Source organism: Pseudoalteromonas mucoides (assembly GCF_049257175.1).
GTDB lineage: Bacteria > Pseudomonadota > Gammaproteobacteria > Enterobacterales > Alteromonadaceae > Pseudoalteromonas.
Map to the genome: position 1 here is coordinate 1 of NZ_JBMMUC010000007.1, position 57671 is coordinate 57671.

The 57671-nt window shown below is 40.2% G+C and carries 51 protein-coding genes and 1 riboswitch (1 of these 52 running past the window's edge); of the genes, 29 read left to right on the forward strand and 22 right to left on the reverse strand.

The genetic code is table 11. The features are described from left to right. Positions 1–94 precede the first annotated feature (94 nt). On the reverse strand, positions 95–1246 hold the full coding sequence (locus AAEU30_RS09260; RefSeq protein WP_421960244.1) for an ATP-dependent nuclease: 1152 nt from the start codon (positions 1244–1246) through the stop codon (positions 95–97). Between the two features lie 94 nt (positions 1247–1340). Further along, a complete protein-coding gene (locus AAEU30_RS09265; protein ID WP_421960245.1) occupies positions 1341–2843 on the reverse strand; it encodes a hypothetical protein in 1503 nt (500 codons plus the stop codon). 580 nt (positions 2844–3423) lie between these two features. Between AAEU30_RS09265 and AAEU30_RS09270 the strand changes: the two genes are divergently transcribed. Continuing rightward, positions 3424–4605, forward strand: a complete 1182-nt coding sequence (locus AAEU30_RS09270; protein ID WP_421960246.1) for an alpha/beta hydrolase-fold protein — start codon at positions 3424–3426, stop codon at positions 4603–4605. 112 nt (positions 4606–4717) lie between these two features. On the opposite strand, the gene AAEU30_RS09275 is transcribed toward AAEU30_RS09270, so the two are convergent. The 4 genes from AAEU30_RS09275 to AAEU30_RS09290 are packed head-to-tail and all read right to left on the reverse strand — an operon-like array spanning position 4718 to position 7895. Further along, a complete protein-coding gene (locus AAEU30_RS09275; RefSeq protein ID WP_421960247.1) occupies positions 4718–5545 on the reverse strand; it encodes a DUF6999 family protein in 828 nt (275 codons plus the stop codon). Beyond that, positions 5538–6224: an iron-containing redox enzyme family protein gene (locus tag AAEU30_RS09280; protein ID WP_421960248.1), complete on the reverse strand. Its 687-nt coding sequence runs from the start codon at positions 6222–6224 to the stop codon at positions 5538–5540. The genes AAEU30_RS09275 and AAEU30_RS09280 overlap by 8 nt, the downstream gene beginning before the upstream one ends. A gap of 1 nt (position 6225) precedes the next feature. Next, positions 6226–7335 carry a beta-ketoacyl-ACP synthase III gene (locus AAEU30_RS09285; protein ID WP_192541901.1) on the reverse strand — a complete coding sequence of 370 codons (1110 nt, stop codon included), beginning with the start codon at positions 7333–7335 and terminating at the stop codon, positions 6226–6228. Then, complete coding sequence (locus tag AAEU30_RS09290) at positions 7332–7895, reverse strand: diguanylate cyclase (protein ID WP_421960249.1); 564 nt, start codon at positions 7893–7895, stop codon at positions 7332–7334. Before AAEU30_RS09290 ends, AAEU30_RS09285 begins: the two co-directional genes overlap by 4 nt. Before the next feature lie 288 nt (positions 7896–8183). Here AAEU30_RS09290 and AAEU30_RS09295 point away from each other — a divergent pair, with 288 nt between their 5' ends. Beyond that, entirely contained in the window at positions 8184–9485 is a 1302-nt protein-coding gene (locus AAEU30_RS09295) for a DEAD/DEAH box helicase (RefSeq protein ID WP_421960250.1), read from the forward strand. 107 nt (positions 9486–9592) lie between these two features. Here AAEU30_RS09295 and AAEU30_RS09300 read toward each other — a convergent pair whose 3' ends face one another. Continuing rightward, on the reverse strand, positions 9593–10996 hold the full coding sequence (locus tag AAEU30_RS09300; protein WP_421960251.1) for a 5-methyltetrahydrofolate--homocysteine methyltransferase: 1404 nt from the start codon (positions 10994–10996) through the stop codon (positions 9593–9595). A gap of 33 nt (positions 10997–11029) precedes the next feature. Next, positions 11030–13432 carry a TonB-dependent receptor gene (locus tag AAEU30_RS09305; RefSeq protein ID WP_421960252.1) on the reverse strand — a complete coding sequence of 801 codons (2403 nt, stop codon included), beginning with the start codon at positions 13430–13432 and terminating at the stop codon, positions 11030–11032. Between the two features lie 149 nt (positions 13433–13581). On the opposite strand from AAEU30_RS09305, the gene AAEU30_RS09310 reads away from it, so the two are divergent. Genes AAEU30_RS09310 through AAEU30_RS09335 form a run of 6 tightly spaced genes read left to right on the forward strand, consistent with a single transcriptional unit; the run spans position 13582 to position 18319 of the window. Further along, positions 13582–14040 (forward strand): ZrgA family zinc uptake protein, encoded by a 459-nt coding sequence (locus AAEU30_RS09310; RefSeq protein WP_421960253.1) that lies wholly within the window; start codon positions 13582–13584, stop codon positions 14038–14040. Beyond that, the gene (locus AAEU30_RS09315) at positions 14037–14513 is read left to right on the forward strand and encodes a Fur family transcriptional regulator (protein ID WP_421960254.1); all 477 of its coding nucleotides are present in this window, start codon (positions 14037–14039) and stop codon (positions 14511–14513) included. The genes AAEU30_RS09310 and AAEU30_RS09315 overlap by 4 nt, the downstream gene beginning before the upstream one ends. A gap of 11 nt (positions 14514–14524) precedes the next feature. Next, positions 14525–14953, forward strand: coding sequence for a MerC domain-containing protein (locus AAEU30_RS09320; protein ID WP_421960255.1), 429 nt, complete (start codon positions 14525–14527; stop codon positions 14951–14953). Next, entirely contained in the window at positions 14950–16278 is a 1329-nt protein-coding gene (locus AAEU30_RS09325; protein WP_421960256.1) for a dihydroorotase, read from the forward strand. The genes AAEU30_RS09320 and AAEU30_RS09325 overlap by 4 nt, the downstream gene beginning before the upstream one ends. 17 nt (positions 16279–16295) lie before the next feature. Further along, positions 16296–17210, forward strand: a complete 915-nt coding sequence (gene folE2 / locus AAEU30_RS09330) for a GTP cyclohydrolase FolE2 (protein ID WP_421960404.1) — start codon at positions 16296–16298, stop codon at positions 17208–17210. Between the two features lie 56 nt (positions 17211–17266). Beyond that, positions 17267–18319, forward strand: coding sequence for a CobW family GTP-binding protein (locus tag AAEU30_RS09335; RefSeq protein ID WP_421960257.1), 1053 nt, complete (start codon positions 17267–17269; stop codon positions 18317–18319). A gap of 18 nt (positions 18320–18337) precedes the next feature. On the opposite strand, the gene AAEU30_RS09340 is transcribed toward AAEU30_RS09335, so the two are convergent. Further along, positions 18338–18925 carry a DUF3299 domain-containing protein gene (locus AAEU30_RS09340; protein WP_421960258.1) on the reverse strand — a complete coding sequence of 196 codons (588 nt, stop codon included), beginning with the start codon at positions 18923–18925 and terminating at the stop codon, positions 18338–18340. An 85-nt stretch (positions 18926–19010) separates the two neighbouring features. Here AAEU30_RS09340 and AAEU30_RS09345 point away from each other — a divergent pair, with 85 nt between their 5' ends. Continuing rightward, positions 19011–20237: an ABC transporter permease gene (locus AAEU30_RS09345; RefSeq protein ID WP_421960259.1), complete on the forward strand. Its 1227-nt coding sequence runs from the start codon at positions 19011–19013 to the stop codon at positions 20235–20237. Between the two features lie 37 nt (positions 20238–20274). On the opposite strand, the gene AAEU30_RS09350 is transcribed toward AAEU30_RS09345, so the two are convergent. Beyond that, positions 20275–20520 (reverse strand): DUF3297 family protein, encoded by a 246-nt coding sequence (locus tag AAEU30_RS09350; RefSeq protein ID WP_421960260.1) that lies wholly within the window; start codon positions 20518–20520, stop codon positions 20275–20277. An 81-nt stretch (positions 20521–20601) separates the two neighbouring features. Further along, positions 20602–21048: an energy transducer TonB gene (locus AAEU30_RS09355; protein WP_421960261.1), complete on the reverse strand. Its 447-nt coding sequence runs from the start codon at positions 21046–21048 to the stop codon at positions 20602–20604. 169 nt (positions 21049–21217) lie between these two features. Here AAEU30_RS09355 and AAEU30_RS09360 point away from each other — a divergent pair, with 169 nt between their 5' ends. Both AAEU30_RS09360 and AAEU30_RS09365 read left to right on the forward strand, forming a co-directional pair. Continuing rightward, on the forward strand, positions 21218–23296 hold the full coding sequence (locus tag AAEU30_RS09360; RefSeq protein ID WP_421960262.1) for a TonB-dependent siderophore receptor: 2079 nt from the start codon (positions 21218–21220) through the stop codon (positions 23294–23296). After that, complete coding sequence (locus tag AAEU30_RS09365; RefSeq protein ID WP_421960263.1) at positions 23286–24431, forward strand: acetyltransferase domain-containing protein; 1146 nt, start codon at positions 23286–23288, stop codon at positions 24429–24431. The genes AAEU30_RS09360 and AAEU30_RS09365 overlap by 11 nt, the downstream gene beginning before the upstream one ends. Before the next feature lie 3 nt (positions 24432–24434). On the opposite strand, the gene nudB is transcribed toward AAEU30_RS09365, so the two are convergent. From nudB to AAEU30_RS09410, 9 genes are all read right to left on the reverse strand, one after another. Beyond that, positions 24435–24881 (reverse strand): dihydroneopterin triphosphate diphosphatase, encoded by a 447-nt coding sequence (gene nudB, locus AAEU30_RS09370; protein WP_421960264.1) that lies wholly within the window; start codon positions 24879–24881, stop codon positions 24435–24437. 146 nt (positions 24882–25027) lie between these two features. Beyond that, complete coding sequence (locus tag AAEU30_RS09375) at positions 25028–26881, reverse strand: monovalent cation:proton antiporter-2 (CPA2) family protein (RefSeq protein ID WP_421960265.1); 1854 nt, start codon at positions 26879–26881, stop codon at positions 25028–25030. A 165-nt stretch (positions 26882–27046) separates the two neighbouring features. Next, the gene (locus AAEU30_RS09380) at positions 27047–27937 is read right to left on the reverse strand and encodes a DUF4097 family beta strand repeat-containing protein (protein WP_421960266.1); all 891 of its coding nucleotides are present in this window, start codon (positions 27935–27937) and stop codon (positions 27047–27049) included. Between the two features lie 225 nt (positions 27938–28162). Beyond that, complete coding sequence (locus AAEU30_RS09385; RefSeq protein ID WP_421960267.1) at positions 28163–29545, reverse strand: PKD domain-containing protein; 1383 nt, start codon at positions 29543–29545, stop codon at positions 28163–28165. Further along, complete coding sequence (locus AAEU30_RS09390) at positions 29535–30569, reverse strand: PKD domain-containing protein (protein WP_421960268.1); 1035 nt, start codon at positions 30567–30569, stop codon at positions 29535–29537. Before AAEU30_RS09390 ends, AAEU30_RS09385 begins: the two co-directional genes overlap by 11 nt. A gap of 368 nt (positions 30570–30937) precedes the next feature. After that, positions 30938–31780, reverse strand: a complete 843-nt coding sequence (locus AAEU30_RS09395; RefSeq protein WP_421960269.1) for a DUF4198 domain-containing protein — start codon at positions 31778–31780, stop codon at positions 30938–30940. A gap of 60 nt (positions 31781–31840) precedes the next feature. Further along, positions 31841–32344, reverse strand: coding sequence for a DUF2271 domain-containing protein (locus tag AAEU30_RS09400; RefSeq protein WP_421960270.1), 504 nt, complete (start codon positions 32342–32344; stop codon positions 31841–31843). Beyond that, entirely contained in the window at positions 32344–32976 is a 633-nt protein-coding gene (locus tag AAEU30_RS09405; RefSeq protein WP_421960271.1) for a PepSY-associated TM helix domain-containing protein, read from the reverse strand. The genes AAEU30_RS09400 and AAEU30_RS09405 overlap by 1 nt, the downstream gene beginning before the upstream one ends. A 77-nt stretch (positions 32977–33053) precedes the next feature. Next, the gene (locus tag AAEU30_RS09410) at positions 33054–33449 is read right to left on the reverse strand and encodes a YbaN family protein (protein WP_421960272.1); all 396 of its coding nucleotides are present in this window, start codon (positions 33447–33449) and stop codon (positions 33054–33056) included. 176 nt (positions 33450–33625) lie between these two features. Here AAEU30_RS09410 and AAEU30_RS09415 point away from each other — a divergent pair, with 176 nt between their 5' ends. From AAEU30_RS09415 to AAEU30_RS09445, 7 genes are all read left to right on the forward strand, one after another. Continuing rightward, a complete protein-coding gene (locus tag AAEU30_RS09415) occupies positions 33626–34213 on the forward strand; it encodes a biliverdin-producing heme oxygenase (RefSeq protein ID WP_421960273.1) in 588 nt (195 codons plus the stop codon). 105 nt (positions 34214–34318) lie between these two features. Beyond that, positions 34319–35374 (forward strand): TonB family protein, encoded by a 1056-nt coding sequence (locus AAEU30_RS09420; protein WP_421960405.1) that lies wholly within the window; start codon positions 34319–34321, stop codon positions 35372–35374. Positions 35375–35451: 77 nt separating this feature from the next. Continuing rightward, positions 35452–35949, forward strand: a complete 498-nt coding sequence (locus AAEU30_RS09425; protein ID WP_421960274.1) for an RNA polymerase sigma factor — start codon at positions 35452–35454, stop codon at positions 35947–35949. After that, positions 35936–36874 carry a FecR family protein gene (locus AAEU30_RS09430; protein WP_421960275.1) on the forward strand — a complete coding sequence of 313 codons (939 nt, stop codon included), beginning with the start codon at positions 35936–35938 and terminating at the stop codon, positions 36872–36874. The genes AAEU30_RS09425 and AAEU30_RS09430 overlap by 14 nt, the downstream gene beginning before the upstream one ends. Positions 36875–37013: 139 nt before the next feature. Continuing rightward, on the forward strand, positions 37014–39950 hold the full coding sequence (locus tag AAEU30_RS09435; protein WP_421960276.1) for a TonB-dependent receptor: 2937 nt from the start codon (positions 37014–37016) through the stop codon (positions 39948–39950). A gap of 89 nt (positions 39951–40039) precedes the next feature. Further along, positions 40040–40717, forward strand: coding sequence for a MotA/TolQ/ExbB proton channel family protein (locus AAEU30_RS09440; RefSeq protein ID WP_421960277.1), 678 nt, complete (start codon positions 40040–40042; stop codon positions 40715–40717). Between the two features lie 3 nt (positions 40718–40720). Then, the gene (locus tag AAEU30_RS09445) at positions 40721–41134 is read left to right on the forward strand and encodes an ExbD/TolR family protein (protein ID WP_421960278.1); all 414 of its coding nucleotides are present in this window, start codon (positions 40721–40723) and stop codon (positions 41132–41134) included. 49 nt (positions 41135–41183) lie between these two features. On the opposite strand, the gene AAEU30_RS09450 is transcribed toward AAEU30_RS09445, so the two are convergent. Continuing rightward, a complete protein-coding gene (locus AAEU30_RS09450; protein WP_421960279.1) occupies positions 41184–42506 on the reverse strand; it encodes a porin in 1323 nt (440 codons plus the stop codon). A gap of 392 nt (positions 42507–42898) precedes the next feature. Continuing rightward, positions 42899–43387 carry a MarR family winged helix-turn-helix transcriptional regulator gene (locus AAEU30_RS09455; RefSeq protein ID WP_087531356.1) on the reverse strand — a complete coding sequence of 163 codons (489 nt, stop codon included), beginning with the start codon at positions 43385–43387 and terminating at the stop codon, positions 42899–42901. A 337-nt stretch (positions 43388–43724) separates the two neighbouring features. Between AAEU30_RS09455 and AAEU30_RS09460 the strand changes: the two genes are divergently transcribed. The 11 genes from AAEU30_RS09460 to AAEU30_RS09510 form a co-directional block, all read left to right on the forward strand. After that, positions 43725–44576 (forward strand): D-hexose-6-phosphate mutarotase, encoded by an 852-nt coding sequence (locus AAEU30_RS09460; protein ID WP_421960280.1) that lies wholly within the window; start codon positions 43725–43727, stop codon positions 44574–44576. A gap of 53 nt (positions 44577–44629) precedes the next feature. Next, positions 44630–45190 (forward strand): PH domain-containing protein, encoded by a 561-nt coding sequence (locus tag AAEU30_RS09465; protein WP_421960281.1) that lies wholly within the window; start codon positions 44630–44632, stop codon positions 45188–45190. Then, complete coding sequence (locus AAEU30_RS09470; protein ID WP_421960282.1) at positions 45183–46715, forward strand: PH domain-containing protein; 1533 nt, start codon at positions 45183–45185, stop codon at positions 46713–46715. The genes AAEU30_RS09465 and AAEU30_RS09470 overlap by 8 nt, the downstream gene beginning before the upstream one ends. A 204-nt stretch (positions 46716–46919) precedes the next feature. Further along, positions 46920–47051, forward strand: a complete 132-nt coding sequence (locus tag AAEU30_RS09475; RefSeq protein ID WP_254911135.1) for a hypothetical protein — start codon at positions 46920–46922, stop codon at positions 47049–47051. Positions 47052–47132: 81 nt separating this feature from the next. Beyond that, complete coding sequence (locus tag AAEU30_RS09480) at positions 47133–49964, forward strand: TolB family protein (protein WP_421960283.1); 2832 nt, start codon at positions 47133–47135, stop codon at positions 49962–49964. A 229-nt stretch (positions 49965–50193) separates the two neighbouring features. After that, positions 50194–50808: a SemiSWEET family transporter gene (locus AAEU30_RS09485; protein ID WP_421960284.1), complete on the forward strand. Its 615-nt coding sequence runs from the start codon at positions 50194–50196 to the stop codon at positions 50806–50808. Between the two features lie 88 nt (positions 50809–50896). Beyond that, the gene (locus AAEU30_RS09490) at positions 50897–51685 is read left to right on the forward strand and encodes a PhzF family phenazine biosynthesis protein (RefSeq protein WP_421960285.1); all 789 of its coding nucleotides are present in this window, start codon (positions 50897–50899) and stop codon (positions 51683–51685) included. A 149-nt stretch (positions 51686–51834) separates the two neighbouring features. Further along, complete coding sequence (locus AAEU30_RS09495) at positions 51835–53013, forward strand: efflux RND transporter periplasmic adaptor subunit (protein ID WP_421960286.1); 1179 nt, start codon at positions 51835–51837, stop codon at positions 53011–53013. A 14-nt stretch (positions 53014–53027) separates the two neighbouring features. Continuing rightward, positions 53028–56204 (forward strand): efflux RND transporter permease subunit, encoded by a 3177-nt coding sequence (locus AAEU30_RS09500; protein ID WP_421960287.1) that lies wholly within the window; start codon positions 53028–53030, stop codon positions 56202–56204. A gap of 161 nt (positions 56205–56365) precedes the next feature. Continuing rightward, positions 56366–56449, forward strand: a riboswitch (cyclic di-GMP riboswitch). A 114-nt stretch (positions 56450–56563) separates the two neighbouring features. Continuing rightward, positions 56564–57133, forward strand: coding sequence for a chitin-binding protein (locus AAEU30_RS09505; protein WP_421960288.1), 570 nt, complete (start codon positions 56564–56566; stop codon positions 57131–57133). 116 nt (positions 57134–57249) lie between these two features. Further along, on the forward strand, positions 57250–57671 hold the 5' end (the start) of the coding sequence (locus tag AAEU30_RS09510) for a S9 family peptidase (RefSeq protein ID WP_421960289.1). It continues 1657 nt past the right edge of the window; only the first 422 of its 2079 coding nucleotides appear in the window; the start codon lies at positions 57250–57252; the stop codon falls past the right edge of the window.

The window sequence follows — 57671 nt, forward strand, 5'->3', positions numbered from 1 at the left end:
TATTAGCTATTATTTGATGAATTACTATAACTGGCGCAGGCCGCATAGCCATAATCAAATGGTTGCTCCTGCTGTAGCAGAAGATAAACTTAATTCACTGTCCGGAATTAGTTGACCACAACACTAAAAACTTTTCGAGAAAAACATAGTCTTCTGGCAAAAGTGCTGTAAACCCTTTTCTTAGAGGGTATGCCACCCCTTCTTGCATTAATGTTAAGTTTTCTAATGGAACTTTGGATGATAGTACTGGACTGTGAGTAGATAAAATGCATTGAAGTTGCTGATTCTCTTCACTTAGATATTTAATGAATTTTAATTGAAGTTGAGGGTGGAGGTGTGCTTCAGGTTCTTCTATTAGTAACAATGGATATTGATTTTCTTCCTGTTTTATTAACATTAATTCAGCAGCCATGAATAATAAACTACTGTATCCGAGTCCATGTTTTACACCTGTGCTATCTAACTCAAGAGAAAGCTTTTCGAGAATTGATTTTAAAGCTAGCGTTTTTTCAGTTTCACTCATATTGCCGTATTCAATATTGCCAATTAAGTTCATCACTGGGCTAAAAGAGGAGTTTTTGAACGTCAACGTTTCAAGTAGCCTTGAGATTTTTTCTTGAACTAAAGTTATGGCGGCATCATTTTGTATGTTTTGTGTGGCTGCTGTTAACATCTCTATAATGCGCTTTGTTGCATCAACATCACCAGCCAAACTAGATTTGCTGCCCAATATTTGAGACAACCTTGAAGAACGACCCGCAGATAGCTCAGCATCTGCATCCCGAAGAGGTTTTAGGTATGTTGTTGCAAGATATTCTCGAATATCTCGTTCTATTACTGGACCATCAGCATTAACTCCAGAACGCACTTCGGTCTTTATAAATTGTGTTTTCTTATAGGGGTGTTCTGTTAATTGTGCTATTAAATTAATGTAAAACCCTGCTATTTCAACACCTTCTTCAACTTTTTCATTTGTTAAATGTTCTAAAAATACGCCAGCTTGATGGTCTGACAATTCTTCAAATTTGAGTTGAATTCTTAATTCTGTCTCGCTGGTAGATAAGTCAGAAGCCTTTAAGCTAACCCACTCTGCTGAGTTAGTATCTAAAACTATTCTTATAGCATCAATAACAGCTGTTTTGCCTGCATTGTTTTCACCAACCAACACATTCAAACCTTTATTCAACGCTAGTGAGAAATTTTTCAACTGCCTAAAGTTAAATGTATTTATTTGTGATAGGTGCATGTTTTTAATTTCCTTTTTTAGTTGAAGTCCAAGCTTTTTTACATCATCAATAATTGCAGTTTTATGTTTGATTGTAAAATTACGAATTTTATATTTAAAGCTTATTTAGAGGATGTTTTAAGTAATGCTGGTCAAGTAAATCGAGTAGTCCTTTTTGATTTGATTTATTGATTTCTTGACGAACGTCATTACAAGTCTTGAAGCTAACACTATATTTTTTTAAGTCGCTCGATACTCGTTGAATTAATTGGATGGACTCAACTCTTAACTCTTTTGTACTCCAAAGTTCGAATGAATACTTTCGTTCTTGTTGATTATCACTTTGCGCCAATGTTTTATACATATTTGGAACCTGTTCTTGCAACCAATGTACAACTTGTTCGTGTGCTAACACTGCGCCTGCATGTCCCGATTTACATTCAATAATCAGCGTTTCATCTGGTTTTGTTATCATAATGTCAGCATCGTATTTTTTATCATTTATCGTTGATTTGAGCTTTATTCCAAGTTCTACTCGTGGATATATTGCTCTTAGAGATTCTGCTACGATAAATTCAAAAAGTGTTCCTCTCAAATTCCCTACAGCACCTTCTATCTTGTTTAAACGCTTAAAAAGATCATTAATTTGCTCTGGTCTATCAATAAAAGAAGCCAAGTGGCTAAAGACAGAAATAACAGACTTTAATGCTTCTTCAACATCTCGCCCAAACAGATTTCTGGTTGTTGCAGGTATTACACCTGCTTTCTTAGCTAAATCGAATGCCCCTTCGGTGTATTCTTCGGCTACAAATATGTATATACATCGCCCCTGCTTTTTACTGAATTGAGATTTTCTCACCTTGTTGAGAAAAGGGGATATGGCAATGTCATCTACTTTTACATTTAGCATAACATCACATACAACAAACCCTGGCTTTTGGCCCTTATCATCGATTGAAATTAAGGGAGTTAGATATGAAGGGGCTGAAATATCCCAGTAGAATCCGTTTACCAATTGGCTCTTTTCGGAGCGATTGAATGCAACTTTTTTGAAGCTAGCAATATTTAATTTTTTTAACCAACTTCCTAAGGAGCTAATTAACACTTCTTCCGCCAATAAGCAGGCTTTGATTTTTTCTCCTTCAAATTTCAAATATTCATCTTGTTGCATTAGCGAAATACAATCACCGACCTTTGGAATAAAATATTCCCTGATAGCATTTACCGCTTTTAGGTCAGTTAACACTCTTTCATAAGAGAGGTTTTTAGCCATGCGAGCAGGTATTCCACAATGAATAGGGAATATCTCGGAAGGCATTATCTTGTCACGCGCAAGTAACGCTGCAACTGCATATGAATATGCTGACTTCGAATCTATGAAAGCTTTATATAGAGCGCGCCAGTAGAGAGTACTGCCAAAATGATTCTTGTGGTAATAAAAAACAGAGCCATTTCTGAAGCTTAATCCTAATAATTTGCAAACATTAGGGTTGTTTTTTTCTTCTCGTTGTATTCTTTTTCTTGCTGTATCTGAGCTGACTTTTACAGTACTCATTACATGAGTTTTTAATTCTGTACTCAGCATGCCCCCAATCTTCAATAGATGAGACTCAATCATAGTTATCTTCCTTTTGTCACACTGCGTATATTATAATGTATTATAAATACATACTTTGGAAACAAAAACTTTATGTTTAATTAGTGCTTTATTTTCAAGGCCTGTAGCGCATCATCTTCTTACTCCAATCAAAATATGTCCCAGCCTATTATTTTTAAGTCTGCTTTTTATGGCTCTGTGTAGAAGATAAATAAACGTATAGCCGTAAAATTGGAATATCTGTTGTCACTCGTAAGTTTTTATTTGCCCTCTTCTGGCACTCCCAACAACATATATGTTGTATTTTATGAAAAATGCGAATTTTTTACCTTTTAACCCACTGAGTTTTTAATAAAAAATTATGGTTATGTATTGTAATTCAAGCGGTTAGCGACTTTTTATCGATCCATTTAGATTTGGAGGTAAAGCGGATGTGTACTGCTGGTGAGATTCTTCAAGACGAGCTTCTCATTCCAATAGCTGTCAGTGATGATGAAATTAGCTTAAGGCATGGGCGTTAACGCGATGGCTGCCCGTAAGCTTCTTTTATGCCTGAAACTCTGTTAACTTAAGTAACTTATTATTCTCTAAGGGATTAGTTATGCGCTTAATCACCACTCTGTGTTTTATTAGTTTTTGTGTTTTTAGTTCACAAAGTGCCTTTGCACAATCGGATATGAAACACCAAAGTACAGATTACTTCCAGCACACGCATACTTTTAAATCGGCTGTTTTAGACGAAGAACGCACAGTTACAGTGCAATTACCAAAGAGCTATCAATCTGAGTCAAATAAAGTCTACCCAGTGATTTATCGGTTAGATGGAGCGGGTAATATACCGCTTGCCAGTGCTATTATTGAGCGTTTACAAAATGATAATCGTGCGCCTGAGGTTATTATTGTCGCTATTGAAAACACTAATCGACTCAGAGATATGTATCCTACAGTGAATAAAGAGCCACAAGGGCCTGTCGGGGAGGGGGGCGGCGCGGCAAAATTTTTAGCGTTCTTTGAACAAGAGCTTATTCCTTTAGTAAATAAGAACTATCGTACGCATAATTATAACGTGATTGCTGGCGCATCTGCTGGTGGTGTATTTGCGCTATATGCGTTGCAGGCAAACTCTGAACTATTCCAAGCGCATATTGCGTATAGTCCTGCGGTTTGGTGGAATTATGGCGCAATGGTAAAAAGTACAAAATCATTTATAGCTAAAAACAAAGAGCTTAACAGCTACGTTTACATTAATATCGGCGAAGAAGCTGGCATAATGCGAGAAAGGTACGATGAATTGCAGCAATCACTGCAATCGCTGCGGGGATTACGCTTTTTTAATGATGCGTTTGATGGTATCTCGCATGGCTTAACCACTGCTGCTGGCGTATTTAATGCCTACTACAACTTATTTTTGCCTAAACAAATGCCCATAAGTGCTTTAACTGACGATGTAGCCTCTATTGATGCTTATTATCAAAACTTATCTCAGCAATGGGGCGAGCAAATTTCGCCACCAGATCGTGCTGTTAGATCACTCGGTTATAACTTAACGCGAAGCAAGCAGTTTACTCGTGCTATTGAGGTGTTTAAGTACAATTTAAAAAACCACCCAAAATCAGTCGATGCGTTTTCTGCCCTATCTTATGGTTATGAAATGCAAGGCGATACTCGTCAAGCGCTTGAACAGATGGAATCTGCTTTAGTTATTGCAGATGACTCATATCCTTATATAAATTACTTAAAAGATACAAAAGCTAGGTTGCAAGCAGAGCTGAGCAAGAACTAATAATATTGCCAACTTAGTTGTTGGCTTTTTATGAAAGCCTCTATGGGTTTGAGGCGCTAACAGGGATAGTCAAATAAATTACTTTGAGGATCTCGCTAATTTTATTGATGCGCTAGTCAGTCATTTGTTCTTTTCTCAAAGCTTCAAGTTTAGCGTACATGTGCTCTGTAAAAAAACCATGCATAAGAAAGCGTTGCCCAAGGTTCCAAGGGCCAACTAAGTAGTGTGGGTATTTATTATAAGCGTACTCTGTGAGTGAGTTATCGTTAATTATTCTGCCAATTCTAATCGCTATACTTTGATCTAAGTTGAAGCCATTGATTGCATCACGGTATTCATCACGCTTTAAGAGTAAACAAAATAGGCACATAAATAATGCGTGAGCTGTCTCAAAGTCAATCACTTGTGTTGCTTTACGTTCAATCGAAAAGTCACTCATATTGATAGCTTGCCAACTATCCCATTTATATGGGGGAGCTACTTGGGTATCTGTTGGTATATTCCCAAGCTTTGCAAATGACTCGAATAGTTCTTGGTCATGGTCAACAAAGCTATTATCTAGCATTTCAGGTATTGTCTTGGGGTATAAATTCACTCTGTGATCATGTCCTGTGTTCTCGGCTAGAAAGTTTAAGATATTCGACTCTGTAGCAAAGTGTCTTAAAATTAATTGGTTAGCTTCAATAGACACAAAGTGTTTGCAAAACCAGCAAATTGTTTTCTGTAAAAATATATGTGCGCTAAATTGGGGTAAGGGAAGCCGCTTAAAGAACCAAATAATATGCAGTAGTATTGCAAATACAAATTGTGCGATTGGCCTGAGTACCCAGCGAAAGCCATTTTCTATATCTTTGTGCCAAAGTAAAAGTGCTTCTTTTTCTATCGGTATCGAATCATCTGCTTTTATTGCTTTAAGGTAAGCACTTTGTTTGTTACTCATTATTATCTACTTCCTCAAGCTGCAGACAATAAAGGCGTCCAACTACTTTTGCTGTTTTTACTATGGCGTCTATTTGCTCTTCAGAAGAGGCGACGCGATCTATTAATTGATACAGCTCTTTAAGATGATCGGCATCATTTTGTCCGTGATATTCTAAAAAACGAGTGATAGTTGATGGGGGATCAAAGTATTCGTTAATGAGCTTAGCCCATTTCAATGACATTTTATTACCGAGCCCTTCGATAATCCACATTGCGCCAATAAGAGAAACGGGGTTTGGTAAGCTTGCTGTATACATTAAATAACCATGAAGTGCTTCTGAGCCTATGTTTTTAGTGCCCGTTTGTATCTCTGAAAGCAACCCTCCCGCAGCAACATAGTCTTGCTCAATCATGAGATAATCTTGATGTTCATCATATGCGTGATGAATTACCGCAGAACGTACGTCACTATAATGGCGATCAAAACTTGATGCGCTTCTGCTAATCCATCGAGAGCCTTCAATTACTTGTTGGCGCATATTTAACAAGAGTTCGCGGTAATCTTCTTGGCTCAGTTTGCCTGTTTCTAGGCGCTTAATAATAGGTACTTTTGATAAGTTTTTATCAAAATCAAGCCAAGTATTAAGCAGCTCATGAAGGCATTTTTTGCCAAGATCTGTTTGTATAAATTGTTCCATATTAATTCTCTACAGTGAGCAGCATATAAGCGCAGTTGAAGCGGCCTGACTCAGGCACCATGCAAAGTATTTTTGCACCCGAGTTTAACTGGTGTGTTTTTATAAATTCATCGAGCATGATAAACAAAGAGGCGCAGCCTGTATTGCCCCGTTCGTATAGGTTGGTGTACCATTTTTGTTCAGGGACCATAGCGCCAGCTTGTTCTAACATCTCAAAAATTTTACCTTTGAAATAATGAGACGAAAAATGACACAATACATGGTCTATTTCGGCTACTTTTATATCTCCAGCACTAATTAGCTTTAAAAAACCATTCACACCTACAGAGACGATATTGTCTAATAACCTTACATCTTGTCTGAGCATAAGTGCGCCTGCACTTTCTGCTTCTGAATAGTTAGGGTAGTCTTGCCACGTTTTTATTTGCTCGTCTTTACTTTTACCAATCGACATACATGTTGAGTATGCATCAGCGTGAGAAAAGCTTTTGATCCATTCAATTTTTAAGCTGGTTGTATTTGGTCTAGGGATATTTTCGAGAAGTAGCGCTCCTGCGCCATCAGATAGCATCCATCGTAGAAACTCAGCGTTGAAATCGATGCTATTATTTTCAAGTGCTTCATAGCGCGTGTGTTTGAATAAGCGAGAAGCGAATTCACTGGCAACTACCAGTGCATTGCTACTTAAGTCGGCTTTAACATTTGCATAAGCATATTTAAGCGCCATCATGCTGCTAGAGCAAATACCATGGCTGGTATTAATTTCAAGCTCGGGAATATCTAACTCGGCTTGTAGCATGCTGCTAAAGCCAGGTAAAACCATATCACCTTGGCTGGTGGCAGAGCTTAGCAACTGTATTTTTTTTCTAGCAACAAAACTATTTTCAATGCACTCTATTGCTGCTTTTGTTGCAAGGTCGCAGTTTGTTTCGACGGTTTCTTGGTTAGTATTTATTGCGTAATGGCGAAATTTAATCCCATTTGATTTTAAAATTTTATTTTTTAATCGACTCGGCTTTTGATTGACTAAACCCAGCACGTCTTCGATTTTATCGTTTCCTATCGGCTCACCAGGTAAGTAGCTGCCTGTACTATTTATATAGACGTTCAATTTTTTCTTCCCTTAAAATAAACATAGAGACAGCGAATATTTTCTTCCATGTAAGGGAAAATACATACAATAGCCATAAATGTTAAGTAAGCGGGTAAATAACTAGCCGTACCGTAAGGGCTATCAAGTAGTTTAAAAGTCATCTCACCTGCAAAATCTAGTGTGATTAATTTTAAAAAATGATCCCAATTAATAAGGATAATGCTAGTTAGCATATATAAAGGTAATGAGCCCAAGTAAGTATGTGCATGCATTTCCCAAATAGATATTTCTCTTATTGGAGATGCGTATCTAACGTCCATGTGAGCAACAATTTCGTGTAACACCCACGTAATGGTGCAAATTAATAGAATTAAAGCATTAACATCAAATACGAGGCAAAGAACAATAGGCAGCCCCATTTGGATGCCCATAACAGAATGCATTAGTGTTTCTTTAATACCAGAAGTGTGCTCTATTTTGGTGGCTCTATGACAACACCAGTCAACAAAGCCTGCTATTCCCCACAGAGGTAAAAAGAAGTAAAGCAATGCGCTTATTAGTAGTAAGGAGGTATCCATACAAAACTGTCCCTGTTAGATTTACTAAAGATATTATTGAGTTATTGGTTTTGAGTCAAAATTATATTAATTGGATAAACGCTGTAGTATGAAAATGAACATGGTGATAAAACGTTCAGAGCAATTTATATTGCTACTGATGACTTATTTACTTTGGCTTTTGATAATAACTGATTGATTTAGAGGAGTGAATGCTCTCTTTGTATATTTAAATCACTAATCCCTACTTAACGGGCAATAAATACGCTAAAATTGCAGGCTATTTTTAGTAATGAGCCAGCACCTTTTATGACCTCAGCCGCAAACTCTAGTAATTTCAACGAACTTGGCCTTATTCCAGAGCTAATTGCTCGATTGTCTGATCTTGAATACACGCAACCTACGCCGATCCAGGCACAAGCAATTCCAAGTATTTTGGCGGGAAGTGACTTAATTGCTGGAGCAAATACTGGCTCAGGTAAAACGGCAACCTTTGCATTACCAATGCTACAAACGCTGTTTTTAGCGCAAGGTGTGAATAAAACGCCGAGCAAAGGTAACTTTGTATCAGGGCTTATTTTAGTACCTACACGCGAGCTGGCAACGCAGGTGGCTGATAGCGTTAAATCGTACTCTGCAAACTTTAATGGTGCGATTAAAACGGTAGCGGTGTTTGGTGGTGTGTCGGTTAATACGCAAATGCAGGCACTACGTGGCGGTGCCGACATTATCGTGGCAACTCCTGGGCGTTTGCTCGATTTAATCTCAAGTAATGCGATTAAGCTGGATAAAGTGAATACATTGGTGCTTGATGAAGCTGACCGCATGTTGAGCCTTGGCTTTACTGAAGAGCTTGCTGGGTTGTTAGCGTTAATGCCTGCTAAAAAGCAAACTATGTTGTTCTCAGCAACTTTTCCAGAGCAAGTTAAGCTATTAACGCAAGAGCTGTTAAACGACCCTGTTGAAATACAACTACAAAGCAAAGACGAAAGCACTTTAGTGCAGCGTGTATTTACCGTAAATAAGGGTGAAAAAACCACGGTTTTAGCGCATTTAATTAAGGCTCATCAATGGCGTCAGGCGCTTATTTTTGTCAACGCCAAAAGAGACTGTGAGCATTTAGCGGGCAAACTTGAAAAGCGCGGTGTTAATGCACAAGTGTTCCATGGCGATAAAGGTCAAAGCGAGCGTACTCGGGTAATCGAAAAGTTTAAAAACGGTGAAATAGAAGTGCTAATAGCCACGGATATTGCCGCCCGTGGTTTAGATATTGCCAAGCTGCCAGTAGTTATTAACTTTAATTTACCGCGCAGCCCAGCTGATTATATGCACCGTATTGGCCGAAGTGGCCGTGCTGGTGAAGTTGGCTTAGCGTTATCACTGATTGATTATGAAGACTTTCATCACTTTAAGGTGATTGAGAAGAAAAACAAACTACGCCTAGAGCGCGAAGAAGTAACAGGCTTTGCCGTAAACCAAGCCAACCTTGATGCCGCTGATGCGCTTAAAAACGAAAAGCCAATGGCCAAGCCTGAAGGCACTGGTAAGAAAAAGAAGAAAAATAAAGCCAACCAAGAAGATGACGTATGGAGCGGCTGGCGCCGTAAATAGAGAATCGCTAAAAAATAATAAAAACCCCGTAATTAGTTAAGCTAATTACGGGGTTTTTCATTTAGTGGCGTTAGCCTAAAATGTTAACAGTTAAACACGTTACGAGTTTAATGATCGTGCTCTTCTTCCTCTTCTGCAATACCTAACCAAGTGATTGCAGCTGGTGGGAATGTAAGTTCTAGTTCACCTTCAATTTCTAAATCTTCTAGGTGTACTTGTACTACATGTTGAGCGATTGGGTCGGCTACATAAGCAAACTGACCATTTTGTGCCACTGTCATACTAAAGCTCATGCCTTCAGGCATAGTTGTTACGTCTTCTTCAGTGATATCAACTTGACCTGCTAGTTCCCAATGTGTATGACCGTTGTGCTCATGTGCTTCAAGCACGTTTAAAAAGCCTAGGCTGTCTAAAACTAAAAAGTGCTCGCCGTTGGCTGAGAAAGAGTAAGAAACAGCACTTGCGCCATCGGCTAGCTGCCATTCCAATTCTTCCATTTCAGCTTCGCTTGGGTTGATGCTTACGATTACCGCAGGTCCGCCACCGTGGCCAGACGCAACACCAATAAAGGTTTCATTGTCTTCATGGCCATATAAAGTACCGATACGTAAGTCGCCAACTGCATCAATATTTGCTACTTTTTCCGCGTGGTACTCGTCATCATGTTGGTGAGCTAAAAGTATGCTGTCACTACAGCCAAAAGCAACATAATCGTGGTTTTGTGCTGCACCATGTAAATCAGAGCAAGTAAGCTCTAAAGTTTGTTCAAGCTCATATTCACCATCATGAAAATGATAAACACCTACTTGATCAGGTAACACAGTTGCTACTGATGTTGTCTCTGCATCATCGCGACGAATGGTTGATAATAAGTGTTCACCACGAGGCTCTGCTACACCGTGCATATTTATATCGTAAGTGATACCTGGTAATGCTGCTGTGGCACTAGTGATATCGTTATCTGTTAATACTTCAACAGATGCAACTGTGCCTGAATCTGCATCACCATCGTAAAATATAGCCAATTGACCGTCATGAGTCATAAGGTGAGTTGGGCGACTACCTGATGTTAGTTCATAGCTGCTAAGTGCTGGACCTTGCTTATAATCATGCAGGTGTTCACCATGGTCTTCGCGCCATAAACCACCATCAATAAAACCTAGGTAATCTTGGCTGCGGCTGGTGATTATTGCATAACGAAAATCAGGAGATGCAGATAGTGTATTTGACTCATTTGTAAGTGAGAATGTATCAAGCAGCTCATTGTTATCTAAATCAAAAAAGCTGGTTTCGTTACTATCACCAGCAAGTACAGCAAGTCTGCCTAATGAATCAATTGCGTATTCATCATCATCATGATCATCGCCATCGTCGTGATCATGGTCGTGATCATCTTCAGGTACCTCAATTGGATCTTTTTCAACAATCGTGGTTTCAGCATCGCCACAAGCCGTGATTAATGTGCTGCTAATTGCCAGTGCAATTAGTTTTAATTTAAATAGTTTAGTCATGTTAATTTCCTTAATTTATAATTTTTTTAGCGCTTAAAAATAACCGCGAATACCGAGTGCAAAACTACGTCCTGGACGTGGTGCAATATCTTTCAAAAATGAGCTATGCACGCGAGCTTCTGTATCGGTTAAGTTAGTGCCGCGCAGATATAGTGAAACATCTTGGTTTAATACTGATAAGTCATAAGAAATACTGGCATCAAGCATGGTGTAACCATCGGTGGCGGTTTCTTCAGGTGCTGTATCGTCTTGATCTTGGTAGCGAGTTACGTGCAGGTGTGCGCTTAGCTTTTCTGTTTGATAACTAAGCTCAGTACCGAAGCGAAGTGGTGGAGTACGTGGTAAATTACCACCATCTTTTAGGCGAGCACGCACGTAATCTGAGAATAAATCTACTTTAAACTCATCCGTTAATTGCCATGCAAATTGCGCTTCAAAACCATGTAAAATTACGTCATCTGTTTTGAATAAATAAACAGGTAATTCAGATGAATGGTCGTGTTCCTCTTCTGTTTCCTCGTCGCCATGGTCGTGGCCGCTTTCTGCGTATAACCCGGTGTCGACTTGGTAATAGTAGTTATCTACTTGGTTATAGAAAGCGTTAAAAATGAAGCCGATATCACCTTGCGTTTTACGGAAAGTTAAATCAATGTTATTAGCGGTTTCTAAATCAATAGTTTGATCAGATAGCTCAAAATGACCATCATGAATATCAAAAAGTGCACCGACTTCATAACTGCCAGTACCAATGTGAGGACCGAACGATAATAATTCTGATGCTGATGGGGCGCGCTCTGAACGAGATACTGATAATCCTAAGTTGTAGCTAGGTGCAAAGTCCCATACAACACCCGTTGATAAGCTGACAGGTGTGAATTCATGCTCTACGTCAAATACACGAGTATACTCAGCGGACTCTTCATGGTCGTGATCATGATCGTCAACCTCTTCGACTTCATCGTGTGCATGAGCATCAACGCTTGGTAATAGCACGTTGTTAGCATCAAGGGTTACATGTTCAACACGACCACCTAGTTGTACTAAAAAGTCACCGAAGTGCTTTTCTTCCATCAGTGCTATTGCAAAGCTTTGTGTTTGTGAAGGTGGAGTAAAGGCTTCTTCACCTTGTGCTTCAACATCGCTTTGTTTGTAATGGAAGCTTAAGCCACCGTTCCATTCATTAAATTGATTATGTAATAAGTCAACGCGTAACTCATTGGTTTCATTCTTGAAGGTGGTACCAACTACGCCACCTTCAATTTCAGCATGTTCGTACTCTGTGTGGCCTACGCGTGTGTTTATTTTATTCAACCATGCATTGTCTAAGTTGTACTCACTGAGTAGTTGAATTTTGGTTTGTTCTAAATCGGCATAGACGCTTTCTTCTTCATCGCTATGCTCTTCCTCATCGCCATGAGAGTGACCAGGGATTCCGTATTGACGGTTAAACTGCTCAATAGCAATACCTACAAACCCTTTATCCATTAAATAGCTTGCACCTACAGTGAAGCCATCAGATTCTTCACTGCTGTTTTCAACCGTGTAGTCACCACTGTGTTCTTCATGGTCATCGTGATCTACTTCGGCAGCGACTGGGATTTCATAGTCATCCGATTCACGCCAAAATGCATCAGCATAAAAAGCAAATGAATCTGTGCCCGTGGTGGCGTTAACAGAAGCCACTTTTTGATTATCAACAGAGTTATGTTCAAGATTCCATTCGCCACGTGTTGTGCTGTCTGTTGGTACGCGGTTATCAACCACATTAACAACACCACCAATTGCGCCACTACCGTAAAATAATGTTGCAGGGCCACGTAAAACTTCGATTTGTTGTGCTGTTGATGCCTCTGAAGCAACTGAATGATCAGGACCTACACGTGAAACGTCACTTACATCAAGGCCATTTTGAGTGATTAATACGCGAGGGCCACTTAAGCCACGAATAATAGGCGTACTAGCTACTTTGCCGTGAAAGTTAGTATTAACACCAGGTAGTTTTTCTAGGCTATCACCAAGTGTTGCAGCTTGTTGGCGTCTTAATTGTTCGCCAGATAAAACACTAACAGGAGACGCGGATTCCATTGCAGACATATGAATTGGAGTGGCTTCAATGTCAATAACTTCGATTGGAGAACGTTTTAGATTAAATGTAATCGACTGATTTTCATCGCCACTTACTGTTATATCGCTATGAAGGTGAGCATAACCTGATGCAACTATGTGAAGCTCTTTTAAACCGTCTTTTAGTTCAGTAATTACAAACTTACCGTTTTCATCCGTAGATACTGTTATATCTGAGCCTTCAACTTCTACAGTGGCGTTAGCAACAACTTTGCCTTGGTTGTTGAGTACTGTCCCTTCAATAGAATTTGCAAGCACACTTGCAGGTAATAAAGCCGCTATCAAAACAGCTAATTGAGATCTTCGTTTCATTTGATTCCCTTGTCGTATGTTATACTGTATCAATTGTGCTTGAAATGTTATATTGTATCAAGCAAAAGTTAGCTATTGTTATTAGAGATACTTAAGTGGGTGTTATAAAAAATCGTTATTTACAGTTCCAGATGCTGTTAGTTTTACTAATGCCTTTTTTAGCTCTTAGCCATGAACATCAGCATGTTCATGGTCAAGGGCAATTACTAATTGTGCAGCAAAAACAGCACTGGCAATTGCAATTTACTTTACCTGCAGCGGATGTACTTGGTTTTGAACATTCCCCAGAAACGGCTGAACAAATAGAGCGAGTAGCTGCGCTTAATAAACGGTTGGCAGTGATTGGACAAGTTGTAAAGTTAGATGGCGCGTGTGTTATGGAGCAAAGTGAGTCAACGTTGCCCAGCGCGAAGGATGATGGTCATACACATCAAGATATTAAGGTTGAATACTTACTGTTATGTGAATCCCCCATTAAGAAAATAACGCTAACGGTATTTGAGTGGGCAAGTTCATTGCAGCAGGTAGAGGTTCAATGGAGTCATGAAAAGGGGCAAGGAATGGCAAAACTCAAGCCAAGTAAACCTGAGTTAGTGTGGTTAGAGTGAACCAACAACAACTTAAAAAAGCAATTCGTTTTGCAGATGTAAAGTGTGCGACTTCAGGCGGGAAACTCACAGAAAAACGCCAGCAAGTTTTAGAAATATTACTAAAAGCAAAAAAACCTTTATCTGCTTATGAGCTGACAGATCAATTCAATAAGGTAATGGATGCGCCGATTTTGGCGATGTCTGTTTATCGAATTTTAGACTTTCTAGAGTCGGTAGATTTAGTACACCGATTAAAGTCAGAGAATAAATTTATGGCATGCAGTCATGCAAATGACGGATGCCAGCATCAGCTATCTATGTTTTTGATTTGCAGCTCATGTAACAAAGTCATAGAGATGAATGATGTGAATGACAAAGTAAAGACTTTGTTCGAACAGGTGGAATTTACCGGTTTCACTCCGAGCAAGTCACAGTTAGAAATTACGGGTTTATGTTGCCAATGCAAACCAAAGCCGCCTAAAACCAATTAGAGGAAACTAGAATGAAATCAACACAAAGTGTAATGGATAAGCTTGCGATCGGGCTTTCAATGATGTGCACAATCCACTGCTTTGCAACCCCTATTTTGCTGACGCTATTACCTAGCTTTGCAGCATTACAACTAGATAACGAACAGTTTCATTTTTGGATTTTAGCGGCTGTTATACCTACCAGTGTGCTTGCATTGAGTTTAGGTTGTAAAAAGCATAAACGTTTTCGCTATATGGTGTCAGGGTTTGTTGGTGTGATTTTAATGGTACTCGCAGTGACTGCTGGTGAGGCGTTATTCGGTGAGTTAGGCGAGAAAGGGTTTACGCTTGTTGGTGCGGCTTTTATTGCTGTTGCGCATTGGTTTAATTATCGTCAATGTTTAGCTAAAGATGATGAAGAGTGCCCATGCACTGGTAGTGTATCGGAGCAAGCAAATTGAAAGTGACATTAATAAAGCAGGCTAAGATTGTTAATGAAGGCAAGTCATACATTAGTGATGTACGTATTGTTGATGGCCGGATAGAAAAAATAGCAACAGAAATTTCAGCACAAGCTGGTGATACTATAATCGCAGCAGATGGCTGCTATTTATTGCCCGGCATGATTGATGACCAAGTGCACTTTCGTGAACCTGGTTTAACGCATAAAGGTAACATAGCCAGTGAGTCGCGAGCAGCCGTTGCTGGTGGTATTACTAGCTTTATGGAAATGCCTAATGTGAGCCCATCAACCACGACCATTGAAGCATTGGAGCATAAGTTTGCGCTAGGGCGTGATAACTCTTTGGCAAATTACAGTTTTTATTTAGGTGCCACAGAAAACAATTTAGAGCAGATAAAACGGCTCGATCCTGCGCGTCATTGTGGGGTAAAAGTTTTTATGGGCGCATCGACAGGTGACTTACTCGTTGAGCACCCCGCAGCGTTAGAGGAAATATTCAAACATAGTCCAACGCTTATAGTTACACACTGTGAAGATGGCAGTGTTATTGCCAAAAACCTTGAGACTTTTCAAGGGAAGACGCTAGAAATACAACATCACCCAATTATTCGTGATACGCAGGCCTGTTATGCTTCTTCATCTTATGCTGTTGGACTGGCTAAAAAGCACCAAAGCCAATTGCACGTGTTACATATTACGACAGAAAAAGAGCTAAGCTTGTTTTCAACAGGTGATATTCGTAATAAACATATTACTGCCGAAGCCTGCGTTCATCATTTGTGGTTTAGCGAAGAGGACTACGCTCAGCGCGGGAACCTGATTAAATGTAACCCTGCGATCAAAGCTAAGAGTGATCGTGATGCGTTGTTGCAAGGAGTGATCAATGGTCAAATTGATATTATTGCCACTGATCATGCCCCGCACACATGGGATGAAAAACAGACTCCTTATAGTCAAGCCCCTGCTGGCCTACCGTTAGTTGAACATGCGTTACTCACCTTACTTGAGCATGTACAGCAACAGCGTTTAACCATAGAGCTAGTAGTTGAAAAAACGGCCCATAACCCTGCATTACGCTACAACATTATAGACAGAGGCTTTATTCGTGAAGGTTACTTTGCTGATCTAGTGTTAGTTGATATGAATGACTCAACGCTAGCAAGTCATGAAACAGCCCGTTATCAATGCGGTTGGACGCCATTTGATGGCCACCGTTTTCCGGCAAAAATAAAGGCTACTTGGGTTAATGGCGAGCAAGTATTTGATGGTCAAAACCTAATTACAACAACTGGCATTGCTATGCCTTTGTTATTTAATCGCTAAGAATGAAAAGATAGATAATAAATATGAATTTACCTGATGTTACATCTAAACAACTTACAACGGCTTCGTTACCTTTAAAATGGGTGGGTATGGAAGGTATAGCCTTACCAATAACACTTGCAGAGCAACCTAGTTCATCACTATCTGCTAAAGCGAATGTGTTTGTGAGTTTAGATAAGGCGGATGCTAAAGGCATTCATATGTCGCGGCTGTACTTGCGGTTAAAAGAGTCATTAACTAATGAACCACTTACAATGGGGGCGCTCACAGCTTTACTACAGACGCTCGTTAGCTCACAAGAGGGCTTAAGCCTAGCTGCAAGACTGCAGTTAGATTTTGAATTAACGATACGAAAGCCAGCTTTGCTGAGCGGGCAATTTGGTTATCAAACTTACCCGGTAAGTATTCGTTGTGAATATATCAATGAAAAAATGAATACAGAGCTGTCATTAAGCATTCCTTACTCTAGTACTTGCCCTTGCTCTGCCGCGCTATCAAGACAAGCGATGAGTGATGCAATTGCCACGCAATTTAGCGAAGAGTCGGTATCAAAAGAGGCATTATTAACGTGGATAAGCTCGCAACAAGGCTCTGTTGCTACACCGCATAGCCAGCGCTCCTTTGCTTATTTAAAGCTGCAATTACAGCATAATGAGCTACCTGACTTTTCAGCGCTGATCAAAAACTTTGAAGACGTGATTGGTACGCCCGTACAAACAGCGGTAAAACGCGAAGACGAACAAGCATTTGCAAAATTAAATGCCGAAAACCTGATGTTTTGTGAAGATGCTGCAAGGCGTTTAAAACAAGCGCTGGAAAACAACGAGAAAATATCGGATTATTGGTTCAAGGTTGAGCATCAAGAAAGTTTACATGCTCACAATGCGGTGGTTATTGATCATAAGTTTCCGCAAGGCTACGACAAGTTATAATTGTTGGTAATTATAACTTTGTATTATTTCTTCTCGTGAGATTATAAGCACTCCCTATGAATTCAAGCACGAAACCATTACAAGGTATTCCAACTAATATAATTACTGGCTTTTTAGGGGTAGGTAAAACAACGGCAATTTTGTCATTACTTAAACATAAACCAGAGAGTGAACGTTGGGCCGTATTAGTAAATGAGTTTGGCGAAATCGGTATTGATGGCGGTTTACTAAATAACTTAAATGGAAAAAGAGACGAAGTATTTATAACAGAAGTGCCCGGTGGCTGTATGTGCTGTACAGCTGGATTGCCTATGCAAGTAGCACTAAACCAACTATTAAAACAGGCCCAACCACACAGGTTATTAATTGAACCGACAGGACTTGGTCATCCAAAAGAGGTGCTAGAGGTCTTAAATTCTGCGCACTATCAAAATGTGTTGGATATTCAAAATAATGTGACACTCGTTGATGCAAGAAAGCTACATGACACTCGCTATACTAGCCACGATACATTCAACCAACAAATAGATATTGCAGATATTATTCTGGGTAATAAACAAGATCTTTATCAAGCTGAAGATAAAAGCCTATTGCAAGACTATGTAAGAGCACGCAAAGGTAAGCAAATTCCGGTGATTTTTGCTGAGCAAGGCTTAATTGAACCTGCATTGTTAGAGGGTGAATCAAAGACGGCATGGAATCGTGATAGCCACGATCATCACCACCATGAGCACCAACATCAACGCAGTCATACATCAGATATTAACAGTGTCGCCATCCCAGCATCTGGCATGCTAATGGTTGAAAATAAAGGTGAAGGTTACCAAGCTATTGGTTGGCGCTTTGCGGCGGATAAAATTTTTAACAGAGATACGCTGTACACTTGGTTGAGTGGTTTGCAAGTAGAACGTGTGAAGGCTGTTATACTCACAGAACAAGGCACATTCGGTTACAACTTTACAGCAGATACGTTAACTGAGTTACCGTTAGAAAAAGTGGCTGAAAGCCGCCTCGAAATAATCGCCACCCAAACAGATGCTCATTGGCAGGCGCAATTAATGGCATGCCTTATACCCAAACCACCTCAAGATGCGAATTCTGCATCTTGAGGTGGCATGCCTTATAATTCACTCTTCGTAAGGTGCTACATTGTTCAGCTGAAGCCGGTACGCTGAACTCGCCACGCTGTTTTCAATACTTTCAATTACTAACGTACCTTCAAACCAAAACGGCTCATACAAGCTATCCAATTTAATACCTTGTTCAGATGTTGAATAGATTATTTGATTCGGTGGTGGCGGTGGCATATGTAAACATGCGCCAAAGTAGGGCACTATAAAAAACTCAGTGACGTTTTGCTCTGCATTTGATGTTAAAGGAACGATAAACCCAGGGATGCGAATGGCTTTTTGGTCAAACTCAGCTATCACTTTGCTTGATGATAATGCTTGTAAGTAACGAGTGGTTTCAGGGTCTTCCACATCACCTTGTTTGAATACATCTAAATCGTCTTGCTCTGAACCATCTTCAATATCGTATAAAGACTCTGGTGGGTTTAATAAAGCATCTAAGTCATCAGCTGGCATCAATTGCGTCCACTCTAATTGCTGATAGCTTACCGGTTGATTGCCATTGGCGTAGGAGCTTAAAGAGATTAAAAAACAAAAGGCTAATAATAAAAACGGTTGCTTGGCAAAGTGTAAATCACGAAACATAAGAAATAACGGCTATTAATTAAGGTTTAGTTTGTTATAACATATCAAAGTTGATTGTGTATAGACAGAACCACTTAGGAGCCCGATGTTAATCACACTTGCATGCAAAAGCTTAGCAAACCGACGAAAGTCAGTGGTGCTTACGTTTTTATCATTGTTGATAAGTATTAGTGTGCTACTGAGTGTTGAGCATATTCGATTACAAGCCAAGCAGAGTTTTAGTCGTTCTATAACCGGTGTAGATTTGATTGTTGGGGCACCTAGTGGGCAACTGAACTTGCTATTATATGCTGTTTTTAGAATGGGCAGCGCAACTAATAATATTAGTTATGAAAGCTATGAGTTATTAAAAAATAATAAGCAAGTAGAGTGGGCAGTCCCCATATCGTTGGGAGATTCACACCGAGGGTTTCGGGTTATGGCCACCGATGACAGTTATTTTAAACATTATAAATACGGTGATGCACAGCCACTGAAAATGCAAGTTGGTAAGGTATTTAGCGACTTATTTGATGTGGTGATTGGCGCCGATGTAGCTAAAAAATTAAACTACAAATTGGGCGATAAAATAGTTATAGCACATGGTATTGGCAGCACCAGCTTTACCAAGCACGATAATACACCGTTTGTCATTTCAGGGATTCTAAAAGCAACGGGGACACCAGTCGACAACACTTTACACATTAGCTTACCCGCAATTGAAGCAATTCACTTACCTGCAAGTAAACAACGTCTGCTGCTAAACGATAATAGCGCAATAGATTTAACCCCAAAAAGTGTTACTGCGGTGATGTTAGGACTGAAATCCAAATTCACAACGTTTACATTACAACGACAACTCAACAACTACCGTAAAGATAGACTAATGGCCATGTTACCAGGCGTTGCTATGACCGAATTATGGCAGCTTATGGGCACGGTAGAGCAGTTACTACGTGTGATCAGTTTATTGGTATTGCTCTCGTCATTATTTGGTTTATCAACTATGTTGCTTGCATCTATGCAACAACGTAAAGGTGAAATCGCCGTGTTAAGAGTGGTTGGTGCTAGCCCGATAGTTATTTTAAGTTTAATTTTGCTCGAGGCGTTAGTGGTTGTTCTTGCGGCAAGTGTGAGCTCAGTGCTACTACTTAGTGCAAGCTTAATGATGTTAGGTGATTGGTTAGCAACAGAATTCGGTTTGTTTTTGGTTGGAGGTTTATTTACTTGGCACACATTACAGATGGCTGGTTTAGTCACTGTGGCTGCAATAATAACGGCACTTTTACCAGCGCGTGAAGCTTATAAAAGTGCGCTACATACCTCATTGTAAGCCTAATAAATGGGCCTACAATGAAGTAATTGAGCTGTTACTTATAAAACACGTCTACAGTGCCTTTTACTTTCATAAGTAAAGGCTGGCCACGGCGGTCTAGTGCTTTTGATGCGGCTACTTTGATCCAACCTTCGCTGATGCAATATTCTTCAACGTCAAAGCGCTCTTTGCCATTAAGGGTTACACCAATTTCATGTTCAAATACTTCTTCAACATAAAACTTACTGCGTGGATTGATAGATAATTGGTCTGGTAACTCAGGTTTATTGGTATCAGTCATAATTGTGATCTGCATTGAATAGATTGTGCGCTATTGTAGGCAATACCGGCTTTGGGCTCAATAGCGCTAAAGCATAAATATTTAATCACACACTTGTTCTGATTGAGCAATACAGTGTTGAGTGATTTCAGTTCGGGTTTTATCATCTTCATAACAATAATCGAAACGCATTGTGAGCTCTGTTTGTTGTTCTTGCTCAGGCCAGCGCCAATCTCTTATTAGCTGGCGGGTCACTTTTTGTAGCTGTTTGCTGAAGCGTGTTGGTTCGATGTTTTCAATTTTAATATTTTCAACTTGCCCAGAGGTCGAAATATCAAAACGACCAATCGCACAGCCTTTCCCTTCTACATTAAGTAACTCTTGTGGGTATTGGCGATTAGGTATTTTTTGTAGTCGATGCCAATTCCCTTGCTGATCCAAAAACTGCACTTGAATGTCGGCGAGAGGGCGCTGATCAGAAATGTTAGTTGTTTGGCTAATCGCTAATTGTGGTGTTATTAGCAATAAAAAAACGAGTAATGTTTTCATTTTAGTCCTTGGTTGTTTTTTAGCCTACATCACATAGTAAGTGTTTATTTCAGTAAAGTAAAACAAGTCATTATGCTAAAAAATAGGATGTTACTATATAACAGCAATGCCTTGATGTGTTATATTATAACAATGTAAAAATGCATTCTTAATAAGCTATCAATTACCTATGAAATACTCTGCATTATCTTTAGCCGTCGCGGCAATCTCATTTGGAACTGTTGCGACAGAATCAGACCTAGAAACTATCACGATTGAACACAAACAAGCCTTTAGAGGAGATATTCCGCTTAAAGAGCTGCCTCAGTCTATTACCACTTTAGATCAAGATTTGATGATTGATAATGGTATTACCAAGTTTCGAGATGCGTTGGATTTTTCTGCCAGTATCTCTCGTAAAAATAACGGCGGTGCACTGTGGGATAGCTACTCTATTCGCGGTTTATCAGGTAATGAAAATATGCCGTCGGGTTACTTAATTAATGGCTTTAGTGGTGGTAAGGGGTTTGCGGGCCCACGTGACGTGTCAAATATCGACTACATTGAAGTATTGAAAGGCCCAGGCTCGGCTCTATATGGTCGCTCTGAGCCTGGTGGCACAATAAACATAATTACTAAAAAGCCGCAGTTTTATCAGCAAGGCCAATTAAAAGCTGAGCTTGGTAGTGACAATCATAAACGTGTACAAGGTGATTACACTAACGGCCTTACAGATGATATCGCTTTTAGAATCAATGGTGCGTGGCAAGATAGCGATAGTTTTAGAGATTACGTACACCACGATAAGTTTGTGATCACGCCTTCGCTTTATTATCAAATTAACGATGAGTCATCACTTACGTATGAATTTGAATACGTTGATCAGCAGCAGATGTATGATCGTGGTATTGTCGTTCTTAACGATAATTTTGATACTGTGCCTGAAAACCGCTTTTTAGGTAACCCAAACGATGGCCCTACTAAGGTTCATTCACGTGGTCATCAACTAAGTTATGACTATGATTTTAGTAGTGACTGGACATTATTACTAGGTGCGAACTACCGTACTGCAACACTCAATGGTTTTTCTTCTGATGCGGAACTTTCGCCATCACGCCAATCATTGTTTGATGATGGCCAAACCTTAACCCGCCAACATCGCTATCGAGACTATGAGTCTGAAGATTTAAGCTTGCGCTTTGAGCTCAGTGGTCACTTTGAATTAGCGGGGATCACTAATCATGTTTTGCTTGGTGCTGATGCTTATGATTACGAACTACGTACTGGGTTATATCGTTATCGTGGCGGTAATGGCACGTATACTATTGATATTTATGAGCCAAATTACAGTAATGAGCAAGGCCCTGATGTTGAAATGCAATATGAAAACAACGAACAGCAAAATGCATACGGCATCTATTTACAAGACCAATTAGATATTACTGAACGCTTTAAAGTAATGGTGGGTTTGCGTTTTGATGAAATCGAACAAGACATTCTTGAAACCAAATCTGGTGTTGCCTCAAATAGTAAAGAAAACCGTGTTAGTCCGCGTTTTGGTATGGTGTATGAATTAAACTATGCGATTAATCTTTATACCAGTTATTCAGAAGGCTTTTTGCCATTAAGCGGCACTGATGCGCAAGGTGAACCGTTTGGTTTTGAAGAAAGTGACTCGTTTGAAATAGGTTTGAAATTTGGCTTTGATGACATCAGCGGTACTATTGCACTGTTTGATGCTAGCAAAAGTAATATGCTAGTGGCTGATCCTGTTAATGTTGGTTATTCAGCACCAGTTGGTAAAGCCAACAGTAAAGGTGTGGAAATTGATGTAACAGGTAATTTAGGAGCTAATACTGAGTACACAGTTTCTTATGCCTACGTAAAAGCTGAAACAGCGAACGATATCGTTAATGCTGATTGGTTAGTGCCAATTCCAAAAGGCAGCCCATTAGTTAACGTACCTGAGAATAACTTTTCGCTTTCATTAAATCATGATACCCGTGTATTTGAGCAAGACATCAAAATTGGTGGTCATTATCAATATATTTCAGACCGACTTGGCGATCCTGCTGATTTGACATTCCGTCTACCGAGTTATCAGTTAGTCGGCTTATTTGCTAAATGGCAAGCAACCGATCGTACGGCAGTATCACTCAATGTGGATAACATATTTGATGAAAGTTATATCGCCAGTAGTTACAACGCCTTATGGGCTTATCCTGGTACGCCAACACAATTCAAGCTTGGTTTAACGTATGACTTCTAAGCAGCTGAAAAACCGTATCCACAGCATTGATATAATGCGTGGTGTGGTTATTTTATTAATGCTTGTTGACCATGTTCGTGAACGGTTCTTTTTGCATATGCAGGTGTCTGATCCTATGGATGTAGACGCAACAAGCCCAGGACTTTTTTGGAGCCGTTTTGCGGCGCACTTTTGTGCGCCTACTTTTATATTTTTAACCGGCCTTTCGGCGTGGTTATATAGTCACCCAGCGAATGGTGTTGCGCGTTCAGCACGTAGCTTTTTGATTAAACGGGGGCTATTTTTAATTGCCCTTGAAGTCACGGTTATTTGTTTTTCGTGGATGGGCTATTTTCATACGATTTGGCTGCAAGTGATGTGGGCAATCGGTTTGTGTATGCTCACGCTCGCGCTACTAATTAATTTACCGCAACGGGTGTTATTGCTGTTAGGTTTACTGATTGTATTTGGTCATAACTTACTTACACCAATTAGTTTTAGCCCAGATGAATGGGGTTATACCTTGTGGACTATATTGCACGACCGCGGTTATATCTCTCAAGGCGGGTTAATCGATGTAAAAATTAGTTATCCCGTTTTGCCTTGGATTGGGGTTATTTTATTAGGTTACTGTGCTGGCCCGCTTTATGCGGCTAGCCGCGATAGTGACGATAGAAAACAATGTCTAGTCGGTTTAGGTTTTGGCTGCGTTGCACTGTTTGCTATTTTACGTGGCTTTAATATTTACGGTGAAACCTTGCCTTGGCAGCAGTTTGCAAGCACCGCAGAGACCTTAATGTCGGTATTTAATGTTACTAAATACCCACCATCATTAAGCTTTTTACTTATAACACTCGCAATGATGTTTTTTGGCTTATGGCTATTTGAAAGGCCATTAAATCGATTTTTAAATGCACTGCGCATTTATGGCTCTGTACCAATGTTTTTCTATATAGTGCACCTTTATGCGTTGCTCGTGTTATACGCTATTGGCCATGCGGTGTATGGTGCTAATCAGGGCAGCTATTTTGGTGTTGATCACATTGGCTGGATTTGGCTAATTGCGGCTTCATTAGCTATTAGTTTGTATTGGCCAACTAAATGGTTTAGTCAGTACAAGCGAGCAACTCAAAAGCCATGGTTAAAGTATTTGTAGCTTCTACTTTAAGTTAAGTATTTCATCGCAATTGCTGGGTGACCATGCTTTTTCAGCGGCTTGTAGTTGAGTAAGCCATATAAAATCGGTGTGTTCATTAGGGTCTAGTAGGATAGTAATGTCGTCTGGCACACAGATGCTAAACACATGCTCGGTATTTATGAGTGCATCGTCTTGGTATCTGTGCCGCCACTGCTGACGAATGGCGTATTGATTGGTTTTATGATGGTCGCGTATGGTGATACCTAATGCGCGGGCATCAATGCCTGTTTCTTCTAAAAGCTCTCGGTATGCTGTATCCAGAGGCGTCTCACCTTCGTCAATTCCACCGGTAACTGACTGCCAGAAATTTGCGTCATCAGCACGTTGGATCAATAAAAAATCTTTATTCTTTTTATAAATAACCACTAATACAGAATAAGGCTGACGAAGAATTGTATTTAAAGGCAAAAGAGGCTCTCATCTACTTAGGAATAGTTAGTTTAGCGCAGCATAAAATGATAAACCAGTCACGATGATCGATAGAGTGTGATTATTTAAATGCACTACGAGGCTTCTCGAAGTGCAATAAGTGATAACATAATTGATTAATAATTCTAAGCATCTTTATTGAAGTCCTCACAATCACCTTGGTCGCAGGTGTTAAGGCTCGAACGGGCTTGCTTATCTTGGTTAAGTACTTGCTTTAAGTCTTCTGTACGTTGACGCACAGCTACGCCGTAGCTGTGATCGTCGCCCCAAAGTTTTGCTAGTTCTAACACCGATTCGCGGTCGTGCTCTCTAAATAAATATCCTGCACGTTGTGCATCTTCTTTTGAATTGCCTAACAGCTCTAATGTCTCAATCCCCAGATTTATTGCTGAATCGACTGTTTCTCGGTTAAATGCATCCACTTCTAGTTGCAGTAGTTGATATGCATGACGGCGGTCAATTGCACGAGCAACAATTTTTAATTGTGGAAAGTGTTTTCGGGCTAAGGTAACTATTTCAAGTGTTTTATCTGCATTATCGATGGCAATTACTAGCAATTGCGCGGTATCTGCACCAGCAGCCTCAAGGAGTTCTTTTCTGGCAGCATCTCCGTAGTGTACGGTATTGCCAAAGCGACGCAGTAAATCAATCTGACTTGGACTGTGATCGAGCACGCTAATATCATAGCCTTGAGTACTCAATAAACGCCCCATAATTTGCCCAAACCGGCCGTAACCGGCGATGATTACATGTTTAGCTGGGCTTATTTGCTCTGGTTTATCGAACTCACGCGCGGTGGCTTTATTACTGCGCTTTTGCAGCTGATCGTAAAGCATAAGTAGCAAAGGGGCGACCAGCATCGATATTGCTACTACAAGGGTGGTTAAACTACTTTGCTCCGGAGTGAGAATTTGCAGTGAGTTGGTCATTGTTAATAATACAAATGCAAATTCACCGCCTTGTGCTAAGGCTAAAGTAAAGAGTAATTGTTGTGTCTGGTGGATTTTAAAAGCACGAGCGAGTAAATATAACACTGCGGCTTTCACGGCAATTAAAGCCACCACAAGCATAGCGACATTAGCAAACTGCTCAAACAACAGGGCAAAGTTTATCGATGCACCAACCGCAACAAAAAACAGCCCTAGTAATAGACCTTTGAACGGCTCAATATCGGCTTCTAGTTCATGACGAAACTCACTTTCTGCTAAAACCACACCAGCTAAAAAGGTGCCGAGTGCGGGTGATAAGCCCACGTTTTGCATAATTATCGCTATCGCGACTACTAAAAATAATGCAAATACAGTAAATATTTCCCGCATCCGCGTTTCGGCGATATACCTAAATAATGGCGTTGAAATATATTTACCGGCTAAAATAATCGCTGCAATTACTGTCACCGAAGCCATTACTTGCCCCCAGACAGGCCACTCAGCTGTAAGGGAATGACTTGCATCTGTGGTAGTTAATTGTGGTTCAAATGCAAGCAAAGGTAGTAAAGCCAAAATAGGTATAACAGCAATATCTTGAAAAAGTAATACAGAGAAGGCATTTTGGCCGGCTTCCGTTTTTAGCCAGCCTTTTTCTTCAAGGCTTTGTAATACAATGGCCGTTGATGATAATGCTAGCATTAAGCCGATGGCCAGAGCGCTTTGCCATTTCATCGTTAATAACCAATAGCATATGGCAAAAATGAGCATCGCAGTCAATGTGACTTGCAGGCCACCGAGACCTAAAATAGAGTGACGTAACTTCCAAAGCCGAGCAGGCTGTAATTCTAAACCGACTAAAAATAGCATCATCACAACACCGAATTCAGCAAAGTGCATGACAGAGGTTTGATCTCCCACTAAACCTAAAATAAACGGGCCAATTAAAATTCCCGCCAATAAATAGCCTAGCACGGAGCCAAGCCCTAGGCGTTTAGCAATTGGCACGGCAACTATCGCTGCGGCTAAGTAAATTAAGGCGACTTCTAACATGGGGAGGTTCCACGATGATACTGAATTTATATAAGTATGCCTGAAATGTAGATTTTCGAAAGGAGTGTTTATGTCATCTAGTCTGGATTTTGATAGGCTTTGCAGCTAGGTAGATTAATGGTCACGCTAAGTGAAGAGCATGACCATACTGATAAGGCTTTTAAGTTAGTCGAGTTTTACCGGGCCATTAATATTGTCGATACTCAAATCTCCTGAACCATCATCAATGATAGTCAGGCCTTTAGCATGGTTAACTCGAATGCTACCTGAGCCATCGTCAATGGTGACTAAGCCATTGACATGCTCTACGTATATGTCGCCAGAGCCATCTTCAATCGTTAAGTAACTACCTAAACGTTCAGCATTAATACTGCCAGAATTATCGTCAATCTCTACGCTACCGGTAATATCAGTTAGGTTTAAATCGCCAGAGCCATCTTCAATGTTCATCAAACCTGCAACACTTTTTGCTGTAATACTGCCAGAACCATCACTTATTTCGATATTTCCAGTGAGGTTTTGTAAGTAGATGTCGCCAGAGCCGTCATCAATAGTGACATGATTGCCTTGGTTTATATTAATGCTGCCAGAGCCATCATCAATTTCCATGTTGCCGAGTACATCATTTATATTGATATCACCAGAGCCATCATCAATATCAAGATTAAATGTACTTGGTACGGTCACAACTAAATCTATACTAGGAGAGCTTCCTTGATAAACTAACATGCCAGATGCTTTATCGTTTTTGGCAACAAGTACTGCTTTGTCGCCTTTTTGCTCAAGCGTTAGGGTATAAGGGTCATCAGTTTTAGCGGTGAAGATTGTTGCATCAACAGTAATATCAGTCGCAGTTGTTGAACCGATAACCTTGAGCGAGCCTGCTTCAGTTTCAATATCAAGTTGCTGTAACTGTGCTGCTGACAGTGAGAGTTGTTGTTGCTGTTGTACATTGGAGCCTGAGGTTGAAATATGCACAATACAGCCACTGAGTAATACTAGGCTCGCGGCAATAGGGAGAGCTTTAGTTAGCAAAGAAAGACGTTTGTTGGTCATTATATTGGTTCTCATTTTTTTAATTAGATTCATAGCTTATGATTTTAATAGCAAAAATAAAGCCAAAGTTTAACAAGTTGTTTTTATTGATTTTAATTTTTTACTGCTGATAAGCATAACGAATAATTGGTCAAATGAACTAAATTCGAGTGGTTATGAATATCTTGAGGTGGTTTGAGTATATAAGCCACTTCAACAAAGGTTAAAGTGGCTTAGATGATTATTTTAGATATTACAAATACTTATTATTGCTAGGTTTGGTGTGGCTTGAGAGTAGTAAATAGTTGTGTTTGTACCAGTTGTATTACTCACAGTGTCCTCAGTGACCGTTACCTCATAAATTGCGCTGCTAGGAAGTGCAATATTCAAGGTGGCATCTAGGTAGGTGCCATTACTTTTTGGCAATAGCAAAGATTTCTTTTCGTCAAACTGAAACTCAAAGCTGCTTGAAGTTAAAATAGTATCAACCATTTTAAAACGTAAACTTACTGTGTCAGGACCAGTAAACTCTGGGCATACGAATACAGATACTTCAACATCTTGCACTATCGGTAAGCTTGATTGGCCTAAATTTAAGGTAAAGTCATTTTGTGTAATTGCTACCGACTTATATTCGCCGTTTGCTAACCTTTTATCTGCAATTGTAATTGTGGTTTTTGCGCCTTCTTCTAACGCCGTTACTGTATCAAACACGCCGCTTGCATCAGTTATATGTTCTACACCATTAATTAGCAACTTAGCACCAGCTATACCTACTTTTTGGGTATCAGTAATTTGCCCTTTTACAGTACCTGTAAGTATTGCTGTGTCTGTTGCTGAGGTAATGAAAAGCATATTTTTCGAATTACCATCAGCATCTTCAATAACAATAGCGCTGCTGTAGATGCCAGCAATATCAGGTGTAAATTGTGTGGTGCTTTGATCTGTAGTTGTTAAAGCTGCATTTGAACCATCAGGCTTAATAAGTACCCAAGTATAATTAAGCGCGGTACCTTCTGGATCGTAACTTTGGCTAACATCAAACGTAACGGGGTTGCCAACAACAGCTATGCGGGTTTGCAGTCCTTCAAAAATAAGCACTGGCGGCGCATTTCGATTAACTGTAATGGTAATAGTTTGAGTGTCAGAGTATTTAGCGCCATCGTTGGTACGTAACGAAACAACAAACTCTCCCGCCATTGATGCTTTAAATAAAGGCTTAGCAACATCGGTGTTAGAAAGCGTAGCACGGCCTAACGGTGATACAATTTCCCACTCATAGGTAAGGTCTTTGCCTTCAGGATCTGCGCTTTGTGAGCCATCAAGTTGAGTTTCCTCATCGACTAAAATAGATGCTACATCACTAATGATAGCTGTTGGTTTTTCATTAGCTTGCGCTTGTAACACGGTTGTAGCTTGCTCAGAGCTAAGTTGTCCATCTGATACGATTAATGTGATCACATAATCACCTTCAATATCAGCGCTAACCGAAGGCGTTGCTGTTGTGTGCTGGATTAGTTGCGCGATACTGTTTTCTGGCTGGCCTTGCAGTTTCCAAAGGTAGCTTAAAGGTTGCCCTTCAGGATCGTTACACTGCGCGCACTGTAGCGTGACTAAGTCATTTAACATGATGCTTTCTTTCAGCTACAAGCTGCGCAATTGGTGCTTGATTAGTCGCCTCTACCGCTAACGTTACTGAGGTTGTATTTACTTCACCGTGTTGATCTTTAACTGTTAATGAAAGCGTGTACTGACCAAGTACTGAGGAAGAGAATCCTGCGGTGTGGGTTAAGTTATCTGTTAGTGCTGGCTTGCTATTGGCAGGTTGTGAGGTAATGGCCCATAAATAGCTCAAGGTATCACCTTGATCAGGGTCGCTACTTTGCGTGCCATCAAGTGTGGCTATGCTGTTAGGTGCGATGATTTTGTTTTGCACTTTAATAACAGCTTGAGGAGCTGAATTATCATCGAGCGATTCGCTTTGTATCAATACCTCATTACTTGCTGTTTCACCTAGTGAATTAGTAATTGTTAACTGTACTGCATAACTCCCACTTTTATCTGCAATGAATTGACTTTTAACGCTGTTATTGTTTTCTATTGTTGCACTACTGCTAAGTGGTCTGGTATTAAATTGCCATTTGTATTGATTTATCACACCGTTTGAGGTGCTGCTTAGTGCGCCATCTAATAAAACTACATCACCTTGTTTTACTGTTTGAGGCTGTCCTGCTCTGGCTATTAATTGCGTGGGAGCGGTTTTAATTTCAATTAATTTATCAACCGGTGTGCTCGAAAGCTTACCATCACTGACGATTAAAGTGAGCTTATAGCTTTGTGCGTCAGTTACTGATATTTCGACTTTACTTTGATTGTTTACAGCAATGGCAAATTCAGTTTGTTCGTCAACACTGGTTAATCGCCATTGGTAAGTTAAATTATCGTTCTCAGGATCGCTACTGTTTGCGCCACTAAATATAAGTTTTGTATTTACACGCATTTCACCTGCAGGGGGGGTAATTATGGCGGTTGGTTTGGTGTTTTTGGGTGCTGTTTTACTTGGAGTTGTATTATCTGTCGGTGAGCCGGAGCCACCACCACATGCAATGAGTGTAAATGCTAAAACACAGGGAATTAAGGTCTGCCACGTCATATCAATTTCCTTATCGGTAATATTGTTTTTTAAATTTATTTTAAGGATGTGAGGTAGATTTAATTATTAGAAGGAAAGTAACTAAATTGCAGATGCAAGAATGAAATCCATCTTCCATAATATTTATATCCGTTAAGTATATTTTAAAGTAATTATTCAAATAGTTGTTTAATATGTACCTAAAAAAATAAACAAGCAAGTGGGTTGCGTTAATTAATTGTGTTTTTTTTCAACATAAGATTTTAGTATGGATAGGATATATTGCTTTTATGGTTTGGCTTTTAAATATGGGCATTAGTTGGTGAATTTTTACAAATAAAAAGGCCAAGAGAATTGCTTGGCCTTTAGCTTTGAACTACAAAAAAGTATTACTCTGGCGCTACGTCTAGAGTAGTAGATAGAGAATAACGAATGCTGTCGATACCTTTTTCTTTAGAGTCTTCGCTCATGCTTGCTTCAATAAGGTATAAACCAGGGTGCTGCCACGTATTTGTGAAGAAACCGTCTTTATCTGTGGTTACTTTTACTTCGTTACGTTCGTTACGGTAGCGCGTATCACCTTTTAAAATAAGAAGTTCTACGTTTGCCGCAGCTTTACCGTCTTTTAATAACTGAAAACGCGCTTCTTCACCAACAAATAAATCATTTGGATGAGTTGGGCCGCTGATCTCTAAACCATTACCTAGAAGCGCAGGCTTTGAAGTACCGTTACGGCTAACAAATGTATCAACCGTTGAGAATGCCTTTGTTGTTCTCACATCTTTTGCATCTGCAGGAATATCTTTGCTTGTTTTTGGACCAAATACACGACGACGTTCGCCTGCTGCATCTTTGTAAAAAGTCATTAAACGTGGTTCACGTTTCAATGCAATGTGGTAAGTGCCTTCGCTTGCTAGTTTTACCGCAGCTGAATTTTTACGTTGTAAAAAATAAGCGCGGATTTGGTCGCTAACTGGTTTACCGTCTGGGCCAATCGCCATGATCAGATTGTCGTCATACTCAGCGCCTTTTTCTTTTGGGCGATACGCTTTATCAGGAGCAAATATTTCATTAGAGATACTAGCATCGATCATTACATAGTGTGCTTTATCACCAGATAGCGAAGTATGAGAAGGTACTAACCATTGTGCATGCGCACTTGCATAGCTAGAAGCAAGGGCTGTAAATGTAAGCGCGCCAACAAATGCGCTTTTAAGTAAATTGATTTTCATAATCTTTCCTTATTAAAATAATGTATAAGTCTATTTTTACTTGCTAGTTACTTAATACTGTTACTTGGCTGTGATAGTGACGAAGCTTTCTGAGAACTCTTTTTTGCCTTCGATAGTGATTTTACCGTCTTTGCTTAAATCAAGTTCTACACGTTTATAATCTCTACCACCTTCTTCACGTACGACTTCTAAATTAAGTAAATATTTACCCGCCGTAACAGCTTGTCCTTCGAGATCTTTCCCATCCCAATTAATTGTGTAGCTGCCTGGGCGTTTTGTTGCGCCTGTTACACCGTCAAAATTAGCATCGCTTTTGCCCGCTTTACGCCACCATTGACGTAAGTCTTTAAACCACTCAGCTTGTTCTACCCACAATGCAACAGTTGTTACATGCTTACGCTTGGGAGTTTCAAGCCAAACGGCCACGTATGGGCGATGGTAAGGCTGTACATCAAGATCAGGCAAGGTGAGTTCAATTTCAAGTTCGGATGCATCTGCATTTGATTGAAATAAAGCCGCTGTAAATAATATTACTGCGCCAAATAAGGTGTTTAGTTTTAACATTAAGACACTCCTTTTAGTTGCGGAACCCAGCATAAATAAATGACTGCAGGTGTTGCGACCCCAAGCACAGTTAGCCATATTCCTACTAAGCGTTTTTTTCTGTTTTGAAATAAAATAATCATGCCGGTAATGGCAAATAAAATCATTAATACAGCCGAGATATCGATTACCCAGCTCCAAGCTTCGCCAGTGTGACGGCCTTTATGCAAGTCACCAATTAGGCTCAAAAAGCCACCGGTTTGATACTCAAGATTTAGCTCTCCACTGATAAAATCGACTTCTGCAAAAGCAAAACCTGCTGGCAGTGGGTAGTCGAGCATCACTAGCGCATCTTCTTTTTCCCAATCAATACTTTTTACTTTTGTTAAACCATGCTCAGTGGCTAGATAGGCTTCTATTTCAGGGTAAAGAGTCGGTAAGGTCTCGAGGTTGTTATTGGCTTTTTCAACGAGTGCGCTGGGTAAAGCTATCGTGTGTTGGCCGTCATTTTTATCACCTTCAAGCCAATCTACATGATTTAAAATGATGCCACTGACACAAAATAAAATAAGCAAAAATAATAAGGCAGTTGAAAGATAAATATGTAGTGCGCGGCTTGTACTATACAGCGTGCGCTTATTAATTAACGGCATAAATAATTAAGGTGTTATAGATATAATATATACATGGTAATGATTTGCATTAGTTATCACAACAATATTTACGAAATTTACACTTTAGGGACTGTTGAAGGGCGCGAAAGTAAGTAAATCATTACTATTATTTCAATTATCGCTACAAACATAACCACCCACCAAGGAGGGGAGCTGAGGATTAATATAGTTAACCCTAGGAGCATACCAATCCCTGCGCACCATTTTGCTTTGGTTGGTACTACTTTATGTGTTTGCCAATGTTGCAAAGTCGCGCCATAACGAGGGTGATTGAGTAACCAAGCCGCTAGCTTGGGTGATGAGCGGGTAAAACATGCTAGCGCTAGAATAAAAAAAATGGTTGTAGGCATAACAGGCAATACTGCCCCAATAATGCCTAAGGCGACTAATAGTAACCCTAAAAGTTGATAGCAAACATTTTTATAGGTGGCTAGAGTAGGCTTAACTTTCACTTATTTCTCAGCTGGTTGAGTGGTCTTTTATTAAAAGGCAGGAAAACACGTCAGCAAAACAATGACTACTCAAATAACTTTACTATGAAATTGAGTGAAAAAAAATAATATTTTAGGTGTGGGTTTTGAGGAGTTGTTCGTCTTTATAAGTAACGATGGTAAATTAGAATCAAATTATGTCTAGCATAGCCCAAGTAAACTTCCCACGCATGTCGCAGCTCAAGCGTACAACAGCTGAAGTACACGATAACTTAGATAATAAAATTATGGCGCAATCACCTTTTGCCTCAAAAGAGAATTATGGTGATTTTTTACGTTTTCAGTATTTATTGTTAAATCATGTTGTGCCAATTTATAACAGCCAGCAGTTAACAACGTTTTTTGATGACTTAGCAAGCAGAAATCGCTGTGATGCTATTGCACTCGATTTACAAGACCTAGGCATGAAAGCTGAGGGTTTAGCTGAGCAAATTAAAATCGAAGACCTAACATTAGCACAAGCAGTAGGCTGGTTATATGTTATTGAAGGCTCGAAGCTTGGTGCTGCAATGCTTGCAAAAGAAGTAACTCAATTAGGTTTAGACGCTGATTATGGTGCCCGCTTTTTAGCAGGTCCAGGTAATGGTCGTGGTAGTCAATGGCGTGAGTTTATGCAAGCAGTTGAAGCGTTACAATTAAACGCTGATGAAGAGCTAGAGCTTTATCAAGGTGCAAAAGATGCGTTTGCTGTTGCTCATCAGCTACTTGATGTTATTTATCAATAATTGTCTGAATCAGTGTTAAGCGTCGCATTTAGGCAAATTTTGCCAATCAAAAAGTTCATCTATTTTATACTAGGCTGCCTTAGCGTAGCCTTGGCTATAATAGGCATGCTGCTGCCTGTTATGCCAACCACTGTTTTTTTAATTCTAGCGCTTGCATGCTTTACCCGTTCAAGTGATAAGCTTGCAGCTTGGCTCTTGAATCACCCCAAGTTCGGTAACACCTTAGTTAACTGGCAAACAAAACGAGTGGTGCCCATAAAAGCTAAGTACTTTGCTTCATTTGGTATGCTTATTAGTTTAATTATTATTGCTTTAACAAGTAAATCTATCTGGTTGGTGAGTTTTTGCTTACTGCTCTTCTTGCTAGTAATTAACTACCTATGTTCCAAGCCTAGTCAAGTAAATGAGACTTCATCTAAACCGTATTTTAAAGTGATACAGGGCGTATTATTCGCTATGTTGTGTCATTTTTTAATCGCTTGGTTAGTGTTTTTTCAGTTCAAAGGCAGAGCACAGCCAATACAAGTACAACAGCCGAATGTCATTGCGGTAGAGTTAATTGCGGCGCAAGCACCTAAACCAGAAGTCTCAGAAGCCAAAAAATTGGCTGATCAAGCCGCGCTGAGCCAAGTGGCAGTAACGCAAAATACGTCCTCGGCAAAGCCGGTAAAAAAACAAAAAATACTGACCAAAAAGCAACCTGATGAAGTGAATGTTGAGCAGGTAAAGCCAGCCAATAAAATGCAACCTGAGGTTCGGCCGCAGATTAAAAAGCAACAGCGGGCTCCGCGTGCGATAGAGCAGCCAAAACACCAAGCAATTGCAACCACAACGGCGCAACAGCATAGTGTTTCTAAGCAATTAGTTTCTCAAGGTAAACAGAGTTGGACTGCAAGTTTATTGTCGCACTTAATGGCGTACCGTAAGTATCCAACAAGTGCGATTATGAAAAAGCAGCAAGGTGTGGTGTATGTTGAGGTAGTCTTGGCGCGAGATGGCAAGGTTATAGCATTAGATATTGTTAAAGGGTCTGGTGTGAGTGTGCTCGACAAAGCTGCATTAAAAACAGTAGCAGATGCAGCTCCTTTACCTAAGGTGCCAAAGGATTTAACCGCTCCTCATAAATTATTATTGCCTATTGAATTCTTCATTAAAAAATAAATGATAATTATTTCTATTTAAGTTTAATTCTATTTTGTATTAAAATAGGGCCTGTTTTAACAACGCAGTAGTAAACTATGCCTTTTTCCGATTTTAGCAACGTCATAAATATTATGGCGCGGCGAACGGGCTGCCGTGATAAAGCGCAGAGCTTGATCCAAGAAGCGATAACCCGACTATTAAAACAAGATACAAAGCAGCTTGATAAAAATAAAGAAACTGAAAACCGTGCTTTAATTTTAAAAACCGCAAACAATTTATTGATTGACCTTTATCGTCGTGAAAAAGTATGTCAATTTACTGCGCTGCCAGAAGAAGAAAGTGCGATATACGCTCAAGAGCACTTAAACCCTGAATCAACATTAATGGCTCAGCAGCAACTTGACGCATTAGAGCAATGTGTAGCTAGTCTGCCTGAAAAGTGCCGAGAGGCATTTGTATTGTATAAATACAAATGCCTCAGTCAGGCGCAAATAGCTGAGCACATGCAGATTTCCCAAAGTATGGTCGAAAAACATTTAATCAAAGCAATGAGTCGTTGTCGTGAGATATTAATAGCAAATGAAGAATACTAAAAATAATACCCCGTCATTTGAACAAGCAATGCAGTGGCTATTACGCTTACAAGAAAACCCTAGCCAAGAGCAGTTACAGCAATGGCAGCAATGGCTACAAAGTGATCCTGATAATGGTCGTATTTTTAAGCAGTGTTTGGTTTTAGATGCAAAGTTAACCCACCTTCCTCCTGAAACCGTTAGCAGTTTATTGTCTTTACTCCCGACTAAAAAGACATCGTTACCTCAATGGTCAAAAAGAATCGCAATAGCTGCTTCTGTGGTCGTTGCATTTATTGGTACTTCTTTTTATATGCAGCCTAGTGCAGAGGTTTATACAACATCAGTAGGTGAAACTGGCTCTTATACTTTAGCTGATGGTAGCGAGATAACATTAGACAGCGATACTCGTTTAGCTGTTTATTATAATGACTCGCAACGCCGTATTGAGTTACATAAAGGGCAAGCTATCTTTGATGTAGCTAAACAAGTACATCGGCCTTTTTTGGTTGTCGTAGATGAAATTACGGTAACTGTATTGGGGACCCGCTTTAATGTTAATCGAGTCGAAGATGATGCAATCATTGCTGTCGAACGTGGCAAGGTGAGCGTTTATGATCCAACGCTAGGTAATACATTATTACAAGCACAACAAGGGTATTACAGCTACGATGATCGTGCCGTTGAGCTTGCAGCTACACAGTTTGCCATGTGGCAACATGGACAAATTCGCTTTTCTCACACGCCATTAAACCTTGCTATTGATCAGCTAAATCGTTATCAGGCTAAAAAACTACAATTGGAGCAGCAGCAACTAAGCTGGCTTACTATCAGTGGTACGTTTCAATTGAATGATATTACGAATACCGCTCAGCTATTGCCAAAAATATTACCCGTTGAGGTTGTCGAAAAACATAATCATTGGCTAATACAGCCTCGCAAATAAAGCGCTGTTAAATAAATGGCGTTTTTACATTTTAAATTCTTATAAAAATACTTAATTCAGACATAAATATTAAGTTATAGGTGAGGGATAATTATTCTCATTCGTTTTATTGGGTAGTGAAACAACATGAGAACATAAAATGAAAAAAATGCAGTTATCAACCGTTGCTTTGGCAATTGGTATCGGTCTAGCTATGCCAGCTATGGCAAATACCAATGTAATGATGTTGGATATCAAGCCTCAGCCTCTAGAGATGACGTTAAATCAACTCGCCTCAGAGTCAAATATGACCCTTATTTTTGAACCTGAGTTGGTTGATTCATTAAATGCCCCTGAATTAAAAGGACCAGCTACAGTGCGCGACGCTTTAAATCAAGTGCTGCAAAATACGGGGATTACTGCAACGATTGAAGGTAATTCAATCATATTAAAAAAGTTAGATAGTTCTAAATCATCGACAGACTTAGCGGCGCTTTCAGTGGTAGGTGGTTATGTTGCGCCAGGTATGTTTGATGAAGATAGCGTTGCCGCAGAAGATTTACCATACCTAAAAACCAGCTCAAACGTGCAATTAGATAGTCAATACGTTGAGCAATTTCGTGGCACCTCAGCCGGTGATATGCTCAAAGGGATCCCAGGGGTTGAGGTTGGTGAATCGCGTAATGGTGGCGCTATTGATGTAAATATTCGAGGTGTACAAGGTCAAAATCGCGTTCCAGTAGTCATTGATGGTAGCATTCAAAGCAACACCGTATACCGAGGCTATGCAGGGGTTTCTGATCGCGCATACATCGACCCTGACCTAATAAGCACAGTATCAATCGACAAAGGTCCCGCAAACAATGCCCAAGGTATGGGAGCTGTCGGTGGGGTGGTGGTGATGGAAACGTTAAAAACAGCTGATATTTTACGTGATGGCGCCCACCATGGTGTTCGATTTAAAGCGGGTATGCAAAGTAATAGTAGCGATGCCCAAAGCAACTTTGATGCAACACCACGCGCAGATGCCCCTGGCCTTGTAGATAGTGATGGTGAATTTGCCAATATTGTTTATGCCACTGAACAAGATGGCTTTGACTTGGTTTTAGCTGCTTCACGTCGTGATATTGGTAATTACTACGCAGGTGATAAAGGCCGAGAAAATTATTTTTATGACGAAGAAAAAAGTCGCTGGAATGAAGTAGACGGTACTTGGGTCGAAGAAAAATACACTGAAGTTAATGAAGGGATCGCACGGTTTTATAAACCGGGTGAAGAAGTATTAAACACCGCGAATGAAAGCACCTCAATACTGATAAAGCCAACCATAAAAATAAATGATGATTCTAAATTAGAGCTAAGCTATCGAAAGTACCAAGCCGAGTACGGCGAAATCATGGCGTCGCAAATATTTCGTAACGATGGTGATACATTAATGCAATGGAAACCATCGAAGCAAAGTATCGATAGCTACAGCGCACGTTATAAATATGCATCGCCAACAAACCCTTTACTACATAATTTAAATATTAATTTATGGCATACGGAGACTGATTCTGCAGCTTATAACGGTTTTGCATTTAGTAATCCACTAGAAGGTAAAGAGCCTCCAGCTGGTTATGAATGTGAGTCATGTATCGATGTGTATTATTTAGCAAAAACAGGCTCGCTTAGATCTGGGTTTGATATTAGTAATCAAAGCATACTCAATAGCGGACGCTTTGGTACAACAACTTTAGATTATGGTTATAGCTTTCAAAAAGAATCCGTTGGCAAAGGCGATAACGTTAAATATTCGCAAGATGATATTCAAAATAATCGTACCCATAGGGATGGGGATCGTTACGAGAGCAGTGTATTTCTACAAGCTAAGTGGTCACCAATAGACTGGTTGAGCCTTGAGCTAGGTGGACGTTACTCTTGGTTTAAGGTACATGATAATAACGCTAATTGGGTTGAAGATACGAAAAAGTATAAAAATATCACACTGTTTGGTGATGATGGATCGAGTTTAGGAGATGTTCGCTGGTTTAGGGATGAAAATGGTGAGTATAGTGATATCACCGATCCTCGTTTAACAGGCGTAGGGATGGTTGAAAAGTGGGGAGAAGAGCCGAGCGATATTAGCACTATAAATTTCGAATCTAGTTATGTTGGTGGGTATGAGTACGGTTTATCGTTAGGCACTTTTACCGTTGGCGATAAAATGTCGCGTAAGCACGATGGCTTTGCACCTAACATTGCATTAAATATGCAGTTAAACGAATCATGGCTTGCATATGCTCGATACAGTGAAGCTTTACGTATGCCAAGCATAATGGAATCTACATTGGGCTGGTCAGTATCAAGGCGTATTTTTGATGTTGACCCAGAACGTGCAAAAAATAAGGAAATAGGCCTTTCATATCTCAATGATGAATTAGTGGATGATCTTGTTTTGCGTGCGAAAGTTGTGTACTTCGATAATCAAATTAAAAACTATATTACTCGTCGTTCTGTAGATAAAGAATTAATAGAGTCAACAGATGTTAGTTTAGCTATCGGTAATTCAGACAGTTTTAACACCAGTGGCATTGAGTTACAAACACGTATGGAATATGGTAATTTTTATGGCGATGTAAGCGCCACCTATTATACCGAAGCCAAGCTGTGTGATGCTGAACTCGCTCAATCATTTCGTGATAACCCTATGATTTCATGGAGGCAAGTTGATATTCCTGATTGTTCTAGCTCAGGTTTCTCTGGGATGTATGTATCAAATCATATTCCGCCGAAGAAATCAGTGGCTGCTATTTTGGGGTTTAAGTGGCTAAATGGTGCAGGAGATATTGGTATGAGAATGACTTATACGGGGGCGCCAGATACAAGCTATGACAGGCAGTCAAGCTGGCAAAACTATCATGGTACGGCCCCACATATACCAACAGAGGCTTATACATTAGTTGATATATATGCGCGCTATGCGATTACAGACAATATGGACGTTAACTTTAATATTGCTAACTTAACCAATGAGTTTTATCTCGATGCTTTAGCACTGAGTTTAATGCCGGGGCCTGGGCGTACTTCTCGCCTTACTTTTACGGCGCATTTTTAAATAAAATGATTTAAAAATGTTATTGCACTAGCAACTCAGCCGCATTGCGGCTGAGTTTGTTTATACATAATTGGTTGTAGGAGAGTAAAATGGAAAACCCATATGGGATTGCAGCGTTATGGCAGCAAAGTGATGCAGTCATTAAATTTGTTGGCTTCTCTTTATTAGCGATGTCGCTTGCATCGTGGGCGGTCATTTTTATACGTTTGTTTAGCTTACTAAAATTACGAAAAGCAAAGTATTTAGTCGTTGGGTTTTGGCAGCAGCAAGATATTAATAAAGGTATTGAACTCTTGGCGCCACAGGTGCATTTTCAGCAGTTAGCCGCTCAAGGCTTGCAAGCTAAAGAGCACCATCAAAATCATGAAGAACAGCTACAAGGCCAAGTTCCACTAGCTGATTGGTTAACAACAGCACTTAAAAACAATATTGATGATACTCGAGAATCACTCTCGGGTGGCCTTGCTATTTTGGCCTCTGTAGGCTCCACATCACCGTTTATTGGTTTGTTTGGCACTGTGTGGGGGATTTATCATGCGTTAGTCGGAATCGGTGTTTCTAGCTCGGCAAGTATTGATAAAGTGGCAGGTCCGGTGGGTGAAGCTTTGATAATGACCGCATTTGGTCTTGCGGTGGCAATTCCTGCGGTACTAGCATATAACGCCATTAGTCGTGGTAACAAGTCGGTGATTATTCAACTAAATCGTTTTGCATCACAGCTACACGCTTATTACTTAACCGGCACAGTACATACTAAGGCAGGGTAGTGTATGTCATTCCACTTTGATAATGATGATGAAGAGATTATGAATGAGATCAACATGACACCATTAGTGGATGTGATGTTGGTATTATTGATTATTTTTATTATTACCGTGCCGGTGATTAACCAATCTATACAGGTTGAGCTACCCTCTGCAGAAAGCGAGCCTGTAGCAGCAAAACCTGACACCATTGTATTGTCTGTAGATAATGAAGGTGGTTATTTTTGGGCTGAACAAGCCATTACAAAAGAGCAATTGATAACGCGCTTAGCAGAGCAAGCGACTAAAACTCCGCAGCCGATTTTGCATATTCGGGGCGATAAAACCACAGAGTATCAAAATGTGGTGTTTTTAATGGAGCAAGTGCAGCAAGCTGGTATTAGTAGTATGGGCTTTATTACAGAAGGTAATAAAAAATAAACATGGATACAAAAAATCACCCAGCGGATTAGCTGGGTGATACAAGTATTTAGAAATAATAACCCACGTTGATATTGAAACGACGTTCGGTTTCATCACTATCACCGGCAACGGAACCACCTACAAATGGCTGGTTTTTTGCAAATACGTAATCGATGTAAGTGAATAACCCGCCAGCAGCAATAGATACACCAGTTACGTTCATCCAGGTGTCCTCGGTATTGTCTGATTTATCATAAATAATACCGTAGTCATTATAAAATTGTAGTCCAGTAACTGGGCCCCATTCTACCGGAACACTGTAGGCAATGTTTGCGTTGGTCATGGTGGCTTGCGCGGCAATGCTGTCATAAAATGAGTATGCGCCCACAGCCATACGATTGACATTATCTATATCATAATCGTACTCGCCATGTTGCAGCTGAAGGTTCCATGCGCCAATATTGCTGTTTAAGTGCAGTGCCCATGCATTGTAATCACCCGCACGATCTACGCCATCGTGTAAACCACCCGCTAACGCCGAGAAGCCCACTTCAGTTTTACCGCCATCATGTTCAAAATGGTAGCCATAGCGACCTGAAAAGGTATTGTACTCACCTATAGGGTTGCCGTCTTTAGCGCCTGGGTCAGCATAAACGCCTTCATCAGCAGTGCGAAAACCAACAACGTCGTATGAATAACGATCGCTACGGTTATCTACATAACCGTCTACACCGCCTTGCTCATCGTTTTTAAAAAAGCCTAGATCAAGCTGCCAGTTGTCGGCAATTTTACGCTTGAAGAGCACACCCATATCGTGATCATCTTCAAGGCCAATGTAATAAGTGGTCCCGAAGAAATAGTTGTGCGAATTATATGGCCAGTTACCAAATGGTACTTTAGTGATACCTGCTTGCACCTGCCAATCATCGGCAAAGTCATAAGCTGCATAAGCATATTTAACCGCTGTCATGTAGTCAAAAAAACGAATTTCAGCATTGAGCATGACGTCGCCAACATCACCAGAAAAATTCAGTCTAAAAATATCGAAATCGTAATCGCCGCCACGATCTTGGCTGCCTTCTTCATAAGAGGTATGACTGTAATTGGTACGTACTGCACCACCAATTTTTATGCCTTGCGGTTCTTTTTTGCTTTCAACCGCCGCAGTTTGTTGCTCGGCCGCTTTTTGCTGCTTTGCAATTTGCTGGTCAATTTCTTGCTGTTGCTGGGTTGCTTTTTGCTCAGCTGCATCAAGTTTTTGTTGAAGCTGTTGCATTTGCTGTTGTAGTTGTTTCAATTGGGTCTGCATATCATCAATATCTGATGCATTTGCTTGGCTAGTGGTGGCCCCTAGCAGTGTCGCGAGGGCTAACTGTGATAGTTTAAGCATGATAAGTCGCTATTTTGAGATTGAGTATGCATAGAATAGACTATTTATACTTATTACCCAAGTAATTGAGTGTATACCCAAGCCACCTCAAGATGCAGAATTCAGCGTTTCACAGGTGCTTAATATCAAGGCGTTACTTTGCAAGAATGGCCATCCCTTTTAAAAAGTAACAACGATGAGAGTAAGTTCCTGTGAAACGCCCCATGGGTTGGTTTAAAAGCGATTTATACTGCGTTATTGATTTTAACAAGGGAACAACCATTATTTGCAATCAATGCCTTGCCTAAATCGCTTTTAATTCCAACTGAAACTCGCATCTTGAGGTGGCTTGGGTATATTATGCTAAGGGTAAGATACTGTTTATTTTCATTATTATGACAGTATTTTTACTACTAAAGTTTACTATCTGCGGCTCGGGTGATCAGGCCAACTTCAAGCAGCGGGGCGGCATCAATACTTTGCGCATCCATCATAGTCGCAATACGTTGCATTGACGATAGCAACTGGCTCTGCTCCCATTGTTCAAGTGATGAAAACTGTTCTATAAAGTGCTCTTGTAGAGGTTGAGGGGCATCGGCAAGAATATCTTTACCACTTTGAGTGAGGTAAATACTCACGCGACGTTTGTCTAGTTGGCTGCGTACTCGAGTAACTAAGTTACGGTTTTCTAATCGATCCAGAATATTGGTTACAGTAGCCGGGCTTAAATTCACATTTTGCGCGATACGACTGGCAGTAATACCGTCTGTTTGTGCTACCTCGGTCATTATTAACAGCTGTGGCCCAGTCAACCCTGACGTTTTATTTAACTGTTTAGAGTGCAGATCAATCGCACGAATTACTTTGCGTAATGAAACCAACAGCTCGTCATATTTTTGCATTATTTTATCTCTTGATAGGGCCGGTTGCGAACAAGGAACGATCGTAATCAATAAATATTACACATCAAATAAATAGAGTTCAAATAGTTGAGGTGGATTAATACTGTATTATTGGCTTTACAGTTAGTCGGTACTGATAGCAACTTTATTTGAGTTGAAATTAAATTTAGCTCATTTGTTACTTATTTTATTAACTGTTTTTATCAGCTAAGTTATATGTTGAGCGTGACTAAGTGAGAAATTATAACTTTGTGGCAAAAAGCATTAATTAATATTTACTAATTGGGGAAGTATTGGGTAAGGTATTACAGGCTTTTTCATTATTATGGGACGTATTATGAAGTTATCTCCATCTGTAAGCATTGAACAATCGGACTCTGAATTAGAGTATATTAATGTCGCAAGCGACTATTGCAGCGCCAAAATTTTTCTACAAGGTGCGCAATTAACCGAGTTTACACCGAGTGGAAAAAAGCCGCTGATTTGGGTTTCAAGCGAAGAAGATTACCAGCAAGGTAAGAGTGTTCGTGGCGGTATACCAATTTGTTGGCCTTGGTTTGGGGTAAATCCAAATCCAGATTGGCCTATTCATGGTGTTGCGCGTACCAGTTTATGGCGTGCAGATGAGGTCTCGGAGCAAGATAACGAGATACGCGTTAGTTTAACGTTACCGATGACTCAGGTAGATGAGACGTATTGGCCGCACAAATCATCTCTTAGAGTTGAGTTTGTATTAACTACAAAACTTGAAGTGCGTTTAACAACGACCAACTTAAGTGAGCAAACAATTACTTTTAGCCAGGCGCTGCATACTTACTTCCCAACACCAGCCATTGAAGACACCAAAGTCGATGGCCTGCAAGGTTCTAAGTTTATTGAGTTTGGTGAAGGCCCATTCGATCAAAACGAACTTGTTGGTTTTGCCCGTGAAACGGATATGGTCTATACCCAAGCCAGCGATACACAGCGCATAATCACGCCAGATGGAATTATTGAAGTTGGCCGTGAAAACTCAAGTTCTTGTGTGCTTTGGAATCCGTGGATAGATAAATCAAAACGTTTATCTAATTTTGCCGACGATGAATATCATACTATGCTGTGTTTAGAGGCAGCTAATGTGATGGATGACAGTGCTGTTGTTGAGCCCGGGCAAAGCCATACACTCGCCACGACAATTAGCTGGGTTTAAGCTAACTTAAGCCAACTTACACTGATAAGTTGGCTTTTGAAGGAAAATGTAACGTGTTTGAAAACCATCAACTTGACTGTTTACCGCAACACCAGTCTATCGAATTTAAGCCCCTCGCAAATAACGCATTATTGCATGCACAATTGAGTTGGTTATTATTTTACGTCCCTTTGATGGCTGTGTTAGCCGCGGTATGCTTTTTCAACCAGAATTTTGCAAATGCGGCACAAACACCATTAATGATTGGCTTGCCGATAATTTTAGTAGTGTCGTTAATTTTTAATTTAATTAGTGTGCGTTTGAAAGGTATAGCAGTTCGTAGCCATGATATCGCGTACCAAAAAGGAGTTATTTGGCAGCAAGTAACCATTTTGCCGCTTTCACGAATACAGCATACTGAAATACACAGAGGCCCGCTTGAGCGAAAGTTAGGCTTAGCAAGCCTGCGTTTATACAGTGCGGGTGGCATGAGTGCTGACTTAAACATTAGTGGCTTGAGTCACACCGACTGTAAAGATATCCGTCAATTTATACAAGATTACACTCAGCATAAACAAGCGCCTGAACAATTACAAAGCAGCCAATCAGTTAGCGCAGAATCAACAAATGAATAAGCAGCACTGGCAACGAGTATCGCCGTGGGCGTTGCTGTACTTTGTAATACATTTTGCTTATCGATTTATTAAAGACGGTATTTTTAATTTATTACCCATTGCGGTTGTATTTGTCACTCAAGTTCAAGATAAGTTGTTTTGGGGCAAAATCGGTGCGTCGATTGCTGTTGTGGGGCTTTTGTTGTATTCGTTTGCTTATTACGTGAATTTTAGATTTTGTATCACCGATGATCACGATATTTTACTCAATAAAGGGGTGTTCAAAAAAGAACGCCTAACGCTTAGCTTTTTGCGAGTACAAAACGTGAATGTGGCAGAGCCATTTTATTTTAAACCGCTGGGGTTAGTTAATTGTATTTTTGATGCTGCTGGCAGCGTAGCGCAAGAGGCTGTGCTTCCGGGGGTTACTCAAGCATATGCTGAAGATGTACGAGAGCAGGTGCTCACTTATAAAGAATCGCAGCAAGTAGTTGAAGACCAACAAACGGCTGACAGTGAAAAAGTTGCAGAAACCCTATACAGTTTAAAATTGACCAATAAAGAAGTCGCTAAGTTTGGCTTAATGTCTAATATGGCGATACTTGCACTGGCCGCTTTAGCGCCATTTATGAATGTGCTGTTTGACTTTTTTGAACAGGCAGTGATTAACCGCTTGGAAGCTTTTTATGAGCAAGAAGTGGGCTTGCTGGTTAATGCAGCTGCATTGGCGGTATTTTCAATATTGTTTATGCTAGTCATGCTAGCGGTTTTGCTGTCGGTTATAATGTCGTTAATTCGGTTTTATAACTATGAGTTGTATTTTCAGGCCGGTAAATTTAAGCGTATCTCTGGCTTACTAGAACGTCATCAATTGTCGGTGAGCCTTGAGAAAGTACAATCAATTGTAATTAAACAAAATCTGATTGCGCGTATGCTACAGCGTTACACAATACAGTGTTTTCAAGCGACGAGTGGTTATGTTACGGGAGCAAAGAGTAAGCAAAGTTTGGTTATGCCGGTATTAAAGCATGAGCAAGTTAATCAAACACTCCAGCGCGTTTACCCTTGGTTACGTGAAGCGAACTTTGATTTTAAAGCATTGAAATTTAAAGGCGTTGAGCAAGCACTACTGTTTAAAAACCTCCTGTTTTACTCATTGATACCAAGCCTCTTGTTTGGCCTATTCAATTATTACGTAGTGGCTAGCCACACTTTATATAGTATCTGTATTTTGGCGGTGTTGAGCTGCTTAGTGTATCTATCGTATAAGCGCTACGGCTATTACTTTTATCATTATCAAGGGCGCTATTACGGTATTTTTAGAAGTGGAATGCTGGGTGTGCAGTATCGAGTATTTGAGCTGTACAAAGCACAAAGTACGCGTGGAGTTAACACGTATTTTATGCGAAGAGCAGGGGTGAAAAGCTTGTCTATACAACTAGCGTCGGGCAATGTTAACTTACCTTATCTAAAAGCAACGTTGGCAGATGAAATTATAGACTTTACTTTGTTTCAAGCTGAGTCAGAGCAGCGCAATTGGATGTGAATTCCAATTGCAAATAATTATCAATTGCATTGATCTATTTTAAATACTCATTATACTAACACCCTCACTAACTCATTTGTTGTGGAGGTTATGATGGTTTTAACGCTCTGTTTAATCGCTTTTTGCTGCATTTTGGTTTTAATGTGCCATATTCGTTGTCATAAAAAACCATCGCTGATTTGCGCGCGCTGTGGTGTACTTGTAGTGGGTAGCTTAATCACATTGGCTATGTACAGCGCAGGCCTTGGCGCATTACGTACCGTATTGGTGTTCGTTGTATCTGTGTTTATAATCAGTATGTTAGTGAGTTTAGTTCAGCCGCTAGAGATTGATTAACACGCTTTCTTACATTTTTATGCTCTCTTTTATTGCTCGTTATGACCATAATAGTTAAAAATAAAACTATCAGGGATCATGATGAAAAAAACACTTCTTACAGCTTGTTTATTAGTCGCGTGTAATGTCCAAGCTCAGTGGCAAACTATTTATACTGAGCATTTTAACGTTCACTATACTAACGATAATCAAGATTGGGCACGATCAGCGGCGACTGAATTAGAAATTGTGCGCACTAAAGTGTTAGAGCAACAAAATCGAGCGCTTGATAAAGCCGTTGATGTTGTCATATATGATCCCCTCAATAGTGCCAATGGATTTGCCCTACCTCCTTCTGAAAACCCTATGATGGCTTTGTTTACCACGCCACCTCAGTCAGATACGGTTATTTCGAATAGCAGTGGCTGGCAGCAACTATTAATTCTGCATGAATACATTCACCTAGTGCATTTAGCTCAGCCAACCCGAAGTGATTGGCGCCAAGTTGTGCGTGGTGTATGGGATATTTACGATTTAACTTATACAGCAATGCCCCGCTGGGTCGCTGAAGGCTATGCAACTTTACTTGAATCTAAAATGACAGGCCGTGGACGGCTATTTGATAATTACTCAGATGCTATTCTAATGGAATTTGCGCAACAAGGTTCATTACCCAGTTATGGCCAGCTCAGTAGTACTAAAGGCAGTTATATGGCTGGCTCGATGGCATATTTAATGGGCGCTCGTTTTTTATATTGGCTAGAGAACACCTATTCAGAACACACTTTAGATGCTGTGTGGACACGGATGCAAGGGGTTAAAAAGCGTGATTTTGATGAGGCATTTAGTGGTGTTTTTGGTGATTCTGCCAGAAAAGTTTATCGACGTTTTATTGCTGAATTTACGTATAAAGCAATGGCAAAAGAGCACACTGAAACTGAGCTAAATAGCGAGCTATGGCTTGAGATAGATTTTAGCGCTAGCAACCCTACACTGTCACCTGATCAACAGCAATTAGCCGTCGTTGAACGTGATAAAGATGGTAAAACCCAGCTGGTTATTTATAGTACGGAGCATAATACAAAAGCAGCTGAGCAGTTCGCGAACGATCAAAAAGACTTATTAGCTGATGACCCTGATGATATTGCAGATAAAAAGCCCGCTGTTTTTAAACGTAAGCAAAGGCAGGTACTCAATCAGATCAATCGTGCAGGCATTCAAAACCCACAATGGCTTAACGATGAGGTACTTTATTTTGGTGCCTATACCAATAATGATGCTGTTGAAAATAGCCGAGTAGCAGATATTTATAGCTTTAATACAACCACAGGCCAGGTGGAGCAACTTACTAAGCTTGCAGGGCTACGTCGTTTTAGTATTACAGGAAATGGTCAGACACTTTATGCAGAACGAGCAAGAGCAGGTTACTCTGAATTAGTTAAGTTTGATCTACTAACCGCTACTGCGATCCCTTTATTCGAAAAAAGCTTAAAGAACGTATACGATTACCCAGTTTTAAGCCCTGATGAGCAACAACTGGCTTTTCTAAAGACAGAGTTGAATCATAATTGGCAGTTGTATATACAGGATCTGAATGGGCAAAATGCCCAACCAGTGCCTATGCCACATGGCTATCAGTACCTCTCACAACCTAGTTGGAGTGATGACGGTCAATCATTGTACTTTATTGCGGGGCTGAATAGCTCACTTGATATATACCGTTATGATCTCATAAGCAAAGACCTTTACAAACTTACCCAAGGCCAACAAGCAGTTGCTAACCCAATTGCAATGACGGATGGCTCAGTATTGTATCTTGCTATCACCAGTGATGGACCTGACTTTTATCAGCTTAAACCTGACAGCGAGACTCTACTTGTAACAGATTTTGCTACTGACTCTATTGCTCCAACCTTTATGGTTTCGCAGTCGGTACTACCTCCAGCAAAAGTCTACACCGCTGCGCTAGGGCAGCAGCATGATTATGATATCTGGCAGCAAAACAGCACGCTGGCTGTAGGTGCGCAATATAGCTCAGCATCTGCAGCGCTACTTAATTTAAGTCTCAAGGGAAGTGATTTATTAAAGCAGTTCGATTGGCAAATTGGCTATAGTGCTGATTTGCATGATGACGCTATAGCAGGAGGGTTTGCCCAGGCAAAGTATAACGCGAACGCAATAAAATACAGTGGCCAACTTTTCTCTTTTGATTTGGACAGCGCAAAACAATATCAAAGTGTCGATATACAAAAATATAGCACCAAGGGAGGTTACCTTGATGCCAAATACCCGCTTAGCTTTGGGCAGCTTAAGCTAACACCAACACTTGCTTACAACTACTCTGAATTTGACACTCATACACGTACAGGGGCTTCCCAGCAATGGCTGCGAGCGGGTATTGCGCAGCGCTGGGAGCATGATCGACAATCATTTGCTGTTGGGCAAAGTTTCAAAGCGCGCTGGTACGAAGGTGAAATAGAGCATGAAGATTGGCAGGGCTATGATATTGCAGCCAATGTTTTTGGTAAGCTAGCCGATATCCCAATGTATTTAAATTACCGACAACAACATCGAGATAATGCAAGTTTAGCTTTAGGGGGCTTTAGTTCTTCACTTATTAGCCCAAATACTCATGCTGAGTTTGTGTTTGCCCCTGAGTTGCCTTTTTACGCTACCACTGCTGAGCGCTATCAAGCATATGGTGGTGGTATCAGTGTTGCTGCTGGGATGCCATGGTTTTACTATCAACAGCACCAAGTTGATAATGCCGTGTTTGCGCAAAGTTATGGTATTAAATGGCAAGGCGAGTTTGGCTTTGGGTTAGGCATTGCAGGAATTAACGACCTTAACTTTGATTTTGGCTTAGTTAAAGTTGAAGGTGATAGCGTTGAAGATGAGCTTAGAAGCTGGTTAGGCTTTTATTACTCGCTTTAACCTCTTGAAATTATTTTCCAGCAATCTCAATTGTAAACTTGTGGCAACTGTAAGGCTAAGTTGCCAGTTTTAAGTTGTTTTAATTTTAACCAAAGGTTGCTTGTTAATCTCAGCCCTATACAATGCCGCGCCTAAAATAAATTCAGTTAAAACAGTTGTTTACATAGTGTTTTTGCTTGATTTATATAATAGTAACTTATTAACCATTATGTAACTAGCGAGGTTTGCTTTGGCGCATTATTTGCCTATTTTATCATCTTTTATTTTAGTGTTTAGCTTCTTACCGCTTCTAAATAAAATTCGTAAAAATCGCAGTGTATCGGGACTGTCATTATTGATGATGAGCTTTGGTGTAGCGCAAAGCGTTTATTTTATAACCTACAATTTATATTTTGAACGCTTTTACATGGTGTTACCATTTGTGGTGACAGGCAGTTTAAGCGGCTTAATTTTATATTACTTTGCTCGCTACAATGCAAAAAAAAGAGAACGAATTCAATTGACTGCTATGCTTGGTTTTTCTCTTTTGCCATTTTTTTTATTATTAAACCCGCAGCTTGAGACGGCTCAGGTGCTGACCTGGCTAACATTTGTTGGCTTGATCATGAGCTCGGTGCGCGTTATGCCGCAAACGTACAAAACCCTGCGCAGTGGTGATATTAGTAACCTAAGTGCCCGTTATTTCAGCTTGCAGTTTATTGCCGGTGTGTGTGGATTATTTGCTGAGCTTGCAATGGCATTACCAAGCACTTCTCATATTCTAACGTTTGTAATGATTTTACTAACCAATGCTGCTCAACTTGGCTGTATTCAATACTATAAAATGCGTCCAGTCCCGGCTTAGTCCAGCAAAAATGAAATAATTTTGATGTTCAATTAGCTCAGTGTATGGCAGTTTATTAGAAATATGTTTCCATACAGTGAGCTTTTTAATGCAATTAACTATTCATCAAATAGATGCATTTACCAGTGAGTTATTTAAAGGCAATTACGCTGCTGTTATTGATTTAGAAGCGTGGCTAAGTGATGAGTTAATGTTCAAAATTGGCGCTGAAAATAACGTCTCTGAGACCGCATTTACCTATCGCCAAACAGATGGTAGTTTTGCTATTCGCTGGTTTTCGCCGCTCATGGAAATAGACTTTTGTGGGCACGCCACTTTAGCGGCCGCGTTTGTGTTGTGCGAACAATACAATTTATCGCAAATTCGCTTTAAGGCAGCGGCTGTTGGTGAGCTAATTGTCGTGAAGAATGCTGATAGTAGTTTTACTATGACCTTTCCAAAGCAAGCACCTGTTGAGGTAGATAATAAACCAGCAGAGTTGCTACAAGGCTTGTCTATACAACCAGTTAAGGTGTTGAAAAATAGGCAAGCTTACTTTGCTATTTATGAAAATGAGCAAGATGTTTTTGACTTAAAAACTGATTCAGCATTACTTAAAACCTTACTCCCACTGGACGTTGTTGCAACAGCTCCCAGCGTAAAATATGATTTTACCTCTCGTTATTTTTGGCCTGCCAGTGGTGGCGATGAAGATTTTTTAACAGGCTCTATTCATACTGCTCTTGCGCCATACTGGGCGCAACAATTAAATAAAACCTCTTTAAGTGCTTATCAGGCATCAAGCCGCGGTGGCCATATGCAATGTGATGTAGGTGAACATACCGTGGCCCTAACAGGGCACGCTGTACGTTATATGCAAGGCACTATTTTCCTTTGATTTAATCTCATTTTTTACTTTATTGAGTCTTAATCACGAGTGTTATTAAACCGCGTATATATTTTTGTAACAGTTGCTTACAAATGTCATGTTAATGTTTCATTCAGCTCTGTTATTATGGCTCCAGTAAAAATTAAGGGGTATTAATAATGCGAACAACTCTATTGAAGTGGGTGTTGCCAATTGTTGTGTTAAGCGTTGGTATTGCTGGCTTTGCAGGAATAAATGCGATTGCACAAGAACCAGAAACACAAGACGTTGTAGATACACGACCGGTTGTTAAAGTAGAACCGGTTGCTGCGAATAATCATCAAGTTGTGATTAACAGTTATGGTGAAGTTAAACCGCTTGAGAGCACTCGCTTATCAGCGCAAGTCTCAGGTGAGGTAGTAAGTTGGCATCCGAACTTTGTAGCTGGTGGTATTGTGGCTCGTGGTGAAACCTTATTTACAATAGAAAAAGATAACTACGAAGCAGCTTTATTACAAGCTCAAGCAGAGCTTGCTCAAGCTCAAGCACAATTAATTGAAGAACAGGCGCAAGCACAAGTAGCCGAAGATGAAGCTAAGCGTTTTCCTGGTAAGGAGCGTACCGCGCTCTTTTTACGTAAACCACAAGTGCTCAGTGCTGAGGCATCCGTTAAATCTGCTCAAGCACGATTAAAGCGTGCGCAACGCGATTTAGATAACTGTGAAGTTACAGCCCCATATGATGCACTGGTTGTGAGCCGTGAAATTGGTGTTGGTCAATATATTAATATGGGCACGCAAGTGGCTGAATTAAACAATATTGAAACAGCTGAAGTTATTATCCCAATCGCAGGCTTTGATAGTGTGTTTTTACCTGAGCGTGTTAAAGGTATTAAAGCGACGGTAATGAAAACAGGTTTGCATGGTTTCAGCCGTGAAGCAAAGATTGACCGTGATTTAGGTGTAGTAGACAACGCGACTCGCATGAGTAGTTTAGTTGTTCGTATTGATGACCCATATGGCTTAGTAAATAAACAGCATGCAATTAAATACGGCACATATGTACAAGTTAATTTTGCCGGTGCAATGCTGGAAAATATTTATCGTTTACCGCAAGAGCTGGTAAACAATCAAACGGTATGGATTGTAAATGCTGAACAGCAATTAGAACCACGTAAAGTAAAAGTGATTCGTGAAGAGGGTGAGTATTTTTATATTAGCGATGGTTTAGAGGCCGATGACCAGTTGGTAATGACTCTACCTGAATATCCGCAAAAGGGGATGGCGGTTAAAGTTGCTGGTGTTCAAGCTGTTAAAAAAATTGATGCACTCGATAGTGCAGCCACTGAAAAACTATAAAAGGTGACTGCGTTATGAGTAACACTGAACTACCAAAATCAGAGCAACCAAATGTTGCCCCTGCAAGTACAGAAAAGCAAACAGGATTAATAGCCTATTTTGCTAATAACTCTGTTGCTGCAAATTTAATGATGGTTTTCATTATTGTGATGGGCATCATTAGTTTTTTCACAATTCAACGTCAGATGTTCCCAAACATCGAAGTTAACTATATTACTATAAACGCAAACTACCCAGGTGCTTCGCCCCAAGAGATGGAAGAGAGTATCTTAATTAAGATTGAAGAGTCTTTAAAAGATATTACTGAAATTAAAAAAGGGACCTATCGCGCATTTCGCAATGGGGGGAGTGCACAGCTTGAAATCAATACCGATGTTGAGTTGACCGATGTACTCGATAAAGTAAAACTGCGCGTCGATGGTATTGCTACTTTTCCTGCGGGGATGGAGCCGGTCACCATAAGTCAGGTTGAGTTTCGCCAAGATGTAATAGGTATGACACTCGTTGCTGATTTACCTTTGTTTGAACTTAAACCTATCGCGAACCGAATTGAAGATGAGCTACTGCAGCTGTCAAATGTCTCATTAGTGCAAAATGATGTGCCACTGGATGAGATAGCAATTGAAATTGAGCCAGATACGTTACGTCGTTATAACCTTACGTTAAGTGAAGTGGCCGCAGCTGTGCGCCGCTATTCAGCAAACTTTTCTGCAGGACAATTAAAAACCGATGCAGGTGTAATATCTGTAAGGGTTGAAAACCAGCTTTACTCTGGTGAAGAGTTTCGTCAAATTCCAGTTAAAATTGGCGCTAATGGTGCCAAAGTATTACTGCAAGATATCGCTGTTATTAAAGATCAATTCACAGAAGGTGAGCGTTACTTTAAGTTCAATGGTGAAAATGCCGTTTACTTATCAGTGAAGGCAACGGAGCAGCAAAGTATCATTCCTGTTGCAGATTCAGTTAAAGCATTTATCGAACAGAAAAATAAAGAGCTACCACCAGGTGTGCGTTTAGAGCCGTTAATGGACTTCACTTATTACCTGAATGCGCGTTTAGATATGATGGTAAGTAACTTGATCCAAGGTGCTATTTTAGTAGCCATTATGCTATCTATTTTCTTGCGCTTTAAGCTTGCACTGTGGGTAATGATTGGTCTGCCTGTATGCTTTTTAGGTGCAATGATGATGATGCCGCTGTTTGGTGTAACCATTAATATTCTGTCGTTATTTGCCTTTATTATGGTGCTAGGGATTGTGGTGGACGATGCCATTGTCATCGGTGAGAGCGCCTATACCGAAATTGAAAAGAAAGGCGGTGGTGTTGTTAACGTGGTTAATGGTGCTAAAAAAGTCGCAACGCCAGCAACTTTTGGTGTACTCACCACTGTGGCTGTATTCGCGCCATTTACTCTATCAACCGGTCCTGAAAGTGCGTTCTTTTATGGTATTGCCGTTGTGGTTATGCTGTGTTTAATTTTTAGCTTAATTGAGTCAAAGCTAATTTTACCAGCGCACATCGCACATACTAAATTTCCACCAATTAAGCCGGATAGTTGGCGAGCACGTTTTAATAAGCGCTTTTTTGGCTTTGTGAATGGCCCATACAGACGCTTTATTGTGCGCTGCGTTGAATGGCGCTGGGCTGTGTTTTCTTTATTTGTTGCTCTGTTAATTATTACTTTTGCGTTGATAGCATCAAACCAAGTACGCACTGGGTTTATGCCAAAAATACCGCATGATTATCCACAAATTAATTTAGAGATGAACGATAACGTATCGGATATGCAAACCATTGAAGCAATACGTGAAATTGAAGCAATGGTTATTGCTATTGATAAAGAAACTGAACGTGAATATGGGCAAAAACTGATTAGAGATGTACTCGTGTTTAACCAAGGTCGCACAGAAGCACAATTGCTCGCTCCTTTGGTTGAAGAAGATTTACGTCCATATGATGCATTTGAATTGTCGCGTCGCTGGCGTGAAAAGATGCCAGTTATCGCCGGTGTTAAGTCGTTAACAATTTATGATGATGTAAATGGCCAAGGGGGTGGCGATGGTGAGTTTGGTTATTTACTCTATGGCTCAGACATCGACACGTTAAATGATGCAGGTCGTCGGTTTATTCAGCTATTGCAGCAGCAAGAAGGTTTGTTTGATATAAGCTCAACCATTGACCCCGCGAGCAAAGAAGTGCAAATGAGCTTAAAGCCAGTGGCTTATGACTTAGGTCTAGACTTAGCAACGATAGCTAACCAAGTGGGCGCTAGTTTTTACGGTGGTGAAGCGCAACGTGTTATACGCCGTGGCGAAGAAGTACGCGTTATGGTGCGTTATCCTAAACTCACTCGTGAAGCATTTTCTTCACTTAAACATGCCGTAATTACAACACCTCAAGGTAAAGAGGTGCTATTAGGTGATGTAGTTGAGCTTACTGAAACACCAGGGATCAGCTATATTCGCCGTGAAGGTGGTTATAGAACGGTTTACGTCTACGGTAATATTGACGAAGAGGTTATTGAACCAAATGAAGTGATAAACCAGGTAAAAGATAAATTATTACCCCAGCTTAAAGAAGAGTTTCCAAGTGTAAAATCAGAACTTGGTGGTGCAATAGAAGAGCAGCAAGCGCAAGCTAATCAACAGGTAATGTTTTTCTTTGGTGGCATGATTCTAGTTTACATTTTGCTCGCTGTACCACTAAAAAGCTATGCCCAACCGCTGATAGTGATGTCAGTAATTCCATTTAGTTTAACGGGGGCAATTTGGGGTCACTTCTGGTTTGGGCTAGATTTAACGCTAATGTCTGGTTTTGGGATTATAGCTGCCGCAGGTGTTGTAATTAATGACTCACTGGTAATGACTGACTTTGTAAACCAAGCCCGTCGACAGGGGATTGCAGTTAAAGATGCTGTAATTGAAGCTGGCTGTGCGCGTTTTAGACCAATATTACTGACGTCAATAACAACGTTTGCAGGCGTGTTACCCATTATGTTTGAGACTAGCCTACAAGCACGGTTTGTAATTCCAATGGCGGTAGCACTTGGCTTTGCGGTTATGTTTGCAACGTTGATCACCTTGGTGTTGGTACCGTGTTTATACATTATGATGAGTGATATAGGTGCGGTGTTTGGAAGTCCATTTAGAAGGCTTAAAAAACTTTTTAATCGAAACAGACAAACCGCGTAAAAAGCGACAACCTAACTATAAAAGCCAGCACCAATGATGCTGGCTTTTTTATAGCTGACAATTAGATATCCGCTTTTTGAGTGTTTGTAGGTTTTAAGGATTGGTTTTTATTTTTGGTTACATTCTTTTGTTTGATCTTTGTGGAGCGTCACTTTATACTTCAAACGTTTTGGCAAACTAATCGAAAGGTTAGGACGCAAAGCCTCCGGTCTAAGGTTTAGTACTAAGATAGCGGGGTTGCTGCACGGGTAGTCTCCTTCACTGTGTATCATTTAGCTAAAACTAGTAAAAAAGTATTTATTTTGTTCTGTAAATGTTGGATAGTACCTATTAAGTATTCATAAGGTGTTAGTTTGTTTATGCATTCGTCATTGGCCTGTGGAAAATGGTCGGCAATAGGTTGCTTAAATCACCATACCCAGTTATTTATTGGCGATATGGTGACAGTGACCTTTTATGACATGCAAGGAGAGCTAGTCGATTTATCGTTTGATTATAAAATCACTAACAGTGAGCAAGGTGAACCACAAAATTGGCCTCGTCGCATTGCCGAGCACATTAATATGTATATCCCGTTAATTGAGGCGGGAAAAATGACAGAGCAGGGGTTGGTAATTGGCTATCGCTCTAATCAAATTTACGCGTTGGATGGCAGTGGGATCACTCGAGCGGAGCTAACATTCCATTGCGTTGCTCAATGCGATGATTGGGAGCAAGCTAAGCCTGCGTATGATTACATTTACCCTGATAAGAGCAATGACTACAATGCAGGGGTTAAAGTATTACAGCCAAAAACAGGAATGATTTATAAATGTAAACCGTGGCCATTTGACCGTTTCTGTAAAGTAAAAGAAGAAAATAATCCATTGTATGAACCGGGTGTTGGCCAAAGCTGGGATTTAGCTTGGCAACAAATGCCAAATAATTGAACTGTTCCCCCTAATGCTATTTAGCATTTTCGGCCCACTCATTTGAGTGGGCTTTTTTATGGGATTGGAAAAGTTATGATAAACTCACAGTAACAACATTTTTTATTGGTTATTCTGTGTCTCTATCAAACGTATCTTTGTCTTTATTACCTGACGCCCCTGTAGCGCGTAAACAATCACATTCTTTAATTGCGCATGAGAAAAAGCGTGTCGATGAATACTACTGGATGCGTGATGATGAAAGAGAAACCCCTGAAATACTCGAACACTTAAACGCAGAAAATGAATACTGCGATAAACAACTCGCGCCAATTAAGCCCTTTCAAACGCAATTATTTGATGAATTAAAAGGCCGAATAGTTAAAGACGATAACAGTTTTCCGGTGAAAGATGGTCAGTTTTGGTATCACGCAGAAGTGCGTGGCGATGATGAATACGCTCGTCACTATCGTAGTAGTGATATTAGCAGTAATGATAAACAACTTCTGTTAGATGTTAATGAGTTAGCTGATGGCTATGAATTTTATGACTTAGGTGA

What these genes read in the sequence shown, in the direction of transcription:
- AAEU30_RS09260 (WP_421960244.1), bottom strand. Translation starts at nt 1,246, where the DNA reads ATGCACCTATCACAAATAAATACATTTAACTTTAGGCAGTTGAAAAAT.
- AAEU30_RS09265 (WP_421960245.1), bottom strand. Translation starts at nt 2,843, where the DNA reads ATGATTGAGTCTCATCTATTGAAGATTGGGGGCATGCTGAGTACAGAA.
- AAEU30_RS09270 (WP_421960246.1), top strand. Translation starts at nt 3,424, where the DNA reads ATGCGCTTAATCACCACTCTGTGTTTTATTAGTTTTTGTGTTTTTAGT.
- AAEU30_RS09275 (WP_421960247.1), bottom strand. Translation starts at nt 5,545, where the DNA reads ATGAGTAACAAACAAAGTGCTTACCTTAAAGCAATAAAAGCAGATGAT.
- AAEU30_RS09280 (WP_421960248.1), bottom strand. Translation starts at nt 6,224, where the DNA reads ATGGAACAATTTATACAAACAGATCTTGGCAAAAAATGCCTTCATGAG.
- AAEU30_RS09290 (WP_421960249.1), bottom strand. Translation starts at nt 7,895, where the DNA reads ATGGATACCTCCTTACTACTAATAAGCGCATTGCTTTACTTCTTTTTA.
- AAEU30_RS09295 (WP_421960250.1), top strand. Translation starts at nt 8,184, where the DNA reads ATGACCTCAGCCGCAAACTCTAGTAATTTCAACGAACTTGGCCTTATT.
- AAEU30_RS09300 (WP_421960251.1), bottom strand. Translation starts at nt 10,996, where the DNA reads ATGACTAAACTATTTAAATTAAAACTAATTGCACTGGCAATTAGCAGC.
- AAEU30_RS09305 (WP_421960252.1), bottom strand. Translation starts at nt 13,432, where the DNA reads ATGAAACGAAGATCTCAATTAGCTGTTTTGATAGCGGCTTTATTACCT.
- AAEU30_RS09310 (WP_421960253.1), top strand. Translation starts at nt 13,582, where the DNA reads ATGCCTTTTTTAGCTCTTAGCCATGAACATCAGCATGTTCATGGTCAA.
- AAEU30_RS09320 (WP_421960255.1), top strand. Translation starts at nt 14,525, where the DNA reads ATGAAATCAACACAAAGTGTAATGGATAAGCTTGCGATCGGGCTTTCA.
- AAEU30_RS09335 (WP_421960257.1), top strand. Translation starts at nt 17,267, where the DNA reads ATGAATTCAAGCACGAAACCATTACAAGGTATTCCAACTAATATAATT.
- AAEU30_RS09340 (WP_421960258.1), bottom strand. Translation starts at nt 18,925, where the DNA reads ATGTTTCGTGATTTACACTTTGCCAAGCAACCGTTTTTATTATTAGCC.
- AAEU30_RS09345 (WP_421960259.1), top strand. Translation starts at nt 19,011, where the DNA reads ATGTTAATCACACTTGCATGCAAAAGCTTAGCAAACCGACGAAAGTCA.
- AAEU30_RS09350 (WP_421960260.1), bottom strand. Translation starts at nt 20,520, where the DNA reads ATGACTGATACCAATAAACCTGAGTTACCAGACCAATTATCTATCAAT.
- AAEU30_RS09355 (WP_421960261.1), bottom strand. Translation starts at nt 21,048, where the DNA reads ATGAAAACATTACTCGTTTTTTTATTGCTAATAACACCACAATTAGCG.
- AAEU30_RS09360 (WP_421960262.1), top strand. Translation starts at nt 21,218, where the DNA reads ATGAAATACTCTGCATTATCTTTAGCCGTCGCGGCAATCTCATTTGGA.
- AAEU30_RS09365 (WP_421960263.1), top strand. Translation starts at nt 23,286, where the DNA reads ATGACTTCTAAGCAGCTGAAAAACCGTATCCACAGCATTGATATAATG.
- AAEU30_RS09375 (WP_421960265.1), bottom strand. Translation starts at nt 26,881, where the DNA reads ATGTTAGAAGTCGCCTTAATTTACTTAGCCGCAGCGATAGTTGCCGTG.
- AAEU30_RS09380 (WP_421960266.1), bottom strand. Translation starts at nt 27,937, where the DNA reads ATGACCAACAAACGTCTTTCTTTGCTAACTAAAGCTCTCCCTATTGCC.
- AAEU30_RS09385 (WP_421960267.1), bottom strand. Translation starts at nt 29,545, where the DNA reads ATGTTAAATGACTTAGTCACGCTACAGTGCGCGCAGTGTAACGATCCT.
- AAEU30_RS09390 (WP_421960268.1), bottom strand. Translation starts at nt 30,569, where the DNA reads ATGACGTGGCAGACCTTAATTCCCTGTGTTTTAGCATTTACACTCATT.
- AAEU30_RS09395 (WP_421960269.1), bottom strand. Translation starts at nt 31,780, where the DNA reads ATGAAAATCAATTTACTTAAAAGCGCATTTGTTGGCGCGCTTACATTT.
- AAEU30_RS09400 (WP_421960270.1), bottom strand. Translation starts at nt 32,344, where the DNA reads ATGTTAAAACTAAACACCTTATTTGGCGCAGTAATATTATTTACAGCG.
- AAEU30_RS09405 (WP_421960271.1), bottom strand. Translation starts at nt 32,976, where the DNA reads ATGCCGTTAATTAATAAGCGCACGCTGTATAGTACAAGCCGCGCACTA.
- AAEU30_RS09415 (WP_421960273.1), top strand. Translation starts at nt 33,626, where the DNA reads ATGTCTAGCATAGCCCAAGTAAACTTCCCACGCATGTCGCAGCTCAAG.
- AAEU30_RS09420 (WP_421960405.1), top strand. Translation starts at nt 34,319, where the DNA reads ATGCTGCTGCCTGTTATGCCAACCACTGTTTTTTTAATTCTAGCGCTT.
- AAEU30_RS09425 (WP_421960274.1), top strand. Translation starts at nt 35,452, where the DNA reads ATGCCTTTTTCCGATTTTAGCAACGTCATAAATATTATGGCGCGGCGA.
- AAEU30_RS09430 (WP_421960275.1), top strand. Translation starts at nt 35,936, where the DNA reads ATGAAGAATACTAAAAATAATACCCCGTCATTTGAACAAGCAATGCAG.
- AAEU30_RS09435 (WP_421960276.1), top strand. Translation starts at nt 37,014, where the DNA reads ATGAAAAAAATGCAGTTATCAACCGTTGCTTTGGCAATTGGTATCGGT.
- AAEU30_RS09440 (WP_421960277.1), top strand. Translation starts at nt 40,040, where the DNA reads ATGGAAAACCCATATGGGATTGCAGCGTTATGGCAGCAAAGTGATGCA.
- AAEU30_RS09445 (WP_421960278.1), top strand. Translation starts at nt 40,721, where the DNA reads ATGTCATTCCACTTTGATAATGATGATGAAGAGATTATGAATGAGATC.
- AAEU30_RS09450 (WP_421960279.1), bottom strand. Translation starts at nt 42,506, where the DNA reads ATGCTTAAACTATCACAGTTAGCCCTCGCGACACTGCTAGGGGCCACC.
- AAEU30_RS09455 (WP_087531356.1), bottom strand. Translation starts at nt 43,387, where the DNA reads ATGCAAAAATATGACGAGCTGTTGGTTTCATTACGCAAAGTAATTCGT.
- AAEU30_RS09460 (WP_421960280.1), top strand. Translation starts at nt 43,725, where the DNA reads ATGAAGTTATCTCCATCTGTAAGCATTGAACAATCGGACTCTGAATTA.
- AAEU30_RS09470 (WP_421960282.1), top strand. Translation starts at nt 45,183, where the DNA reads ATGAATAAGCAGCACTGGCAACGAGTATCGCCGTGGGCGTTGCTGTAC.
- AAEU30_RS09480 (WP_421960283.1), top strand. Translation starts at nt 47,133, where the DNA reads ATGAAAAAAACACTTCTTACAGCTTGTTTATTAGTCGCGTGTAATGTC.
- AAEU30_RS09490 (WP_421960285.1), top strand. Translation starts at nt 50,897, where the DNA reads ATGCAATTAACTATTCATCAAATAGATGCATTTACCAGTGAGTTATTT.
- AAEU30_RS09495 (WP_421960286.1), top strand. Translation starts at nt 51,835, where the DNA reads ATGCGAACAACTCTATTGAAGTGGGTGTTGCCAATTGTTGTGTTAAGC.
- AAEU30_RS09500 (WP_421960287.1), top strand. Translation starts at nt 53,028, where the DNA reads ATGAGTAACACTGAACTACCAAAATCAGAGCAACCAAATGTTGCCCCT.
- AAEU30_RS09505 (WP_421960288.1), top strand. Translation starts at nt 56,564, where the DNA reads ATGCATTCGTCATTGGCCTGTGGAAAATGGTCGGCAATAGGTTGCTTA.